Source organism: Erwinia billingiae Eb661 (assembly GCF_000196615.1).
GTDB lineage: Bacteria > Pseudomonadota > Gammaproteobacteria > Enterobacterales > Enterobacteriaceae > Erwinia > Erwinia billingiae.
The window spans coordinates 3,557,740-3,610,349 of sequence record NC_014306.1; the positions used below are offsets into that span (position 1 = coordinate 3,557,740).

Below are 52,610 nucleotides of genomic sequence, written 5' to 3' on the forward strand. Positions count from 1 at the left end.
TCAAACAAAGCGTTGGTGATCTGCCTTGCCCGCTTGATGTCGCCTCGATGCTCCATACGGACATTGGCAATGACCTCTGCAGTAGCTTCAATCAGTACGCGCTCTGACAGTGCGCTCTCAGTGCGTACCTGCTTGCGTACCTCTTGTTTGCGTACCAGATCATCAGCTCGCTCTTTGACCTTTGCGGCAAGGTCACGCGACCAGTCATCACGCTTTGCTCTTTTTCGTATAGCCCCTTCACTGATGCTGTGTTGAGAGGCGATTTCGCGTAAAGACATCAAGCCAGCCCGGTAAGCCGATTCGATAGCCTCCCAGTCAGGTGATGCCATGATTTATTCCTTCGCTTTTTCTTCAGTTTCAGCTTCCGGCACGTACTCCAACTTGAGCACGTCGTCTGGCGCCAGGTAAACCCACGAGCCGTCTTCTTTGGCTACACCGATGAAGCCGTTAACCATCTCAGGCTGTGATCGGTTCATCAGGCCTTCGTGGGTTTCACCTGACTTAGTGGTTACGGTGATGCGGTAGGTGTCAGCCATGGTTTCTCCGGGCAATAAAAAACCGCCGAAGGCGGCTTAAAATTTAACAGTATGCGAAAAAACTAATTCGCATTGCTCATGAATGTGATCGCTGGCTTCCCTGCTTTATCTGCCCACTGGTTATATTCATCAACGAGGACTCTAAGTTTTGTTTCATATTCCTTTAGTTCTTCAATGGCCTTCTCAATTTTTGAGATGCCCATAGAGGTAATAGTATTACTGATAAAGGTGGAGCCTGTTGTTCTTGTAGCAGAACTAACCCTCTGTGCGTGCATGTCTCTTTTTGATAAGCATTCAGTGATCTCTTTGCGCAAATGCTCACAACGGCCCATCGCCTCAAAATTTAACTCAGACATCATAACCTCCTTTTCATAAAGTGAGGTTACACACTACCGTTAGGATTAATCCTAGTGAAGCAAAATTTATCATTCATCATCAGTCGTACTTGCAAATGCTACTTGTGATGCAATAAAAAACCGCCCGTAGGCGGTTAGGTCTCAATCAGGTTTTATCGCCTGATTCAGGTGCGCTATGTGGATCATCTTTAGCGGCATCATTTTCTTTTTGATCAGGCTTTGTACTTCCCGGCTTAGGCTCATAGTCAGGATGATCGCCTTCAATTGGACGTTCTGTCATGAATCCTCCACTTTTGTCTGAAACACATCTTAAAGTATAGAAGGTAATCTCATACCAAGCCTAACGGAGTGATTTTCAAAGGCTGATTTTAGTCAGGCAGCCTGGTGATTGGGTGGCGTACTACTTCAGGCACTGCTCACTGATGTAATCCTGCAATCCAGCTATTTGCTTTCCGGCAACTTCGATTCGCTCTCTGAGGGTGAAATAATCCCGTTGAGCGGTGTCAGTAAGTCGAATGCATTTTTCAGCAAAAAAAAACCGCCAGAGGCGGCTTTAATAAATTTGTTGCTTCATAAATTTTGGCGTGAAGCCCTTAGATGAATATTTCTTTCATCTGAATTCCTAAAGCTTTAGCAAGCTTACTGATGGTGGACAGAGAAGGATTTCTTTTCCCTGTCTCTAAGCCGCTGAGATAAGTACGGTTTAAATCACATGCTTCAGCCAGCGCTTCCTGAGTCAGATGCTTGTCTTTTCTCAGCAATGCAACCCGCTTTCCAAAGTAGACCTGTAGTAGTGTTTTCATCAGGATTTACCCATGGATGACAAAAAGTGATTTGCAATGCGGGCAAAGCATAATCTTTTCATGGGATTGTTTGCTAATGGACTGTTTTGATTTTTCTCCGCATACAGGGCAAGTCGCGTAAGAGGTGATTTTAGCAATTTGGTCCATTACCTGGTTAAAGTAGGACATCAGATTTGGCCTTTTAAGTGAATGGGCCTAACTATACCACCACTGGTTATTTTTTACTCAAACCATAATGTTTATCCGGTATTGGTGCATCCTGCGTAATCACTCACGGATAGATTCAATTTTGCGCAATCCAGCGCGGTCAATGTTGCACTGACCAAGCAGGCCAAATAGCTCAGCATTAAGTGACACGCTGTCACCAAACGTAATGCCTTCCGGCACTGGCGGCACGTCAATAGGGCTTGTCAGGTCAACGGGGATCGGCAGGTTTGGCTGCTTTATTGTCCTGTACTCCACTTGCGGCTTTTGCTGCGTCCCGCAACCTGTCAACAGCATCAGCGGGAACAGGAGCAACAGCGCACTTGTCATCCGCGAGGTAACGTTTGATTTCACTCTGGAGCTTCCTGTTTTGCTGTGCTGTAACTGCCCGTTGCTCGGTTACCTGAGACATGACGGCATTCTGTTGTTTCACTGCTGTGACCAGGTCTTTCACACTGGATGCCAGGTCATCATTTTTGGAACGAAGATCGTTAATCTGATCATCTTTGCTATTGGTTAGCTTCTCCAGCCTCTCGTTGGTTGCGGTTAGCTGAGAGTTGCGGGCATTAAGCCCCCACAGCGCCACGCAGATGAGTCCAATAACGATGATGTGCGAGTAATTTCTGAGTCCGGCGATGATGTTCATGTTTTGAATAGTTCCCTTTCTCTCTTGCGGCGTGGAAATAGCAGGTCAGGGATGTTTCCTGCTCGTTTCCACAGCAGCAACTGATCGGCAGCACCAGCGTAATCGCTGGCATTTAGCTTCTTAAGCAGAGTGGAATTCTCAAAGGCGGACTTGCCCACGTTAAAAACAAAGCTGCAGAGCGCGTCATACTGGTTTTGGGTGAGTGGCACTTTCACCGATTTACCGATGGATGATTCAACCCAGGCAATGTCACTCAGCAGTAAGGCCGTCGACTGATTCTGAGTGATCGTCATGCCGCGAGTTATTGGCTTCCCACTTACCGCGCCTGTGTGGCCGACACCTATAGTCAGGACGCCTACCGAGTCAGCATAAGCAGTTAGCTTCTCGCCCTCTTCACGCTTGATAAACGCAACGCCGTTATTGCTGAGCTTCATCAGTGCCTCCAAACTTTTTATCTGTCAGCTTTCTGAAGCGGAACGAGATGTAGTCGATTCCGATGAAGCCAATGAGAATGGCGGCAACCCAGGCAAAATCGTCACCTATATTCCATCCGAAGATTGAGATAACGACCTGAAGGGTTGGCTTGACGAAGAAGGCAAAGATACTGCACATGGCTGCGTCCATCAGACGGCGTGGCCACGTGTCTTTACCGAAGTATGATGCTCGCAGTAGAGCCATTGCACCGGCCAAGGCGGCATATCCTGATTCATTTCTATGGGCATAAAGCCAGGCTATCAGGCTCGCCCAGTAGCCCGGATCTTTATCTGGCATTCTATTCATTTCCACCCCCGAAAAGGGGACTTGTCCATTTTAGGAATTAGATACATTGTGAACTGAACAAGTCCGGCTATGCTTTACCTTGTCGAGAGAAAAAGCCCCGCCTTGTCACTGTGTAGTCAAATGCCGAAAATCCGCCACTGTGCGGATTTTTTGCATTCAAAAGTGCTGTGCAGCTTACAAAGATGAGAGAGTGATTTTTTGAAGCGGACAAAAAGAAAAGGCCCCGCATATGCGGAGCCTTAGAATTGGTGCGCCTGTTTATCATCTATGATTATGATTCATTCCATCGATTGGGCGGCGCATTGAATAACTACATTATTAATATTAGTAGTTACTGTGGAAATTACAAATAAAGAAGCCCTGACTGTAAGCCAGAGCTTTTTATGAAGAAATGCTTTTCCTAATTACTCTCAGTGAGCATTTAATTTTAATGGGTTAGATATGCGATTTTTAACTGAATGCTAACTAAGCTGCAGCTCAGTTCGCTTTACTTCCCAATCATATCTGTATTTAGTCCGGTTTATTGCCCAATGTCTTTAGCTATTTGTGCCATTAGACTGCTAATGCAGAACATTCATTCTCCATTTCTCGCTTAACAGCGTAATACAATTCTCCCTCAAGGACATCCTGCGCCCATTCCATTCTATTTCGGGCTTCTTTCGGTGTTACGCCAGTGAAGTAAATTAACGACTGAGCGAGGTTTTGCGCGCTCTTGCATTTGCAGTATCGTAATCTGGCTACAGAGCGGATCGGGTTATCCCGTCCAAACGTTTTCACGATTACCGATTCCATAAAGGCAGCATCATCTGATTCTTTGGCGAGAGCGATGATGTTGCCGGCTGATGATTGTGGGACCAGGATGTCACGGGCTTTACGGAGTAACTCTTCCCCTCTGTAACCTTCACAGTGAAGCTCTGTGACGACCCTCTCTATCTGCCTTGCTTTCTGCTCACTCCATTCACAGCGCATCATGAGCCTGCCGAGCACGTTAATTTCGCCACGCTCATACTCATCACCGGAAAGGTGATCACCCCATACAGTCAGGAGATTACGAATCCAGGCCTGCTGCGATCGGTTGATGGTCTTCCAGCCGGTTCCGAATAGCCTGCGCATGTCAGCGGCAGTACGTACCCCAGCGAGACGAACGATTTGCTGATAGTCACGCTCTATTCTCATGCTGCCTCTCTTTGCTTAATTATTTCCCGTAGCAAAGCCCTGTATTTCGCACGCAGCGAGTCCAGTTCTTCACGGGTGTATCGGTGAGGGTTGTTGTCAGATTCGAGCGCTATGACGCGCTGAAGGCCGATTTTCGTTATGAGGTTGATACGGTATGGCCCGATGTTGCCGGAGTGGTGGGTATTGCACGCACTGCATTGTGATGAAACATTGTCCTCATTGAATCTCAGGTGCGATGCCGCCGCAGTAGAACGATAATGCCCGGCGTGATAGCTGACCGCCGTTGTGCTGCCGCAACTGATGCAGACTTCCCCGTCCCGCGCCCTGATGTAGTCGTTGAATGCCCGCTGGGTCATGTTCATCCAGTGGCTTAACGGTTTAACATCGGCTTTGCGCTTGTTCCATGCAGCACGCTCAGCTTTCTCCTGTCGCTTTTGTTTGCGATCGGCTAGCTGGTTAGCGAGTTGGATTGCACATTTGGGAGAGCAGACGGTCTGAAGGCTGTTGCGGGGTGTGAACTTGGTGGCGCAGCATTTGCATTTACGGGGTTTCGGCGGCTTGATGACTGTTGCCATCGTATCCTCCTGCTATGTTGGCGTTCGGGTCTTCCAGCATCCAGGCAGCGCAATCGTCACAGCAGTGTGCTTCGTCTTCGCTCAATGGGCGGCCACACTCCGCGCATACCCTGTCATATGGCTCACTCATACCCTGCTCCATATCGGCTGTTCCCAGCGCTTGCTTGGGATCGGTTCGTATTTGGTTTCTGGCAGCAATGCCGAAACAGTCCAGGACTTGTAGTCGGCTGCGAGGTTCTTTTCGGTTTTGATGTTGCGGGCGGTGTAGCTGAGGATTAACAGGTTGGCTTCTTCGGTGGTGCAGTCTGAGTGGTGGAACCATGATTTAGCCATGACCATTCCTCTTGTGCTGCCCTAACTGACCGCGATAGACCATCAGCACGCCATTAACTATCGCGTGCTGAGTAGCCTTAAAGTCACGGGCATACTTCCTGATGGTTGCTCGGTTAGAGTTAATCTTCCTTGCAGCCTCAGTTTGATTGCCGCGTGTGAGGGTGAGTAATTCAGGTATCGTGGTGAGTTGTGCGTTCATACCCTGACTCCGCGCAGTTGTCGATCAATTAACCGATAAATGCTGCTGTATTCCCGGCACATATCGAATATCGCGTTTTCACGCTTTGGCTTGCCCGGCACACGCCCCATTGTCTTAGCCAGGTGAGAATGATTGGCCGTCTGACGCGCTGAGGCTTCTGTCGCTTTGTAGGCGGGATTAAGCTTCGCGAAGGTGTGAATGTGATACCCATCGATTAGAACCTCGCCTCTGGCAACCATCTTGGATAGTGCACCACATGAGCTGCATCGCTTATAGCCAAGTGATTCAATGTGGTCGTGGATGATGCTGGTTGATACGTGTCCGGTTCGGCCGGTCAGAAACTCTTTGATTCGGTCGCGTGCTGTCATGCTGCATCTCCAAAGCGCGAAGCCCATTCTGCTGCACGGGCTGATTCATCGCTGAAAGTTACATTGTGGTTTGCGCCGAATGCGTGAATCAGGGTTATCAGGTCCCGCATTTCACTGACGCGCATTTTGCTTGTTGACTGGCCCAACACGACAAAGCCCCCATCGATACCTGGTACTGTGTCCTGTTTCTTCAGGCTGGCGCTGAAAACATGCTTCCAACTTTCGGAGTCCATCTTTCGCCCATACCAGATGACCTGACGTGATACGTCATTCAGGCATGACCACAGCATCCTGTTTTGCGCGAGGCTTCTGGTGTCTTCCTGGATTACGATTTGGTATGGCTTGGAGAAATTGGCGGGTAACTGCTGGATGGTGCTGATGATGTGCTGTCGGATGTTGCTGTCACGCAACACGAATGTTTGCTTCACGGTTTACCTCCGGGTGTTTTGCTCCTGCAAGCTTGCTATCTCTGCATCAATGGTGCTGATGAACTCATTGATTACTTGGTAACTTTGTCTTTCGATTATCAATACCCTAAGTAAGAGAATGGAATTTCTGAGCTTTTGAAAACTCGAGCGATCTTGTTCAAGAGACTCTTTATTTGATTGCATCACAAAGCCTCGAATCTTTGTTTAAATAGTTATAATTCTTATATTTCCCTGGTGTAAATACATCATCTTTGTGGGTAAGGCCAACTTTTATCCAATCCCACTGCGGAAGATAGCCCGGTAATCAGTAAGTACGCAATCAGGATGACGAAGAGAGCCAACACCAACAACTCGATGATTTTAAGTAACTTTAAATTAAACCTCATTAGCAACTCCTTTAATGAAAGTGAACATACCCACAAAAAACATAGGCCGTTACCGGTAACATATCAACTTTCCCAAAGAAAAATAACTTCAATTTTGTTAACTAAAATGTCATTCATCTCTGATATTCATTTTCACTTTTATGAAGACCGTATCTTTCTCGCAGCTCAGCGATTTTATCCAGGCCCCTCTCATTGCTGACCGGAATGTGTAGTTTTGGAATCTGCACTACCGGTGCCGGGATGGGTTCGCCAGCCTGAATCCTACGTGACATAGTTTTCAGCTCTTTGGCACAGCGCTTGCGAAGCTCCGGATCGGTCAGGTTCAGCGAGCGCATTTCCGAATAGAGCTTTGTCACCATCCAGTAGGCCGGGTTGTTTGGCCACGGGTAGGCTTCGGGTGAAGAGAAATCACCGCGCCGCGCGCTGTAGGTCATCACCATGTCGTAAAGCTCGTCAGAGTCAGGCAGGCCATGACGACTTGCTTCGCCCTGATTGCACCAGGCAACAAACTGGCCGGGCGACGGGAGGAACGGTGTTTCCTGCTGGCGGGCTATCTTCATCCCGGCCTTCACCTGGTCCATGCAGGTTATGCCGTTCTCAGCGAAGGACAGCACCCACTGGCGGCGCAGCTCATTCAGGTCATCCTGCTCTTTGATGGTTGCCATCAGCGCGGGGAATGCCGCTTTAAGCTCCCGGAACAGTTCGTTGAATATCTTGATCGCCTGCTCCGGTACCTGCTGGACAAGCTTTTCAGGCGCGTACATCTGCTGAAGTGATTTGCCATCACGGTTCTGGATGGCCGTTACCAGGTTTCTCATAGCTGTAACCCCTCTGCCCAGTCAGTGTTGTTGAAGTCCAGGACAGGCTTGCCAGTTCCGGTACCGGATTTCGCCTTGTCGCGTTTGATTGCCAGCTGCGACCACTTCTCACGAAGCTTTGCAGGACACAGAACATTGCCGCACCAGAAACTGTCCTGGCTGGCCCAGCGGAACAGGCTGCACATGTCGCGATGGTCGCGGCCATCTTTCTCACGCATCAGCCGGATGTCATTTGCCCATCCTGCAAAGGCGGGCTTTCTTGCTGAAGGCTCGATTGCCTTCACCACATCGAACATCCACTCAGCCGCTTTCAGATCGTCAGCAGTCCCCCACTTGTCACCTTTCGATGATTGAATGGCTGCTTCAGGTCGTTGAGGTTTTTCTTGCTGGGCGGCAGGAGGGGAAATTCTCTGACTAGAATCTAATACGTTAGTATTAGATGTTATATTGTTTGTGGCACTTTGATGGCAATCTGTTGGCACAACCTCCCCGCCAGCCCTTGCCGTGAGCGGGATTGCGTTGGCACTTTGATGGCAATCTGTTGGCACAACTTTTTGCTGATAATCGTCGTATTTTGTGACCAGAATCTTAGAAAATTTCTTGTTCGATTCCTTGCTGATCATCCCCAATTTTTCGAACTTCAGTAGCAGATATTTAATCCGGTTTGGGTCAATGCCTGTTTCCTGCGCCAGGGTATGACGCCCGGTGATGAACTCCCCTCTCCTGCAAAGCAGATCACCAAACTCGGTAGCTACCGGACCAGGCGCATGGTTGGCAGAGAGGATGAAGTGAATCCACAGGTGAACAGCGTCAGAATCCGTCCTGTAGAAAGGCAGTTCCATTATTTTTCTGTGCAGCAAGGCAAACCCCTTACCGGTTGCCTCCGGTCTGTCAGCGGCCTTGTCAGGCCGTAATGGTGTTACGTTGGAATAGGCGAGGTTCATGATTTCTCCTGGCCTGTGTTGTCGCTGATGCCAGAGCGGTATTCAGCGAGGATGCGTTTAATCTCTTCAACGGTGCCTTGAGAGAGGATTAGTTGGTGAAAACCACCATCAACATCGAACTCAGCATCAACCAGCAATTCAGCAAGTCGACGTGCCTTGTGAGCGCTGAACTGAGGTATTGCCGCAGATTTGGTAAGCTTGGTCTTGCCAGATGCTTTGGCCTTACCCAGTTGAATCTCAGCGACTGCGGCGGCGTGTGTGCCGTGCTGGCGGGAAAGAGCGACCGCAGTCGTGGGCGCCACCTCACCTGCCCTGACCATTTCAATCAGACTGTCGCCGCACTCCAGCAGCTGAAGATGGTGATCAACATCCGCAATGCTGCGTTTTACCTTCTTCGCTATCTCAGCTGTTTCCCATCCTTGGTTGCTCAGGCGCAGATAAGCCGCTGCACGCTCAAGGGGAGCCAGTGCTTTACCCTGCGAACTTGTAACCATGAAGGCAATGCGATCGGCTTCCGTGCCAACAAAGTCTTTGCACTCCAGGCGGGGGATTTCGGTGCCGGAATCAGTAGCCAACTTTGCGCCGTAATACCGGTGATGGCCGTCGATGACTTTGACGCCTTGTTCAGTGACCTGAACCGCCAGCGGCGGAACAAACTCACCGGCAATGAATGCATCCCGGAATTCTTCAACGTGCACCTGATCGATATCTCGGACGTTATATCCCGGCTCGACATAGATTTCTGACAGCGGAACAAGGAAGGTCTTTCGTACCGTGGTTTCAGTGCCGTTCTGGTCTTTGTATTTGTATAACTGTGAAAGTGATGACATAATTACCCCTGTGAATTGATCCAGTCTTTCGCATCAGGCCTCGAAGCTGTTAGCGCAGCTCGGGGCTTTTTCTTTTGTCATTTCCAGCTGCAGCCGTGAATATTCCAGCTGTATCCAGATCAGGTGCCGGTAATGTTCCAACGGCATTTTCCGTTCTCCAGACATAACAAAATCCTCTACACCGCAGGCGGCGAGAGTTTCCATGATTTCCGGGTATTTTTCGGTTCTTCTGAGGATGGTCGAATCAGCTACTTCAAGCAGCCTGGCAACCACTGACTGACGGGTGTTCGATAATGCCTGGTGAGCGGTGGCCAGCAGGTGGCGACCGATAAACGCAATGCTTCCTGATTTGCGTGATGTTGCGTGTTCCATTTCTTACTATCTCCGTGTTGATTAGTTAGATACGTGAACAAGCCGTGGGGCTTGGCACTTAGTTTTGTGCCTGCGGTTAGGCTGGCGGCCTGATTATTTAAAGAGCGGTATTGCTAGTTACTTAAGCTGCTGCCGTGTTACCTGGTGGGAACACATCATCAAGTGCCGCATTTGCACCAAGTTTGTTGAAAATGCTCACAAACTGGCGACAAAGCTGGATATCCATTCCTCTGCGGCCTGTTTCCCAGTGACCGATAGCACCTGGCGTGTATCCGGCAATTTCCGCTAACTGCGTTTGGGTCAATCCCACTCGCTCGCGGTAAAGTCGCAAATTGTTCATATGAACCTCCATTAGCTTAAATAGAGTATACGTATTGTATCCTTAGCAAGCAAGCTAGTTATACATTTTGTGTCTCGATTGAAGTTATACAGATTGTATAATCAGGGCATGAATATGAAATGGTATGACGTGGCCAAGTCCCGCATGAAGGAAATGGAAATAACGCAAGAGACACTCGCTGAGCATCTTGGAATTACCAAGGGTGCGGTAAGCCATTGGCTAAATGCCAGGCGGGAGCCAAGCATCGAGGACATAGCCAAGATTCTAAGGTTACTTGGAATGAAGGAGTTTACCGTTAACTCGGATGGGACGATTGCTCCATCTGGTTCGATAAGCAATGTTTCCATTGCTGGCCCATATACCAAAGGCAAAAAGTATCCGGTCCTTAGCAAGGTTCAGGCAGGGGCATGGGCAGAGGCTTGCGAAGTCTATACTTTGAAGGATATCGATCTCTGGCTTGAGTCTGACGCACATATTCAGGGTGATGCTTTCTGGCTTGAGGTTGAGGGTGACTCCATGACTGCGCCTGCAGGCCTGAGCATCCCAGAGGGAACTTTCGTCCTCTTCGATACAGGGCGGGAGGCAGCTAACGGGAATCTGGTTATCGCTAAGTTAGTAGATGATAATGAAGCAACATTCAAGAAGCTGATCATCGATGGTAATCAGACATACCTAAAGGGGCTGAACCCAGCCTGGCCACTTATTCCCATTAACGGCAACTGCAAGATCATCGGTGTGGGTGTAGAGACAAAGCTGCGGCTGGTTTAGGCCAGTGGCAGGAAGAGACGTTCGGTAAATTTACAATTAACTTAAGCTAAAAAGGAGTTTGTATGGATGAAGCAGACTTAGCACAGGAACGTGAGGAAGCCCTCATAATAGCGGCCATGTCAGCCAGAAAGCCAGGACTAAAAAGCCCTAATGGCATGTGCATTTGGTGCAAGGAAGAACCTGTAGTACCCAACTCCGCGTTTTGCTCGGCGGATTGTGGTGAAGATTATTTCAAACATGAACGCGAAGCTAAACATCGTTATAGCCCCCCTGACCGAGATTGATGGCTAAAAGGCGATTAAAGCCCAGGACCTGCTAGTGAAGAATGCCCTGCTTACTGCATATGTCTCGATAGTTTCAGTTACCCTGGCCTTCCTGTGGCTCAAGGGTATTTACGCTTAAGCTGGAGCCAGAAGTTCATCCAGACCCTACGACAAGGGAGCATGGTGGAATTTACTCACAGTAGATGTTGGGGGCGATCAGACATCCGGGCGAGGAGAGAATATGAATAGATTCATCATGCCGCTGTTGATTCTCGCAGTAATTGTCGTTTTCGTTGTTGCGTTCTTAACGCGTGTTTAAGGCCGGAAGAAACGTTCAGCTAACCCCAGCGCTCGGAACGAAGAACTTTAGTCGTGAGGAAGTCATGAAAAATCTGATAGTCCCGTCGTGTGAAGTGCTGGCTGTGATAATTGCTGTCTTCCTGATAATAATAGATTTAAAGCCTCTACCGTGGTTCTGATTTGGCGGAAGATGTGCTCAGCCAGAACCCTACACCAGGGGAGTACGGTGGGATTTGCTCACAGGGCATGTGGAAGAATTAAGAATCGATCAGTGCCGGGGGGGCTGATTGATATGGAGAGTAAACGTAAGGATGCGGTAATCACTCCGCCAGGGGTGGTTAGGAGTTAGTCGCTTAGGAATGAGCACCCAACGAGAGAGTATCTCTGAGGAGGAGAAATGGTATTCAATGACCTTGAACGTTACCGAACCAAAAAAATAGTCGAGCAGTTTGTTGAGCTTCATCGCCCGCCGGTCTCAATACGATCACTGGTTGATATCACCTATGCTATCGCCGGACAAACTGTCGAGCTTATAGAGATCAGGCCATCATTAGGTAATAAATATTCCTTTGCCAAAATTGTTTACGTTCGCACTAAAGACGTCTGGATGGTTTATCGCACAGACAGCAGAGCCAACTGGAGACCCTATGACGTTGCTAGAACGCTTGAGGCAGCGTTGAGGATGATTGGAACAGATGCCAGAGAGTGCTTCTTCGGTTAGGGTAGGCCCACCTCGCCGGGTGTTTTGTGCCTGTAGCTTCATTTGCCTGCTAACTTACACCCGCTACATCTTCCGCACTAACTCCAACCAGCCAGAGATTAAAGCTAAGTTCACAGCATTACGCAATCCTGACAGTAGTGGTCGAACCACTATGGTAAAATTCCTAAACTACACATGGGATGGTTACCGTATGTAGTACGAGTGTAAATATTGTTCTTTTTCCCGGCCACTGCGCCGGTTTTTTTGTGCATTCTATTTGACGCCTATCACACAACGGCTAAATTTAACGCTTAACGAATTTTCAGCCCGCCTCTGTGCGGGCATTTTTTTTGCACTTTGCATAACCCCCCTCACCAACCCGAAAATACTCCTCAAGGTTTGACAGGCGCAACCGATAACTTAACTACCGGTAGATCACTATAGTTTTCTCTGTCGGGCTGTAGTGAGGGCACTAGCGGAACCCAGAATGTTTTTGATGCACTTTATCTCCCGGCCATGATGGTCGGGATTTTTTTTGCCTCTTTACTGATCATTTTTTTGCTTAATCGTCACGATGAAAATTGCTAGCTTTCCACCGATGAACAAGCTGGTATCTTGCGCGAGCGTGATTCTTTGTACGCGAATTTCTTTGCTCTTCTGGCCTTCAGGAGCCGACAATTGTGTCGGTTTTTTTTCGCCTGGCGGCCCCAAAACATTTCCGCATCAGAACCATCCTAACTTTGACAACCTAAGAACATGCCTGGAGCCAGTGCTGCTATTGAATAGTAGCCTGAAGATTCTACACATGCGGATTACGTATGTGTGGTTCAAGAGCTTCGATCATTTTCCGGCCTTAGTGCCGGGATTTTTTTGCCTGAAATTCAGCTATACTGCTTGTGGTGCCGAAGAGCGCCTGGTAACAGAGAAGTATCCCAACACCGATTCTCCCGCCCAGTATGGCGGGATTTTTTTGCCTGTAATTTGCATATTAGATTGGTACTACTATCATTACATTAACGATATCCATCGTTAACCTCATAAGACATTCCTGTGCACCACAAATATTCAGCCCGTCGCCAAAGCGGGCTATTTTTTGCCGTCACTTCATCGCCCTGCTCCCGCACCGAACTATCTCAGCTGCATCTCTGTTTACTCCTTTACCGATGACGTTCCCGCGCTCATGCCGATACTGCTCCAGCTTGTCTGCTATTGAGTGTGGGTTAATGCATGCATCAGCCAGCGAAAGCTCCATAACAGCCCTACCCATAGCATAAACCAGCATCTCTAGACGTTCTTCGCTCATATCCATACGACGCCCCCGCTTACAAATCGACTAAATCAGCATATCTCTGCGGCGTTTTTTTGGCGAGATTGAAATTTTAAAAACCTTAAAAATCATCACATAACGTATACAACATGAAATTAGTATACATATCGTATTGCAATGTATGGATACGTTTTGTATATTTAATCCCACAGCAGGACGCTGAAGCAGTACGACAGGGAACGCAGTCACTTTAACAATTTGCTCTCCGCTCTAATCGGCGGGGCCAGAATAAGATGCTTTTGGGATTGGATGAATGCGCAGGCTGATGCGCAGTGGGACGTGGCTGACTCACGAGGATGGCTCAAGCGAATAAGCAAGTTCGACGCCGACGAATAAGCTCCTTATGCCGGAAATCAGCACCGGCCATCCAATCACCAAAATCATCTAACCCGGAGGTCAATCATGGCAACCATCATCTGGAAAGAACCTAAGCCGCAAGGCACAGCTAAAAGCCGCTACAAAGCACGCAGAGCAACGAAGGTTGCAGACCGGACTTTCGATAAGTCGCTGGCGCGTAACTTTGCTGAGGCGGTTACAGGATGCAGCAGCTCGGTATTCAGAGCAGTAACAGCACCTGGAGTGCGTAGTAAGCCTGAGCCAGGTGCAGGGAGTATCTGCATGGGTGATGTGGCGTTGTATCAAGCCGGTCACCGCGGAAAGCCAGTTAACCCTTATCACATTATTAAATAGGAAAGATTATGAAACTGAACATCACGGTAGACCTTGAGTGGCTTGGCCAAGATGGCGACATGGACGCCGAAGTCAAACATGAAATCATCAGCGGCGTGAAAAATGCAATCTCCCGCGATTGCCTGGCTAAGGTTGAGAAAGAGGCTTCAGCGCAAATCAATGCTGCTATTCAAGAGTCAATTGGCGCGGCGAAGTTAGCCATTCAGGAAAAGGCAATTAAGTTCGCTGATGACTGGCTTGAAAAGGAAGTGACCATCACTGATAAGTGGGGTGACACACAGGATTGTCTGACAATAACCGACCTGATTAAGCGCACATTTGATGGCCTGATGGAGAAAAAGGTTAATGACAATGGCGATTTTTCAGACAACTACAGCGGCAACACGCGACTCATCAACTGGCTCACTGGAAAGCGTGTTCAGGATGTTGTTCAGCAGAAGCTGAAGGGGATAAATAAGGACATCGATCGCCAAATTACCGAAGCTGTCAATGCTGGCATTCGTGAGAATGTAGCCAATAAGTTTGCTGAAATGGTCGTGGCCACAGCCCAACACAACAGTCGAACAGCCATCGAGAACAAACAATAAGTCGCCTAGAGCGGCTTTTTTTATGCCTGAATTTCGGAGCACACCATGATAGTCGACCGCAAAGACGGTAAATGGCGCGTCACACAGATGGCCTGTGGCTGTCATTGGCGTGCTGATTTAACAGAAGGGAAAGGGGTATTTGCAGGCAAGGTAATCAGCCAGCAGATGAACAAAGACCAGTTTGAGAGGTGGAAGGATGAGCGGAAAAGTAGCGAACCTGTCGTGGAGTGAGGCAATTAATGCAATGGAAAAGGGTCAGCTCGTCAGAAACCAATATTTCACTTCTGATGAGTTCTTTGAAATGCGAAATGGAAGCATCTTCGCCGAGGATGGTTGCCCCATGGCTGGATGGTATCGCGGGGAAGATTGGCAGAAAGAAGGGTGGCAAGTAATCAGCGATCCTTGTGGATTATAAACGCAAAAAGGGGGCATTTATGGAGCCAAAGTCTGGAGACAAGATAAGGATTGTACGGGATGACAACTGGTATGGGACTGAGGTTCTCACATTCAATCTTGAAATATACCGCTTTACGCTGGGCTTTTTTGCCAGTGATAACGACCGTGAGGCGTCAAGGTTTACGCCTCTTTCTGATCCGGACTTGTATGGAGATGGGCCTGAAAGTGAAGACAATTACATATGCAATTATGGCCCATACCGAACAAAACAAATCGCTCTATTTGAAATCATCTCCACGACTGATTGATATCGCAAAGCGGTTATAAGTGACCGCTTGACGATGGCGCCCAGTCATCAACCAACGCGCTTTAGACAAGGTGGCGTTGGCCGTTATTGTTCAGCTTGGCCTCTCCGGAGGCCTTTTTTATGCCCACAGGAGAGGAATATGAGCGAAACAACGGATATCGCAGTACTCGAAATTAAGCCAGAGCAGGCGCCGGCGGTTTATGTGCCGAATGGTCTCGATCAGTACATTGAGCAGATTAAGCAGGCTGTGAATGAAGTCCCTGACCTGACCACTGCAAAGGGCCGCGCTCGGGTAGCTTCACTGGCAGCTCAGGTATCACGTAGCAAGACGGCCATTGAAAAGCCGGGTCGTGAGTATCTGAAGCGACTTAAGGAAGCTGTAAAGCCTGCTGAGGCGGAAATTAAGCGGTTCGTTGATGCTTGTGACGAGTTGCGCGATGCCACTCGCCAGCCACTGACTGAGTGGGAAGCTGAGCAGGAAAGGATTGCGGCTGAAAAGGCCGCTGAGGAAGAGCGCCAGCGCATCGCAGCTGAAGAGCTGGCCGCCGCTGAAGCGCTGAAAAAGCAGTTCGAATCAGATCACGAAATCGCCCTTCTGCTTAATGACAAATTCGACCGTGACGCAGCTGAAGCAAAAGCCGAAGCAGAACGCCAGCGCGTTGCCCGTGAGGAAGAGATTAAGCGGCAGGCTATCGAGCAGGAACGCATTGATGCCGAGCAGAAAGCACAGCAGGAACGTGAAGCAGCAGCCAAGCGTGAGGCCGATTTAAAGGCAGCTGCTGAGCAGGCAGAGCGTAACCGTATCGAAGCACAGGAACGTGCGGAGCGTGAAGCTAAAGAGGCAAAGGAAAAGGCTGAGAGGGAAAAGCAGCAAGCTATCGAAGCAGAACAACTAAAGGCTCGGCAGGATGCCAATCGCATTAAGCGGGAAGCCGAGCAGAAAGAAGCCATTCGCCTGGCTGAAGAAAAACGCATTGCCGATGGGGCCGCCTCCCGCGCTGCTGATATTGAGCACCGCAAGACAGTGAACAAAAAAGCACTGGCCGATCTGGTTGCCGCTGGCGTACCGGAAGACTGCGCCAAGGCCTGCATTACAGCTATCGCTAAGGGCACCGTTAGCGCCATTCGGATTACCTACTGATTCAGTTTTACAACTACCTGATAAACCAATATTTGAAATTAAATTTTGTCGTTAATTCTCAGTAAAATCATTGTCATTACTGCTCTCAACATATCGGGTAATAGAAATGAGTTGTTTGTAGTACTTCATAACTAAATCAACGTCTGAGGAAAGAAAGCTTTCGGACGATTTTAATGCGGAAATGAACGCTTTATCGACATCTCCATTCATTGATTTTACGCCCCCATTTTTACCCTGCGTAAGCGTTAATACACCAAGCAATAGGGACTGGGCTTCGACCTGAGCTGTTAACTCTTTAGCCTTTTCATCCATTTTAGACATCTTCATTAGTATTCCAATCATCAGATTTCTCATGCGCATCTCCTATTTACTCAAAAAATGACCTTAACAAAAAAGCTACGGCATTAATTGTCCCGGAGTCTTAATTCAGTCATTTCAGTTGAAATTTTCACATAAACAAAAAAGGAACCCACGATGTCATATGCAATCGCGGGCGATGCCGTCGTGGCTCGCCCTTATTTTGATGCGTTTAAATCAATTCAGTTTCACCCTAAAAACATCCTGACCAGTGCCAGCTTCACTCCCCCGCCCCGTAAGAGCTGGCTGGATAAGTTGGTTGAGTTTCTGCGCTCGGAGGGTAAGCCATGAGGCTCACATTCAAAGACAGGCAGGAAATCGAAACCATCATCAAAGGATTTGGTGATGTTGAGAATGAACAGGTGCGGGAGATGGTCGAGCGGATTGTTGAACCTCTCAAACACAACCCTGTGGAAGCCGCTATGACGGTGTTCTTCTCCAAGCAAGGCGACGATATGGAAATGGTTGGAAGGGCTCAGGATGGCTCTGACGCGCAGGATATGGCGCATAAATTCCTTTGGGATTACGTGACCAAAAACGAAGAGCAGCGCCTGGCTGAGTCAATCTGGAAGGGCAAGCACTCGTATCGTGAGGTGGCCTGATGGAACCGGGAATGTACCTCGATATCAGCAACGAGGATTACCACTCAGGCGCGGGTGTTAGTAAATCTCAGCTGGATGACATTGCAACTAACCCGGCCATCTACAAATGGCGCAAGGAAGCGCCAGTGGATACCGAAAAGCTTACGGCACTTGATATGGGTACCGCCCTGCACTGCCTTTTGCTGGAGCCGCTGGAGTTCGACAAGCGATTCATCGTGGCGCCGGAATTCAACCGCCGCACAACCGCAGGCAAGGAAGAAGAAGCTCGCTTTCTAAGGGATTGTGAAGGCAGCGGCATGACAGTCATGGATGCGGAACAAGGCAGGAAACTGAAACTGATGCGCGAGAGTGCGCTGGCGCATCCGGCGGCCAGATGGCTGCTTGAAGCTGAAGGACAATGCGAGGGTTCAATCTACTGGACAGATGATGAAACCACTGAGCTATGTCGCATCAGGCCGGACAAGTTCCTGACAGGCCAGCCGGTAATCGTTGACGTCAAAAAGGTGGCGGATATGGATCGCTTCCCCCGTCATCTGGCTGAGTTCCGGTATCACATGCAGGAAGCAATGTATCGCGAAGGTTATCTACGCCACTTTGGCGAATACCCAATGTTTATTTTCCTTTGCGTCAGCGAAACCATCGACTGCGGCCGCTATCCGGTTCGCACCTTCCAGATTCAGCCTGATGATACCGAGGATGGTTACAACCTCTTCCGTACCAGCCTGAACACTTATCACGAATGCCGGACTACCGATAACTGGGGCGGCATCGAAGAAATCACCCGCCCAGCCTGGGCGAAGAAAAAGGATTACTCATGAGCAACGAAATCATCCACGCCCCGGCTAACGAGGCCGATACGAAAGCAGCCATCTTCAGCCCGTCAGGTCTGCAAAAGCTTCAGGCATTTGCCGCGGTCATGGCAGAAGGTAAAACGACAGTGCCGGCACATCTGGCCGGGAAGCCGGCTGACTGCCTCGCGGTGGCATTACAGGCTGCTCAGTGGGGTATGAACCCGTTCGCTGTGGCGCAGAAAACTCATCTGGTGAACGGCACGCTGGGATATGAAGCCCAGTTGGTTAATGCGGTAGTGACCAGCTCTACTGCCGTTCAGGGTCGCTTCAAATACGAGTATGGCGGCAACTGGGATGCCTTTAAGCCGGGTGCAGCCAATGCCGCTAATGAGAAAGGTTTGTGCATTCGCGTGGGTGCTGTGCTTCGCGGTGAAACGGAAATCACCTGGGGCGAATGGCTGTTCCTGGAATTCATCACCACCCGCAACTCACCGCTATGGAAGACAGCGCCAAAGCAGCAGATGGCATATCTGGCCGTGAAATACTGGGCGCGCCTCTACTGCCCGGACGTCATTCTCGGAGTTTACACCCCGGACGAGTTTGAGCAAAAAGAGCGTATTGAGCGCGATGTAACCCCGGCACGCACCCGGCAGGATTTGAACCACCTGATCAACCAGAAGCCCGCCACTGAAGAAACCGCGGCCCAGCAGTCGGCTGAACGCACGCCAGATGAACTCCTTGCAGCCTTTACTGAAGCAGCCAGCAAGGCGACTGATGCCAAGGAACTGGATCGTATCTATAGATACGCCGCTAAGCATCTCGCCAATGACACGGAAAAGTTGGATTTGGCTACTGACGTCTACAGCATTCGCCGGGATGAACTCACCGAAGCAGCGTAACTAATCTCCGGGCTGGTTGCGCCTGGCCCTCATTACGAAGCAATAAAACAAGAGCAGCCTGTGAGCAGGTGAAGAAGCGGATCATCGAGCATAGGCCATTTTTTCAGCTTGAGTGTGGCGAGGTAAGGCGGTAAAAATGCATTACTAATTCCACAAGATATAAGATGATCGAGAGGAAGATAAATTGATCTCATCACGGATACTGGTTTTGCTTTTGCCGCTTTTTCTTACTGCTTGCATGTCAACGCCCAATGAGGCAAGGCGTGATACTCCTGTATTTTCTGGCACGAGCGGAAAATCTCCTGATAATCTCTCCGAATGTATCTATGAAGGATGGACGAATACCCGGGTGATGCTGGAGAGAGACAATACAACTCATACTGAGCGCTCGGGTGGGAGGGTAACTGTATTTACATGGAAAGACAGTCTGTTTGCAGACATATTGTCAGAAAAGGACGGCTCTCGAGTGAAATTCTATAAGACGTTCGGTATGGGATACACCGTTTCATCTAATAGGAATGATGTCGTAAAAGACTGCCTGTAATTTCAAATATGCTTCCAAGCGACCTGGCTCCAGCGGGTTTTTTATAAAACAGGATCATCAATCTCCTCAACCAACTCACTTCCCTGATGCTTCACGCTGCCCACTGACTTCGATACCGGGTGCCAGGTGAAATCATCTGATGGTATGGATTGCTCTTTGGCTATGTCCTTAGCCTCTTCAGAACTGGTATCGGGATTGAGCCAGTCCAGCACAGCGGATGTGCTCAGAACCAGCGGCCGGCGGTCATGGATATCGACCAAACCTTTATCGCTGGCGGCGGTGACAATCACAAAGCCCTCATTCTCGTTCTGCTTATCGTAGGGAGCTTTGCCGATCGCAGCGAAGAAGATGGGTTTACCGGATTTGTGGTAGATGAAGTAAGGCTGCTTCTTGCTGCCGTCACGCTTCCACTCATACCATCCGTCGGCCATTACGATAGCGCGACCGTTGTTCCACAGCGGCTTGAACATGCGCCCGGTGGCTGCGGTCTCTACCCTGGCATTAATCAGCGGGGCTTTGTCCCACCACTCGGGCCCATAGCCCCAGTGAACCGGATCAAGATGAAGGGAGTCATCACGCTGATTTAGCAGCAGGACATTGGTGCCGGGCGCCACGTTATACCGGCCGATCGGGTCAGGGTCGTAAGCAATCTCCCGCTCTACTTCGTCGGCAAACTCTTTCAGGTATTCTTCGCGTGTTCTGTACTGCGTGAATCGTCCGCACATAGGCACCTCTGTAGTGGCACACTGAATTTGGCCACCTGAATAGAGGTGATATCATCACCTCATAGTCAAAACAGGTGACATTATGACCGGACGTAACAGACGCAATTTTAGCCCCGAGTTTCGCCTCGAAGCTGCCCAGCTTGTACTCGATCAGCATTACACCGTTGCCGCCGCTGCTACGGCAATGAACGTCGGCAAATCCACAATGGACAAATGGGTTCGACAACTGAAAGAAGAGCGAGCGGGAAAATCACCCACTGCTTCACCCATGACACCTGAGCAGATTGAAATACGCGAGCTAAAGAAAAGACTTCAACGCGTTGAAATGGAAAGGGATATATTAAAAAAGGCTACCGCGCTCTTGATGTCAGACTCCCTGAACAATTCTCATTAGTTGAGAAATTCAGGGCGCGGTTTCCTGTTGCCGTTGTGTGCAACGTGTTTGGGGTTCATCGCAGCAGTTATAAATACTGGCGGCAGCCCAGGAAGCCTGACGCCACGAGAGTGGCATTACTGAGCCTTGTGCGTGAAGTTTATCGCGAAAGTAACGGCTCAGCAGGAGCGCGAAGCATTGCCGCGATGGTCACCACCAAAGGTATAAAACTGAGCCGCTGGCGGGCAACAAAGCTAATGAAAGCGCTCAATATTATCAGCTGTCAGCAACCTGGCCATCGTTATAAGAAGGCGTCTAAGGAGCACATTGAGATCCCTAATTATCTGGATCGCCAGTTTGCTGTTACCGAGCCTAATCAGGCCTGGTGCGGTGATGTGACTTATATCTGGACGGGAAAACGCTGGGCTTATCTGGCTGTTGTACTCGATTTGTTTTCCCGTAAACCGGTTGGCTGGGCGATGTCATTTTTCCCGGATTCTGCACTGACAGCTAAAGCGCTGTCCATGGCCTGGGAAGCGCGAGGAAAGCCGGCTAATTTACTGTATCACTCGGACCAAGGCAGCCACTATACCAGCAGGAATTTCAGGCAGTTACTGTGGAGATATCAGATAAAGCAAAGCCTGAGTCGCCGGGGAAATTGCTGGGATAACAGCCCAATGGAACGATTCTTCAGAAGCCTGAAAACAGAGTGGGTACCGGATAATGGCTACGCGAATTTTAGCGAAGCCAGCACGGCAATAACGAATTACATCACAGGATATTACAGCCAGCTCAGACCTCATCAATATAATGGTGGTTTGACGCCGAATGAATCAGAACGATTGTTCTGGAAAAACTCTAAAGCTGTGGCCAGTTTTTGTTGACCGCTACACTCCTGCTTAAAGATAGTGCAGGCAGGCCATTTGTTCAGCTTGAGAGCTCAACTGTTTACAGATATCCTGGTTATGAGATTCTATGTTAGCTAGCTAATAAGTCTGTAGATAACTTATCTCTCTGGAGGGTCAATAAAGCACGATTACATTATTTTCGGGGCTGGACATGATGGGAGCATTTTAACGCTTGAGCACTTTTGCACAGAATTACCCATCTTACCTTACCCATGCACCTTTAATAAGAGCGATGAAGTGCAACCAATCAAACTGGAGCTATTTGATGTTTTCCAGGCTGAAGTTGGTGGCAAGCAATACAACGTTGCTTCTAATGATGGGGTTCAAATTAGCAGGGTTGCAAAGGTGGTTTCCGAAAGAAAGCCTCGACCAACCAACAGTTAATATACCGCTAACAAGCCGCCCACTGAGGCGGTTTTTTTACACCTAAATTTCAGGAGTCATCCCATGCATGCAGACATAACAGACCAGGCCGCTGAGCTTGAAGAACTGGAAAGGACTATCGCTTTGGCTAACAGGAAGAAGCCGGAACCGCCGTCACCCATTTGCCGCAATGGCGATTGTGGGGAGCCATCTCAGCCGGGTGCGAGCTACTGCTGCCCGGAGTGCAGGAAAGATGATGAGCTTAATCAGTGGGCGGCCAAACAACGCCTTGTAGCGTGAGGATGCGCTATGTCGCCGGAGTCTCAGAACGCGATCAACAGCACAGCCCGAGCTGCAGTTAAAGAATACACCAACACATCAAACACCCTCACCTACCGTCAGATACTCGATAAACACGCCAAGCGCATTGAAACCCTGATACCTGCACAACATCGCGGGCGGGCATGGCTATGGCTGAATTGCGTGTATCAGCGGCTGGGCTGTGGTGGATAGGAGATGAAGTCATGAGAGGACGCGATGAATGAGCTGGCTCTTTTCGCAGGCGCTGGCGGAGGAATACTCGGCGGGCACCTCCTTGGATGGAGGACAGTTTGCGCAGTTGAACGTGATGCCTACGCCGCACAAGTTCTGGCGCAACGACAAAACGATAGATGCTTGCGACCATTCCCGATTTGGTCTGACATCTGCAGTTTTGATGGAAAGCCATGGAGAGGCATTGTTGACATCGTTTCTGGCGGCTTTCCCTGCCAGGACATTAGCTCGGCTGGACGTGGCGCAGGAATCGAAGGTAGCAGGTCAGGGTTGTGGTCAGAGATGGCAAGAATCATTGGTGAGATACGACCTTCATTCGTATTCGTGGAGAACTCACCCCTCCTTATCGGAAAAGGACTTGCCCTGGTCATCAGTGACCTTGCCAAAAATGGGTATGATTGTCAGTGGAGTCGTGTTTCAGCAAAAGAATTTGGTGCGCCTCATAAAAGAGACCGACTTTGGTTGGTCGGGAGAAATGTTCGCGACACCACAAGCCCGGGATTACCGATCGGGTTCAATTGCCAGATGGAAGGATCCGAAGAGGTCCAGAAACCTGAACGACCAGGTTGGTGGCCTGCTGAACCCGAACTGGCAAGAGTGGCTAATGGGATGGCCCATCGGGTGGACCGAATTAAAGCCCTTGGAAATGGACAAGTTCCGCGAGTGGCAGCAACAGCATTCAGCATCCTGAAGTGATCACCCTTCCCCATGTTCTCATCGCAATAGCATTCGTGATCGCCGCCTGGGCGATATTCAAAATACTCTGAACGAGGAAACAACTATGCATCAGCATCAGTTTCAACCAGACTCGCTTGTTGATCTCAAATTCATCATGGCTGATACTGGTTTCGGCAAGACATTCATTTATGACCGCATCAAAGACGGCACCCTTCCAAAAAGCAAAATCATTCATGGCCGGGCAAGATGGCTTTACAGTGACCACTGCGCATTCAAATCTAAGCTTCTGAATAACCCAGATGGGTAAATGCGCGGGTAAAAATATTCTTCCACTAAATAAAACCATTCAAATACAACCTCCTGCGTGATGAATTAGGTGTCTGCAGGGGACACCATCTGACCGTTCGCTACCCTCCGCTTTAGTTCGCAAATCCCAAGTCAATCAACCTCCCCTTAAATCATTTTACGCATTGTTTTTTTAGCCGTTTACCTCAGCGGAAAAGAGGCAGGCGGTGAAAAGTTATTATGAGTTTTTATGCCTCTTTAGCATGTTATGCAGCGCCAGAAATATCAGACCAACACCTATCAGTATCAGGAACGCATATCCAAGTGAATGGAACAACCCTATTCCTGCGATCCCGCCGGCCAGAAATGACAGCAAGGTGAATGAGTGCAGCCTGAGTCTCTCAAGATAAAGCGGAGCGTCCTTAGGTGATTCCTTTCGCCTGAGCACGTCGAAGAGCAAGGCCAGCTCTATACCGATATCCGTAGATGTGCCTGATACATGCGTTGTTCTTACACGCGCGTTAGATATTCTCGTGACGACAGCATTTTGTAAGCCCATTAAAAAGCTCAGGCTTAAGATAAGTAACACGCCGGGGGAAACTGGCGTGAGATAGCTCTCAACAATACCGAGCACGACAAGCCCGACACCCTCTATAAAAATATTAATGGCGTATACCGTACGCATTTTCTTTCTGCGACCTGAATTGATAACAATTGTCGAGAATGCAGAACCGGCAATGAAAATGCTGACAATCGACAGAAAGAAAATAGCTGGTGCCAGGTTTGCTTTGGCAAGATGATCTGACAGTGAAGAGACGTTTCCCGTCATGTTGGCAGAGAAAAAACCGACAGCTTCAAATGCTGCGGTGTTCAGGGCTCCGGCAACGGCGGCGAGCGTACAAGCGAGTTGTGTATCTGCAACATGACTTCGCGAATTCTCAGTGCTAATTAACATGGAACCTGCCGTGTTCACCTGGGGTAGACACATGATCCGCTCATTTTTCATCAGTGACAAGATGACCAGCCAGACAAAGACAGTACGGCGAGTTTGTACAACTCTTTTCATTTTCGCGTCACATAGATCGCTTCATAAGGCGCACCCGCAAATGTACCTTGGGCTTAAAAAACCGCTCGGAGGCACTTTAAGTTTCTACTTCAGTACATTACAAACACTTTTTGAAATTCTTCGACATCTTTCTCAAAGTTGTGCCGATCCGGGGCTGCATTGTAGTGTTCAGTAAGGCAGAGTGAAGAGAAAAGCGTTATAACCTTCGGATGCATCTTCATTAATGTTCTCAATAGCAAGATCATTATTCTCTTTAATTTTGCCTGCGGCCACGAGGTCGGATTTGCTGTCCCAGGTCATATTGCCATCTGGGCAAAACCCTGACACACTCCAGTTGCCACATTCAATACGACCTATGAAAATGTTCCTTTTTGTTGCTTCTTCGCACAGCTCCTTTGCACCTTTAGGCGTAAATTTCATGGTGCTATTGCCATTCAATTCAAAAAAGTCAGCTCCTGTATCATATAACACATGACGTTCAAAATTCTGACCAGCCATAATTCTCTCCTCAGTACAGGTCGTTAACCCTATAACCACTATTTTTCAATTATTATTGAGCATTAACGGATAAAATTACGGCAAGTGCAGGATAAACTCACCCATCGAGTTTCATCACGAGTCCGGATTGCCAATGTCATTTACCAAGTCACTCCCCTGATTCTTAACATTCCCCACCGTCTTCAAAACAGGATGCCAGGTGAATTCGTCTGAGGGAATGGATTGCTCTTTAGCGATGTCCTGCGCCTGCTCAGAAGTGGTATCGGGATTCAGCCAGGCCAGTACTGCGGATGTGCTCAGAACCAGCGGCCGGCGGTCGTGTATATCAACCAGACCTTTATCGCTAGCCGCAGTGACGATCACAAATCCTTAGTTCGCGTTCTGCTTATCGTAGGGAGCTTTGCCGATCGCCGCGAAGAAGATGGGCTTACCGGATTTGTGGTAGATAAAGTAAGGCTGTTTCTTGCTGCCGTCACGCTTCCATTCGTACCAGCCGTCGGCCATGACGATAGCGCGCCCGTTGTTCCACAGCGGCTTGAACATGCGGCCGGTGGCTGCGGTCTCTATCCTGGCATTAATCAGCGGTGCTTTGTCCCACCATTCGGGCCCGTAGCCCCAGTGAACCGGGTCAAGATGAAGGGAATCATCGCGCTGGTTTAGCACCAGGACGTTTGTACCGGGCGCCACGTTATACCGGCCGATCGGTTCAGGGTCGTAGGAAATATCCTGCTCTGTTTCGTCGGCAAACTCTTTCAGGTATTCTTCGCGTGTTCTGTACTGCGTGAATCGTCCGCACATAGGCACCTCCTTTTTCAAGGGTAGAGCATGCAGGTTAAGTGGTCAGCTTGACGACTTATAGTACTAAAGGTTTCAAGTGGGATGTCGATGAAACATTTACTTAGGATGAACGTATTTTACAAGGATTAATGATTGAAGTGGCTAGTAGTTTGTTTGATTTTTATGGCATCCAGTGCTCTGGCAGAGCGAGAATATGAGCCACCACTCGTAAGATGCCTCAATGACAATGTTCTCCCTGAAATCCCATCAAATAGATCAGCAGTTACAATCGTGGACGAAGCATTCAAAAAATGCTCCAAAAATGTAAACATCTGGATGAAAGAGCGGGAGTCACTATCCCCAAATATACAGACGAGTCAGTACGGTGAACTTCATGATTTCTATATCAGGATGATTGAGATACGAAGGAAAGTCATCGCAAAACGAAACCACGAAACCGCTCAATGAAGCGGTTTTTTTTATGCTTAAAAATAAGGAGCCCCCTCAAGCATGCAGACCTAACAGACCAGGCCGCTGAGCTTAAAGAACTGGAAAGGACTGTCGATACGACCATGGGATGTTCTTGTGGGCAAAAAAGCAAAGGCAAATTGCATGACTGAAGCAGCGAAAGCCTTTGAAGACCGCATCAAAGACGGCCCCTTCCAAAAAGCAAAACCATTCAAATACCCCCCCTGCATGATGAATCAAGTGTCTGCCGTTAACATCATTTTACCGTTTTCCTACTTGTTAAAAGCATACCAAATTCAGCAATAATCCCTTATTTATGACAAACGCTGACTCAATTTAATCTATCTCTTAGAATCAGAGTGAAACTTCGCAAACCTATCGTTAATCGAAAAAAGTTTTAATCATTTGTTTTTTGCATTCTTGAGATTTCAGATTCGTTTAAAGGAAAACCTTCAACATGTCCACCCGAAACTTTAACGCCAACAACAAAACTTCTGATTGAATCATCCCCCGTCGTTTTTTTCAGAATAAACTTTACGATATATTCTTTGTTCTCTGCTGGTTCAAATTCAGCAGGAGAGAGACATAATTTGTCATTTAAAAAATTTATGTCACCTACGATTCGATTGCGCTGAGCTTTTGGTGGAGTGTCCCTCAAATTGATCGACAGATAAGTAGGTACATATCCCTTTGAGTGAGTAACTGGAAAACAAATATCTTTTCCGTTACGGACGGCTGGTATTGTTTCATCATGCCGCCCTCTGTCTCCAATACCAGGGCAGCCAGTAAGTACAAAAGAACTGCCAGATAACATCAATATAATAACGGAATTTTTAAGTGATAAATTTCTCACCAAGGGAATCCTCGTAAAGCACTTTTATAACTCGACTCAATTTCAGAAAGTCGTAAATCACCGTCAAGCGTTACAACTTCATTTCCATAAAGCCATAAAAATGACTCGTATCCCCATGAGCTAAGAATAAAATTATCCGCAATAATTTGTGCCTGCTGCTCCATCGGGTACTCGCAGAGTAGTCTGCCATCAAGCCTGTAGCGATAAGACACAATCCAGCTTGCCAGCCCCCGGCAGATTACACACATCCCTCGTTCGCGTTGCCAGACATGACTGAGTTCATGAATGAAAGTGTGCTGCTCAGTGGAGGACGTTTTTGAATAGTCATCCTTGTATAACTGAGTCCGGTAATAGATCTCCCCGTGAGGAGTCATGACAGCATGCTCATGCTGGAGGCTAAACGGTAAATAGCTATCATGATGGATCCAGACTTTGTTGTAAGAGATCCTGTCACCAAACACCCTTTTAGCGAGTTGTATTTCTCCTGAGCTCATAAGACGTAGGCTACCCTCTTTGATAGCTTTCTCATTAGCTGTCTCTACACTATCCATGTCGACTCCATGTAAGATGGTACGGATATTTTCCATGACCACAATTTCCCTTTTCGTACTGCACGAATATATATTATCTAAATCACATGAAGCAATAAATAAGAATGAAGCTTGACGATTTCTATATGAGAATATTCTTAAGCATTGGCGTAGATTGCTGAAGGAAGTTAAAAAAAAGAGAAAGTTTATCAAGATGATAAACGTTAATTTAATACAGCTTTTACTTCCTAAAAATCTCATTTAGCCAATATTATTAAGCTACTTATTATTTATCGGCGGTTTGTTTAATGAAGCATAATAACCCCGCAGTGTTTTCTCGGGGCGTGGATGAAAACAGATTAATGGCCCAAGCTAAAACGATGGCCCTAAGAATTATTCTTCCCGGATAAGCGTGGGGGTCTGTGCATATGCATACACATGTCCCCAGCCTACCCCTTCCCTCAGGTCTTACTCACCGTGTAGCTTTTAACCTTGCCGCCATCGAGTTGCACCGTTAGCGTTTTGCCTTCAGTGGTACTGCCGGCTTTCGCCTGGCTGTAGCTCCACATCATCAGCAGATGATTCTCCGGGTATGGTGTTTCCGTGGTCGGCTGGCCGAACAGTGAAATCAGATCCTGGCGGCTGGTTTGGCCGTACTGGATTTTGCTCAGCTTGGCATCATCGAAATCCTTGCCGGTTGAAGAGGTGCAGCCGGAAAGAAACAGAACAATGGCCAACACAGTCAGTATTTTTCTCATCAATATTCTCGTCAAACTGAAGGGCTATCCGACTTTTTCACAGTCGTAGGAACCGCTGATGCGGATCTGGCTGGCGCTGGTTCGCACCACCTGCACGTTCAATGTCGCCTTGCCGTGCTGAACAGCCTGGTCCATATCCAGCATACCCGGTGCCTTGGTGTTCTTAACCCGCAGATGGATTTTCACATTATCGTAATCCCCTTTATCACCGGTAAAAGTGACTTTCTGCTGGGTGGGCTTGGTGTTATTGACGTAAACGCTACCGTCCTGGTGGCGATCTAAATGAAAAGGACCGCATTGCATTGCCGCCATTGCTGGTGAAAGGCACAGCATTAGCGTGGAGAGAAGCAGGGATGTTTTTATCATAACGGAGGCATGACCTGTTGAAGCGGAGGCAGGAAGTGGACCTGCTAACCAGGGTAAAGTGTGCATCACTGCAATGCATACTTTACCGTTCAGGCCGTCAGTATAACTGATGACAGGGCGAAAGAGATCTGTCGCCCTGGTGTTGAAATTCTATTTGGTGCGCCACATGCGATATTGTCCCCAGAAACCCACCTCGGCGACATATTCCTGATCGGTACCGTCTGCGGTAATATCCAACGTTTTTCTCATTCCCATCGTCAGCACACTACAATCGTTACTGACGCGTAATTTATGCGGCCCGTTTTTCAAATAGGTCGTCACAAATTGGTTCTGACGCAATAAAGCCACTTCAGTATTATCAACGGTAATAACAAACCTACATATCCCACCACTCATGCTGCCAATAAACTGCTTCTGCCGGGTGATGGTGACCTTGGTCTGCTGACCGGATGAAGATGGGGTAACAATCTGATTATCCAAAATTTTATCTGCAGGACCATAAGGCCTTGCACAGCCTGCCAAAGTTAACACTGCTAAGGCCAAAACCAACTTTTTCATTTCCCTGCCCTTTTATTAACGAATTTCCTGAAAGCACGCAAAACGGCCAGATAAAAATAAGGTTATCTGCAAGAGTATTATGTTGAGGGTCGATATATTAACGCCTGACCATGGTGTGAATCAATAATTATATTTACCATTATCCTCTTTGAAGTGAAAAAAGCGCGACCTCAATTGAATCAATTAATTCTCATTCAATAATATTTTAAAAAACGTCGCATTAAGACAAATTAACAGGGTAAACTCCAGTCATCTGAATAAGGAGATGCACTGAATGCCTACCACTTTTACCCTGCGTATGGCCCACCGTGTGAGTGATGTTTTGCTGCCCGATCTGAAAGCGCTGATCCCACCCGAGTCGATGCAGTTCTTCTCCAATGAACTCGATGAAGAGTGGCATTACACTTTGCTCTGCCAGCAGAGTGACGAAACCTGTTCGCTGGCGGTATCGGCTATCCTGGTCTGGCATCAGTTAAAACGGATCACCCTGATGAATTACAGCAATGCCAGCGTGCAGAAAGATCTTTCCCATTGCGCTGCGGCCGACCTGTTTAACTTCCTGAAAATGCCCGGTGCGGTATTGCACCTGTCCTGATGCGTTCGCCCGATTTGATTAGCCACCGTTATGCCAGTGTATTCCATTGATTGATTTTTACTCCCTGCCCTAAGCTGATGGAAAATAAATACCGAATCATGGCGGAGTACCCTATGTCAGAAAAAGATCCTATCGTTGAGCGCCTCACCGTTGAAGTCGTTGCCCTCAGGCATATCGTGCAGATGCTGATTGCCTATGGCAACGTGCCGACCGGCGGCAAACTGAATAAATACCTGATGAAAGTGGCCGAGGACGCGGAACATCGCGACGATCGCCACGCGAATAAAGCCATCGCTGACGCTATCCGCAGCTATATTCAGAAGTAATAAAAAACCCGGTCCAGCATCTGGACCGGGTTTTTGCATTAACATCCGGCCGTTACGAGGTAGCCACCTTAAACGAAGAGATGTCCTGAGCCAGCTGTGAAGCCTCTGCCCGTAGTGCCTGGGTGTTTTCCGCGTTCTGATTGACCAACAGCAGGTTCTGCTGAATGCTGCGCTCCATCTGCGAGACGGCCAGCGTCACTTCACCAATGCCTTTACTCTGCTCATCGCCCGCAACGCGGATTTCACCAACCACCTGCTTCACTTTCAGCACGTCGTTCACCAAACCTTCCAGCTGTTCGCCTGCACCTTCCACCAGTTTACTGCCTGCCAGCACCGTGGTATCCGACTGGCTGATCAAGGTTTTGATCTCCTGCGCCGCATTAGCGCTTCGCTGTGCCAGCGCGCGGACTTCGGCGGCCACTACCGCAAATCCACGGCCCTGCTCACCGGCCCTGGCGGCTTCAACCGCAGCGTTCAGCGCCAGAATATTGGTCTGGAAAGCAATGCCATCAATCACACTCAGGATCTCGCCGACGCGGCTGGAAGAGGTTTTGATGGTCGCCATGGTATCAATCACTTTATGCATTACTTCGCTGCTGCTGCGGGCAATCTGCGCCGTCTGCTCGGTGAAGGCATCTGCCAGGCGGGTGTTCTCGGCATTCTGCTGCACGGTGGCGTTGAGCTGCTCCATCGCAGCGGCACTCTGCTCCAATGCAGCGGCCTGATCGCCAATCTTCGCCGACAGAGCCTGATTGCCCTCTGCCAGGAAGGTGGCATTGGCAGCCACGTTGATGCCGCTGGCCTGCACATTAGTGATAACGCCGGCAATCTTGTCGACAAACTGGTTAAACGATACGGCAATTTCCGCGATCTCATCCTTGCCGGAAGCATCCAGACGACGGGTTAAATCCCCATCGCCATTGGCAATCTCATCCAGCGCGGCACGCGTGGATTCCAGACGCGTGGTCAGCCCGCGTGCAAATAACCAGGCACCCGCCAGCAGAACCAGCAGCGCCGGGATCAGCACCACGAAGATATCCTGCATGATATTTCTGGCCAACGCGGTCACGTTTGCTTCCGGCGTGACCAGGCCGATCACCCAGCCGGTATCCGGCATCTTAAACAGCGTGACCTGAGCACGGGTATGCAGGTAATCATCCTGCAAATTATTCAGCGTGGTGGTTCCCGGCTGATGGGCTGCCGTCGCAAGGCCTTTTACCACCGGCGCCAGCCACTTCTGCTCATCCGCCAGCGCGCTGAATTTCTTCAACGCTTTGTCTTTACTGCCGGGGAAATACAGCACGTTACCGGACTGGTCCAACGCGAAGGCATAGCCGCCGGTCAGGTTGCCATTCTTGGCCATAAAGCCAGACAGGTTATCCAAAAGCACGTCAAAGGTTGCCACGCCGGCAAACCTGTCGCCCGCGCTGTAAGGCACGCTACAGGTGACCATATTCACGTTGGAAACCGGGTCCTGGTACACTTCGGACCAGTTACACTTGCTGCGCGATGCCGCTTTAGTTGAGGTGTACCAACTTTCATTGTGGTAACCCGCACCGGCAGGATCGTTGTAGCCGTCGGAGTAATCCAGCGTGCCGTTGGCGCCGCGTGACCAGAAGAAGCTGCGACGGGCAACCCCCTCGGTAAAGGCATTCGGTTCCGGCCAGATGCCGCCACCGGCAATGCTTTTGTCACCTTTGCTGTCGATAATCTGCGGCAGCACGCTTTTGAATAAATCGTCCTGATGGGGCAGCACTTCCGCCAGACGCGCCATGCTGACGACTTCGCCTTCAATGCGGATCAACTGCTGATTCAGCTGGCCAACAATGTTTTCGCCGGTCTGCTGGATCAGACTGTTACTGGCTTCGATCACCCTCGGTTGGCCGCGCAGCGAGATGGCAAGATAAACAATTAATGTGATGAGTAGCAGCATCGAAATGCCGCCTAGTGTCAATTTCCCTGACAGACGAACTGGGATCCCCGGCATAGTGATTTCCTTCATAGTAAAGAAGTCGTGATAACTGAGAGAAAGGGTGGCGTAAGAGATGACACAGCGTGATTGTTAACCATCACATCCCCGGGTTATCGGCCTGCCGCGAGAAAACCTTAAACAGAGTATGTCAGCGCAGGTAAAGGATCGGATTTACCCTTCATTCATCGCCGCGCTTAATTGATAATAACGGCTGGCAGCGGAACGTCTGCGCTGTCAAAGGCCGGGTGGCTGGGGTTCGGATGAGCCCAAAGGCCCGCCTGAACGATATTTTTTGACTGAAACTGCACTCTGGACAGCTTCACCTGAAGGGATAATAGCCACATGCAACTTTTAATAACCGGATGGCTGACCGCCTTCGACCTGCCCTACGCGCCCCTGATTGCGCTCTTCGCCATCATCGCCCTGATTGCCATCATCTCATTGATTGTGCATGGCTTACTGCACCGCGCGGTGCTGCCATTCCTGCGTCGGTTTGCCGACCGATCCTCACACCTGTGGCCAAAATCCATCATTGATAAAAAGCTGTTCAGCCGTTTCGCGCTGCTGATGCAGGGCGTGCTGCTGCAAATCCAGCTTGAGGTGTTCCTGAAGGGCGACGAGCCGATTTACTCCGTGCTGATGATCGCCAGTCAGGTCTGGCTGATGATCTTCACCCTGCTGATCCTTTACTCGCTGCTGGACGTGCTGCTGGAGCTCTCCGATAACAGCAGCTTTGCCGGCCAGCTGCCGTTACGCGGCATTTTTCAGAGCATCAAACTGATCGCCACCCTGTTGATTGGGCTGATGGTGATCTCGCTCCTGATTGGCAAATCCCCGCTGGTGCTGTTGACCGGTCTGGGTGCGATGACCGCCGTACTGATGCTGGTGTTTAAGGATCCGATCCTCGGCCTGGTCGCCGGCATTCAGCTTTCGGCCAACAATATGCTGAAAATGGGTGACTGGCTGGATATGCCAAAATACGGCGCGGATGGCGACGTGATTGATATCGGGCTGACCACGGTGAAAGTGCGCAACTGGGATAAAACCATCACCACCATTCCAACCTACGCACTGATTTCTGACTCGTTTAAGAACTGGCGCGGCATGTCCGAATCCGGTGGCCGCCGCATCAAGCGCAGCCTGAATATTGATGCCACCAGCATTCATTTTCTGTCAGATGAAGAGATCGCCCGGATGAATCGCGCGCAGCTGCTGACGCCGTATCTCGACGGCAAGGTCGCTGAAGTCGCTAACCACAATGCCAGCCTGGGCTGCGACCTCACTACGCCACTGAATGGCCGGCATATGACCAATATTGGCACCTTCCGCGCCTGGCTCGAAGCCTGGTTGAAGTCTCATCCCCAGATCCACAAAGATATGACGCTGATGGTTCGCCAGCTGGCGCCGGGTTCTGAAGGCCTGCCGATTGAGATTTATGTCTTCACCAACACCACGGTCTGGCTGGAGTACGAGAAGATCCAGTCAGATATCTTTGACCACATCTTTGCGCTGCTGCCTGAATTCGGCCTGCGCGTGCACCAGACGCCGACCGGCAATGATATGCGCAATATGCGCTTTTCCCCCGCGGAATAAGGGCTGAACCGGCGGACGGGATGCTGAAAAGCCCGTCCGCCAACGCCCGCTGTGTATTTCGCCATGCCATTCATACCCGCTAACAGGCATTTCATTCCGCTCTGACGGCAGTTCATGCCCTATTCTCCCCGCGCGCGAAGTCCCGGCTTATCATCTGCTCATTCTCTTAAACTTTCCCCCGGGAGCTTTCCATGAGCACACAGCCCGTCAGCACAAGCGTTAACCGTACCCGCTGGTTAACCCTGTTCGGCACCATCATTACCCAGTTCGCGCTGGGCTCCGTTTATACCTGGAGCCTGTTTAATGGTCAGTTGTCGCATAAGCTGGATGCCCCGGTCAGCCAGGTGGCGTTCTCCTTTGGCTTGCTGAGCCTGGGGCTGGCGATTGCCTCTTCCCTGGCCGGCAAGCTGCAGGAGCGTTTTGGCGTGCGCAACGTCACCATCGGTGCGGGCGTGTTGATGGCGATTGGTTTTTATCTGACGGCGCACTCCAGCAACCTGTTTATGCTGTATCTGAGCGCGGGCGTGCTGGTGGGACTGGCGGATGGCGCCGGGTATCTGATGACCCTGTCGAACTGTGTGAAGTGGTTCCCGGAACGCAAAGGGCTGATTTCCGCCTGTGCCATTGGGGCTTACGGCCTGGGCAGCCTCGGCTTTAAATTTATCTGCGGCTACCTGCTCAGCGTCTACAGTCTGGAAAATACCTTCCTGATTTGGGGTCTGCTGGCGATGGCGCTGATTGTCACCGGCGCACTGTTTATGAAGGAAGCGCCGAAACAATCTGCTGCAGCGCAGGGAAGTCACAGTAAAGCCCGCGATTTCTCTCTGGCCGAAGCGGTGCGTTTGCCGCAGTACTGGATGCTGGCATTGATGTTTCTGACCGCCTGCATGAGCGGCCTGTATGTGATTGGCGTGGCGAAAGATATTGGCGAAGGCCTGGTGCATCTGTCGACGCAAACGGCGGCCAATGCGGTGACCATTATCGCCATTGCTAATCTGAGTGGACGACTGATCCTCGGCGTGATGTCCGACAAGATGGCCCGTATCCGGGTGATTACTCTGGCGCAGGTGGTCTCGCTGGCGGGCATGAGCATCCTGCTGTTTACCCAGATGAATGAAACCACCTTTTTTATCTCTATCGCCTGCGTGGCCTTCAGCTTTGGCGGCACCATTACCGTTTACCCCTCGCTGGTCAGCGACTTCTTCGGCCTGAACAATCTGACCAAAAACTACGGGCTGATTTATCTGGGCTTTGGTATCGGTAGCGTATTGGGGTCGTTGATTGCTTCGCTGTTTGGCGGCTTCACCATCACCTTCAGCCTGATTATGGCCCTGCTGGTGATTTCGCTGATTATGTCTGCCACCATTCGCTTACCGCACCGTGCGGAAGAAGAGAAAAAGGTCCTGCAGCACGCGTAAAAAAATGGGGCGATAATTCGCCCCATTCATACACCGTTGATATGTCCCTTCCCGGATTATTTCGCCTGAAATAGCGGCTCGGCAATTCCCGCCACCGCCACTCTTACCGCAAACACATCGCCAGACTGAGGATAGCGTGCCAGCTCTTCTGCGGTGCGGTCTTCGCGTGAACTGGTGATATACAGCGTCTTCAGATCCTCCCCGCCGAATGCCACCATGGTCGGCCAGCGAACCGGCAACGGGATCTCATCCACAATGCGTCCATCAGCGGGATCGAGACGGATCACCCGGGAACCATCAAACATTGCTGCCCAGTAGAAGCCTTCACTGTCGACGGCGGCACCATCAGGCAAACCGCCCTCTTCCTGCACAAAGCGTTGCAGCACTTCGCGTGGGCCGATTTCGCCCTGTTCATCCATCGGATAACGCCAGAGCACGCCGTTTGGCGTATCGGTCTGATACATCCAGCGACTGTCTGGTGAGAAAGCCAGCCCGTTGGAGATTTTGATATCTTCAGCCTGCACCGTCAGCGTCAGGTGTTCATCCAGACGGCATAGCTTGCCGCCGTTGCGATCCTGCGGTTCCCACAGGCTGCCACACCAGAAACGACCGTGGCGATCGACGCGGCCATCATTAAAACGGCTGCGTTCCGCATCACCCGGATTTGGCGCGATGCGCTGAGTAATATGCCCGTGATCATCCAGCATGCAGACGCCGCTGCGTAATGCGGCAACAAATCCACCCTGAGCATTCAGGCCAAAGCAGCCAATGTCCTCAGCTACAGGGAAAACCTGATGCTTACCACTTTGTGGATCGAACCGGTGCAAAGCAGGCGCCAGAATATCGACAAAATAGAGGACCTGTTCCCTGACAGACCAGACCGGACACTCACCCAGTTCAGCCTGCGCCGACAGCACGTTTTCTACCTGATAACTCATAGTTTCTCCTTAGTCAGTCTGCCTAAGTCTACTGCATATTTGATGTCGGTGGCGGCCTGAGGTGAAATTGATTCGTATTAAGGTTTATTCGTCGCTGGCGCTAAATTAAGAGCATTCCGGATGGAAACGGCTTATTTTAGGTCTTATCTTATTTATGAATATTACGCCGCGATTATTAAACTGAAATTTGAAATATCTGGAAATACCTGATTAAATAACTCTACACAACCGGCATTATTCCTCCACTTTTCTCAAGTAAAGTTGTAGTCATTGAAAAAGTGAAGGAGCATTCACAATGAAAAAACTCATTAAAGTTGTCTCGGTTCTGGGCGTAATGCTGATGTTGAACGGTTGTATCGTGCATGATGGATATCGTGGCGGACATCACGGCGGCGGTTATCATAACGGGTATCATGGCGGCTATCACCACGGAAATGGCCCGCATCGGGGCTGGTAAGCAGAAATTCTAAGAGGGTGAGGTAACTCATCCTCAAGCGGGCAAAGCCTGCACACGGCAATATAATAAGATCGTTGAAAAAAATATTGGGCGGGAATTTTCCCCGCCCTTTTTTCGTTTTAGCTTTTAATGCTGTAATTACACTGATACCAGGCGTTCATTAATCCAGGTACCCGACTTTCCTGCGGTTTAATCGGTTCCACTTTATCAAACCCGCGTTCTGTACAGTAGCGTTCCACATCCTCTTGCATCGCCATCTTATTGACGGTGGACGGATTAAAACGATACTGCACAGTATTTACCGCAGGATCTTCATCAACTTTTTCAAATGCCCCTGGCTTGCTGGAAGTACAACCGGCTAATACAAATACAGCCAGCGCAACGGCGCCAGTCACTAACTTCTTCATTTTAGCTCCTTCGTTCGGTGCGGCATGATAACAGCCGACTTTCCTGACGCCATCGGAAAATCCCGCATTTGCAGTTTCTTTACCGTGCAAATGCATTGTTTTACCAATTGAATCGATTCAGGAAGCCGTCTGGCGCTATCTGGAAAGGGATGCGATTATCCGTACAGACATATTTTAATGTCTGCCAACACCATGAATGACTTACAATAACAATGTGTTATGCCCGCGGCGAGCGGGCTTTTTTTTGCGCTTAATTCGCGTTACCGTCGAGAATAATACGTAAAACGTCTGCAGAATTATTAACCGGAAGTGCCAGAACCGACTGATAAAGGTCAATGGTCATATCGCAGAGTTTACCTTTATCAGAACCCGCTTCGGCCGGGGAGTTAAGCGTTTGCAGATCGCTGCCCCACTTGCCGTATAGCGAACGCACGATGGTTTGCAGAGCGGCACGGCCCTTCGCCACATCGACCTGCTGCTGTGCGCCGTGGCTGTGCAGCAGGAAATCATCAATGCTGGCCATCTCTTTGTCGATCAGCGCCTTGGGTAATATTTCTGCGGTGTTAACGCCACCTTCCACCTGAGGGAAAAGGTATTTGAAACAGAGTGCACTGTCCTTCTGCCTGATGACTTTCATTTCTTCCAGCGCTACGGCCATATAATCATGTAGTTGCCGATCGCCGGCATAGCTGATGCGCTGATTCAGCAGGTCTGACAGCATCGGACGTAACCGTTCCAGCGCCTGTTGCTCGCTGTTGCCTTCACGTAAGGCGCGAATAAATTCCTGATCCAACGTCTGGTAAAGTGCCGGCTGCTGATCTTTGATGGTGCGGTAGACCGGCAGCGTCGCCAGACGTTGCTCTGCCGCAGCCAGACGGGCTTCCTGCTGCTGTTGCGGTGCCACAAAACCAAAGTAATAAAGGTTACCGGCAAACAGCAGCATAAAGGCCAGCAAAACCGCTTTGGCTTTACTGAGGGAACCCCGCTTTGACAACCACGCGAGAAATAAAACGACCAGCAGGCCGCTAATAAAGGAGATGAGTGTAGCCTGGGACATGACAGTAAATACCTGTAGAGGCGGGCCGCGATGCGCGGCCCAATAGGCGGAGTTAATCTAGCCGAACATCCACCAGCACCGGGCAGCTGGCGCGCTCGATCACGGCAGCACTGACAGAGCCCTTCAGCAGACGGTTAAAAGAGGAAAGATGACGGCGGCCCATAATGATCATCGCAGCAGCGAGTTCGTTGGCCTGCGCGACGATGGTTTCCGCAGACTCACCGGCCACCACACGCCCGGTGGAGGCGATGCCGGCGCGCTGCAGTTCCGCCAGTGCCTGACGCACCGCGGCTTCAGCGGTGTTTTGCTCATCCAGCGCGCAACCGAAATCATTCGGGTCTTCCCCGGCCTCGATAAGGTAGGTGCCGGTGGTGCTGGCATAGCTGGCATCGATACAGCACAGCACCACAACGTTGGCCTGCAAAGCCTGCGCCTGTTCAGTGGCCAGTGCCACCACCTTGCGGGCTATAGCGGAATTATCAACGGCGACTAAAAGCGTTTTCATTTCCCTCTCCTGTCAGTCACGTAAGGCCGCTTTGCCTATCTCATCCACCAGCGCCTCTTTGCATTTAAGGATCTCTGTACGGTAGAGCGCCTCGTGCTTCTGAAAACGGGTAGACGGAACCAGCAAGCTGATGGAAAAACGGCCCAGAATGGTATCGATCGCCACCGCCATGGTGGAGATCCCTTCCAGCGTCTCGCCCCGATCGTAAGAAAGACCGGTGCGGCGGATCTCCTTAAGGCGTTCAATCAGTTCAGGAAACGCCTTAACGGTCAGATCGGTAATGGCTTCATAGGCATCGCCGACGACGGCGCGAGCCTGTTCATCGCTGTCCAGCGCCAGCAGCGCTTTGCCACCGGAGGTGCTGTACAACGGCAGATTCAGGCCGATGCGCGGAACCACGCGCAGCTCACGATCGGCCACCACATAATGCACGATCGCCAGCTGCAATCCGCTGGCACGCGCCAGAGAAACCGTTTCACCGGTGGCATCGCACAGCGCCTGCAGCCAGGGCTGAGCAATCGCCACCACGTCGGTATGCAGCGTGGCAATGAGCCGAAGCAATGCCGGCCCAAGCCGGACGCCACCCGCGCCGGGACTGCGTACCAGCTGCACCGAATCCAGCGCCGCGACGATGCGTTGCACGGTTGAACGGGGTAAATCCACCGCCTGAGCGATTTCGCCCAGGCTCATGCCGTCGGGACGGTTGCCCAACGCATCCAATATTTTCGCCGCACGAGAGATCACCTGGATCCCCCCAGTGCGCTCATCCTCACGCTGTGTAATAGGGTCAGACATACGCGTTGCTCCTTGCTTGATGACGATACTTTAGCACTTATTTACCGTTCGAGGCAGGCTGTATCGCATTGCAATACACCCATTCACACTGTAAACTCTGCGGCAAATGTACCACAATGCAATACAGTGCATCGTAATTTTATTTCCTTCCTGACGGAGCCCCTGCTATGACTGCTCAACCAGCAGCGCCGCCTGCTCCCCACCCGTTTACTCTACGTCTGGCGTTGGGACTGGTGGGTGTACTGATCGCTGCGTTGACCTCAGGATTAAACGACCGCGTCACTGACCTGGCGCTGGCCGATGTGCGGGCAGCCATTGGCTTCAGCTATGACCAGGCCAGCTGGATCACTTCGGTGTATCAGGCGGCAGAAGTCGCCGCGATGATGATCGCTCCCTGGTTTGCGGTGACGTTTTCACTGCGGCGCTTTACCCTGACCGTCGCAACCGGCTTTGCGCTGGTGGGTTTATTGCAGCCTTTCGCACCCACGCCTTCTTTATTTATCGCGTTACGCGTGATCCAGGGGATTTTTGGTGGCGCGCTGCCGCCGATGCTGATGACCGTGGCACTGCGTTTTCTGCCGCCGCCGATCAAGCTTTATGGTCTGGCTGCCTATGCCTTAACCGCCACCTTCGGCCCCAACATTGCCGCGTCGCTGGCGGCGTTCTGGACCGATTCGGTCGGCTGGCAGTTCGTCTTCTGGCAGGTGATCCCGCTGATCCTGATCGCCAACCTGTTAATTGGCTGGGGGATTCCGCAGGATCCCACCCGCTTTGAGCGTTTTAAACAGATCGATTTGTTCGGCATGTTGACCGGCACCAGCGGTATTGCGCTGTTAATCCTGTCGCTGAGCCAGGGCGAACGCCTTGACTGGTTTGCCTCGCCGCTGATTAGCGGCATGATGCTCAGCGCCTTTGCCTTGCTGATCGTCTTCCTTATCAACGAGTGGTATCACCCGCTGCCGCTGTTTAAGTTGCAGATGCTGGAGCGCCGGAATCTGACCCATGGCTTGCTGGTGCTGGCGGGCGTGCTGATGGTGTCGCTGTCCGGCTCTGCTCTGCCGTCGGGGTACTTCGGTCAGGTCAGTGGATTCCGCACGGTGCAGTTTGCGCCGCTGGCCCTGACCATCGGTTTGCCACAGCTGATCATTGCGCCCTTTATGGCAGCGTTACTCAACCGGCGCTGGATAGACTGCCGCTGGATGCTGGCCTGCGGCGCGGCGTTGATGATCATCTCCTGCCTGATGGGCATGCAGTTGACTGACGACTGGGCGCGACAGAACTTCTGGCTGATCCAACTGCTGCAAGCCTTCGCCCAGCCGATGCTGATCCTGCCGGTATTGATGAGCGCCACCAGCGTGGTTCTGCCACCGGAAGGGCCTTTTGCCTCGGCCATGTTTAACACCGTGCGCGGTTTTTCCAGCGTGGCGGCCAGCTGTCTGGTGGAGAATTTCCTTACCCACCGCGAGAAGTTTCACTCGCATACGCTGGTCGATAACCTGGGCAATCGTCCGTGGCTGATGACCGCGGACACCTCTGCCAGTGCCAGCAGCCTGACGCCGTTATTGCCGGATGGCAGCGCCAGCACAACAGAAAACCTGAGCCACTTCGCCACGCTGCTCAAGCATCAGGCGGTGATCCTTAGCATCAGCGATGCCTATCTGCTGATCATTGGTTTTGCCCTGTTGATGGTGCTGTTGACCGCCTGGCTACCCAAGCGTGTTTATCCGCCGCAAACCCTTTTACAACAAGCCGCAAAAGCAACGAGATAATAATATGAGCTTCACACCTGCCAAAAGAACCTTAATGTTAGTGCTGCTGTTAGCGATCCTGCTGGGCATCGTGTTTTTTGTCTGGACAGCAATGAATCGCCACCAGTCACGCACTGATGACGCCGTGGTGACCGCGGATTACACGCTGGTTGCGCCAAAAGTATCGGGGTATATCCGCACCGTTAACGTCAGCGATAACCAGGCGGTTAAGGCCGGTGCCCTGCTGGCGACTATCGATGACCGCGATTACCGCGTCGCGCTGGAAACCGCAGAAGCCAACCTGCAGGTCAGCCAGGCCAAGCTCACCAGCGTTCAGGCGCAGCTCGATCAGCAGCAGGCGACCATTGCGCAGAATGATGCGGCGGTCAGCTCAAGTGAAGCAACGCTGAACTATGCCGGACAGAATGCCGAGCGTTATCGCCGCCTGCTAAAAAGCGGCACCACCACCGCCGACGAGCAGCAGAAAACCAACGCCTCAATGCGTGAAGCCTCGGCTCAGCTGCGTCAGAGTCAGGCCGCTGCCCTCGCCTCACGCAAGCAGGTGGGTATTTTGCAGGCCAGTATCAAACAGGCTGAAGCCGATATCGCCGCGTCAACCGCCAGTGTCGATCAGGCGCGCCTGAACCTGTCGTACACCACCATTAGGGCGCCGATTGATGGCTCAGTGGGTCAACGCTCGGTCCGTCAGGGCGCGTGGGTGGCCGCCGGAACCCGCCTGCTGGCGGTGGTTCCCTTGCACCAGACCTACGTTGTGGCGAATTTCCTCGAAACTCAGCTGACCGACGTCAAGCCAGGCCAGCCGGTTTCCGTTGAGGTTGATGCGCTGCCGGGCGTGACGTTACGCGGGCATGTCGACAGTATTGCTCCGGCCACCGGTTCCACCTTCGCGGCAATCACGGCTGATAATGCCACGGGTAACTACACCAAGGTGGTGCAACGCCTGCCGGTGAAGATTGTGTTTGAACCGGGCCAGGCCGATGTGGCGCGTTTGCGGGTGGGGATGTCGGTGATCCCGTCCATCGGGACGCCGTAATCGCAACGATTCATAGCACAATCGGCTTTATTTTGCGAAACAGAGCGGGTAAATTAGCGAACGATCCTGCCATAAGCTTCTTATGGCTACCTGATACGGTAGGGCGTAACTGTCTGCCGTATCGTATCTGTTCGCGTTACGCAGGCCCGGGATCGCCCCAGACGTAGGCGCTCAGAGGAGTTTTGCGGTGAAATATGCTTTGATGGGGATCTCTTTTATCCTGCTACTTTGGGTTGGCACCTTCTATCTGATGGTTTAACCCTGCCAGGGCTGATTAAGCGGGTCAGGCCACACGGCCTGACCCCAGTCCTTACGCTTCTTCTTCGTTCAGCTTCGTTGCGCCTGGCAAAATGCCATCCGCGCGGAACATCGATTTAATGCCTCTCACCGCCTGACGAATACGGTCGCTGTTTTCAATCAACGCAAAGCGCACGTGGGTATCACCGTAATCACCAAAACCAATGCCCGGCGAGACGCAAACCTTGGCTTCCTGCAGCATATGCTTGGCGAACTCCAGCGAGCCCATCTGTGCGTAATGATCGGGGATTTTCGCCCAGACGTACATCGAGGCTTTCGGGATTTCGACCATCCAGCCCGCTTCATGCAGCCCTTTCACCAGCACATCACGACGACGTTTATACTGCTCGGCAATGTCCTTCACGCATTGCTGATCGCCTTCCAGCGCCGCAATGGCGGCGACCTGAAGCGGAGTAAAGGTGCCGTAATCGTGATAGCTTTTGATTCGCGCCAGTGCCGCCACCAGCTCTTTGTTGCCAACCATAAAGCCAATACGCCAGCCGGCCATGTTGTAGCTTTTCGACAGGGTGAAGAACTCAACGGCGACATCACGCGCGCCCGGCACTTCCATAATCGACGGAGCTTTCCAGCCGTCATAGACGATGTCGGCATAGGCCAAATCGTGGATCACCAGAATGTTGTATTGCTTCGCCAGCGCAATCACGCGCTCGAAGAAATCTAACTCAACGCACTGCGCGGTTGGGTTAGACGGGAAGCCGAGGATCATCATTTTCGGCTTTGGATAGCTTTCACGGATCGCCCGCTCCAGCTCGGTAAAGAAGTCGACGCCCGCCACCAGCGGCACGGAACGCACCTGCGCGCCGGCAATCACCGCACCGTAAATATGAATCGGATAGCTTGGGTTCGGCACCAGCACGGTATCACCGTGATCCAGCGTGGCCAGCATCAGATGCGCCAGGCCCTCTTTTGAGCCGATGGTGACAATCGCTTCAGACTCGGGATCGATATCCACCTGATAGCGGTCTTTATACCAGTGTGAAATGGCCCGACGCAGGCGCGGAATACCGCGCGAGGTAGAGTAGCCGTGAGTATCGTCACGCTGAGCGACAGCACAGAGTTTTTCCACGATATGCGGCGGCGTAGGGCCATCGGGGTTGCCCATACTAAAATCGATGATGTCTTCGCCACGACGGCGTGCGGCCATTTTCAGTTCGGCCGTGATGTTAAACACGTAAGGGGGAAGACGTTCAATGCGGGAAAAACGGCGTGGTGAGCTGTTGTCAGCCATAGATACCTCTGATTTACGTTAGCGCCCGGACCATCCGAGCGACGCTGACCAGAAACTGGTCGAACAACGAACATAACGTAGAGTCCGCTGCCCTGTCGAGAGGCGGGATAAAATATTTTCAGGCGTCGCTTTTCAGCTTTCCAAACACCCAATCGTTCACCCATTGCCCGCGTAACAGATAATTATCCCGTAGGGTGCCTTCAAGGATAAAACCATTTTTCTCCAGCACCCGCCGCGAGGCCCAGTTGCCTTCCACCACCTGCGCCTTAAGTTTATGAAACTCACAGTGTTCGAAAAGATAGCCCGCCAGCGCGCCTAATGCCTCGCTGCCATAGCCACGGCCAAAGTGCTCGTTGAGGAAGGAATAGCCCACTTCGGCCTGGCGATACGGTGCCCACTCGGCGTTGGCGCCAATCAGCCCAAGGATCTCACCGCTGCTTTTCAAGCGGACGGTCAGGCACAGCATATGAAAACTGGTGACCTGCCACGGGGCCAGACGATCGTGAAAACGCTGGCGGATATCGGCCAGCTGCGGCACGGCGCTGATAAATTCCATGCTGGTTTTATCGGTATGTACCCGATGGAAAAGTTGCCAGTCTTCCGGCTTTAACCCTTTCAGCTCCAGCCGTTCGGTAAACAGATGCATAGTGCCCTCACAAAAGGGGAAGTCTCGCACAAACTTAGCCCCTTTTAATTTCCGCTTTTAAGCGCTGTAATTCACATCAACCCTACATAACCATAACGAGAGTGTTACAGGAGAATCACCATGTCTTCCCTCAACATTGATAACATCCCGCAGGCCGTTGCGGATATTAAACGTCAGCTGCGCAAGGCACTGCCGAACTATGCAGACGTATTTGCTGAAGTTGATGCCAACATCCGCCAGCAAATTGCCGAACTGAATGCGCAACAGCAACGCGGTGAAAATCCCGTGCCGCAGCTGGATGCCGAGGATATCCTTCAGCACCGCGTCACCCGCCAGCAAAAAGCGCAGATCCTGCAACGTGGCTGTTGCGTCATCCACGGGGTTTTTCCACAGGAACAGGCCGAGGCCTGGAATCAGGAAGTCGGTAACTACCTTGACCGTAATAACTTTGTCGAGCGCCTTAAGCATGCGGCGGAAGACAACTATTTTGGCGATCTCAAACAGGGTAAACCGCAGATTTACGGCATCTACTGGTCGAAGCCGCAGGTTGAAGCCCGCCAGCACGCGCGGATGAACGCGGTGCAGGTATTCCTGAATACGCTGTGGCAAACCGAAAGTCACGGCAAGCAGCATTTCGACCCTGCGCGCATCGTCAGCTATGCCGATCGCACGCGTCGCCGGCCACCGAACTCGGGGTCACTTGGCCTGTCGCCGCACATTGATGGCGGCTCGCTTGAACGCTGGCTGGATGAGAATTTCCGCCACGTTTACCGTCACGTTTTCAGCGGCAACTGGCAGCAATATAACCCATTCGATGGAGAAATGCGTACCGAGGTGCGTGAATTTGCGTCACCGGCCGTATGCTCAATGTTCCGCACCTTTCAGGGCTGGACGGCGCTTTCGCCGCAGCGCAAACACGGCGGTACGCTGAACCTGCTGCCGGTAGCAAACGTGATGGCGTGGATCCTGTTGCGTGCCATCCAGGATGATGTGCCGGAAGACGATCTCTGTGGCGCGGCGCCGGGCCGCGCACTCTCGATCAGTGAAAAATGGCATCCCCTTTTGCTGACTGGGATTTCCGCAATTCCTGATATGGAAGCCGGCGATACCGTATTCTGGCACTGCGATGTCATTCATTCGGTTGAAAATGAACATCAGGGCGATTTCGACAGCAACGTGATGTACATTTCTGCCGCGCCCTGGTGTGCGAAAAATGAAGCCTACCTGCAGCGTCAGTGGCCAGCCTTTATTGAGGGCCGCTCGCCGCCGGACTTTGCCGCCGATGATTTCGAAGTGGACTTTGTCGGCCGCGCAACGGAAGCCGAATTGACCGAACTGGGCAAATCCCAGATGAAATAGCCCGTCAGAGAGTGATCTGGACAGGCATCGGCGCAAATCACTGCGCCGATGCCTGGCACATCCCGCCCGCTTTCCTTATCATAGCCCTTTCCCCTCTTCCCTCCGCCGAGGCGCCCGTGCACTCGATGTTTGAAATGCTGTTAGCCGTGCTGGACCGCGCCGCGCTGATGCTGATCTGCCTGTTCTTCATGACCCGCACGCGCCATTTCCGGCAGCTGCTGCAAAAAGACGAGCATTCACGCCAGGAACTGATCGCCGTTACCGCCATCTTTTCGCTATTTGCCCTGTTTGGTACCTGGAGCGGCATCAACGTTGATGGCTCGCTGGTTAACGTCCGCACCATCGCGATTATGTCCGGCGGCATTCTGTTTGGGCCCTGGGTTGGGATTGTTACCGGCGTGATTGCCGGCCTGCACCGTTTCCTGATCGATGTTCATGGCGTGACCTCGGTGCCCTGCCTGATCACCAGCATCATCGCCGGCGTGGTTTCCGGCTATATCAACCTGAAAGTGGTGAAAGAGAAGCGCTGGAGCGTGGGCATTCTCGGCGGCATGCTGTGTGAATCCCTGACCATGATCCTGATTGTCGTCTGGTCACAGCCCACCACCTTAGGCATTGAAATCGTCTCGGAAATCGCGGTGCCGATGATCCTCGGCGCGGTAAGCATCGGGCTGATTGTGCTGTTAATCCAGAGCGTTGAGGGCGAAAAAGAGGCCATTGCCGCCAGGCAGGCCAAGCTGGCACTGGAGATTGCCAACAAAACCCTGCCGCTGTTCCGGCATGTCAACAGCCAGTCGCTGCGCCAGGTGTGCGACATTATCCGCAATGATATCAATGCCGATGCGGTCGCCATCACCAACAAAAACCAGATCCTCGCCTATGTCGGCGTTGGCGAAGCGAATTACCACAACGGTGATGACGCGATCAGCCCGACCACCGCCCGTTCGATCGCCAACGGCGAGATCATCATCAAGAATAACGACGAGGCGCACCGCACGCCGGAAATTCACTCGATGATTGTGATCCCACTGTGGGAAAAAGGGGAAGTCACCGGCACGCTGAAAATTTACTATCGCCATGCGCACCGCATCACCTGGTCGCTGAAAGAGATGGCGGTAGGCCTGTCGCAAATTATCTCCACCCAGCTGGAAGTGTCCCGCGCCGAGCAGCTACGTGAAATGGCGAACAAAGCCGAACTGCGCGCGCTGCAAAGCAAAATCAACCCGCATTTCCTGTTCAATGCGCTGAATGCCATCTCCTCCTCAATCCGCATGAATCCGGATACCGCGCGGCAGCTGATCACCAATCTGGCGCGCTACCTGCGCTATAACCTTGAGCTGAACGATGATGAGATCATCGATATCAAGAAAGAGCTGTATCAGGTTAAGGATTATATCGCCATTGAACAGGCGCGTTTTGGCGACAAGCTGACGGTAATCTACGACATTGATGAAGACGTCAACTGCGCGCTGCCCAGCCTGCTGCTTCAGCCGTTGGTTGAGAACGCCATCGTGCATGGCATCCATCCCTGCCGGGGAAAAGGCGTGGTGACCATCAGCCTGAAAGACCAGGGCGACCGGATCCGCATCGCCGTGCGCGATACCGGTAATGGCATTAGCGAAGAAGTGATGGCGCGGGTAGAAAGTAATGAGATGCCCGGCAATAAAATCGGCCTGCTCAACGTTCATCACCGCGTAAAGCTGCTTTACGGCGAAGGTCTGCATATTCACCGGCGCAATCCGGGCACCGAAATCGCCTTTTATATCAGTAAAAACGGCACGGCTCTGCCGGCCAGTGAAAGCGTCTCTTTACGGGCGTAATGCCCTGCTAACTCCGGGAAAATGATGTGAAAGCGATAATTGTTGAAGATGAGTTTCTGGCCCAGCAGGAGCTGAGCTGGCTAATCAGACAACACAGCCAGCTGACGCTTGAGGCCACGTTTGACGATGGTCTGGACGTGCTGAAGTATCTGCAAAGCCACCAGGTTGACGTGATTTTCCTCGACATCAACATCCCGTCATTGGACGGCGTGCTGCTGGCGCAGAACATCAGCAAGTTCGCGCAAAAGCCGCTGATCGTCTTTATCACCGCCTATAAGGAACATGCGGTGGATGCCTTTGAGCTGGAAGCATTCGATTACATCCTCAAGCCCTATCATGAGATGCGCATTATCACCATGCTGCGCAAGGTCGAAAACACCCTGCAGCAGGCCGCGCACCAGAGCAATCCGGAAGCCGTCCGCAGTTCGGTGCATACCATTAACCTGGTCAAGGATGAGCGGATTATCGTCACCGATATCAACGATATTTATTACGCTGAAGCCCATGAAAAGATGACCTTTGTCTACACCCGACGGGAAGAGTATGTGATGTCGATGAATATCACCGAATTCTGTAGCAGGCTGCCGGAAGAGGCCTTTTTCCGCTGCCATCGATCGTATTGCATCAATCTCAGCAAGATCCGCGAAATCGAACCCTGGTTTAATAACACCTACATGCTGAAACTGCGGGATTTGGAATTTCAGGTGCCGGTCAGCCGCAGCAAAGTAAAAGAGTTTCGCCAGCTGATGCGGTTATAGAGGAAGGAAACAAGATCAGGGCCGGGAAACCGGCCCTGTTACCACAGTTACAGCACGCTGCCCAGCGTCTGACGCAGGTGCGCACCGGCACCCAGCAGGCCTGGCTGATCGTGAGTGATCAGGAATACCGGAATATTCTGCACGTAATCCTTAAAGCGGCCTTTGTCTTCAAACGCGGCACGGAAGCCGGACGATTTAAAGAATTCCAGGAAGCGAGGCACGATACCGCCGGCGATATACACACCGCCAAAGGTACCAAGGTTCAGCGCCAGGTTGCCACCAAAGCGGCCCATGATCACGCAGAACATCGCCAGTGCCCGGCGGCAATCGGTGCAGCTGTCATCCAGCGCACGTTGCGACACGTCTTTCGGCTTCAGGTTTTCCGGCACCCGGTCATCTGATTTAACAATCGCCCGATACAGATTCACCAGACCGGCACCAGACAGCACGCGCTCGGCAGAGACGTGGCCCAGTTCCGCACGCAGCACTTCGAGGATCAGGTCTTCTTCTTCACTGTTAGCAGCGAAATCGACGTGACCGCCCTCGCCCGGCAGGCTGACCCAGCGCTTATCAACGTGAACCAGGTGAGCAACGCCCAGACCGGTCCCTGCGCCGTAGACCGCAACCGGCTTGTCGTTGACCGCTTTGCCGCCACCGAACTGCATCACATCGTCTGCGGACAGCATCGGGATGGCCATAGAAACGGCGGTAAAGTCGTTGATGATCTCCAGGTGCTCAAAGCCGAGGTTGGCTTTCATTTTACTGGTGGAGAACGCCCAGTCATGGTTGGTCATCTCGACCCAGTCGTCAGTGATTGGACAGGCAATAGCGATACAGCCGTCGGTAATCTCCTGCTTCTGTTCGTCAAGATAGAAGCGGATCACAGCTTCAAGGCTGTCGTAGTCTGCTGTGGAGAAAGTTTTGGCTTGTGAAAGGGCACCGTTTTCTACTTCACACAGTGCCAGGCGGGCATTTGTGCCGCCAACATCACCTACCAAAGCATACTTAGTCATTATTGTTTTGCTCCGCTTACGTCATTTAAACACACTATAAATTTCCCCCACTCAAACAACAACGCCTCCCCGGTCAAAACAGGCACGCGAGGCACGTTAATCGACTACCTTACCTGCCCGCGACGTCCTTGCCCACGGGCATCAATCTGAATTCTGTAACATTATGCAGAATTTCGTTTATTTAGCGCTTCACAGACCGCCTGCAACAGAGGCGGCACGTCAAGTGGTGGCAGTACCACCTCCACCAGCGACAGGCGATCGCTTTGCGCGATAACCTTCATCACTTCAACCAGTTGCACCGTTTGCTCCACCCGCCAACTCTGCGCGGCGCAGTTCAGGCTCAGCGCCTGCGGCAGCTGCGTCCAGTTCCAGGCGGCAATATCATTGTAGCGTTGATGCTCGCCATGGATCGCCCGCTCGACAGTATATCCTGCATTATTCAGGATAAAGATGACGGGTTTCATACCATCCCGCAGCATCGACCCTAATTCCTGGATGGTCAGCTGAGCCGATCCATCGCCGCTAAGCAGCACCACCCGACGATCGGGACAGGCAACCTGCGCGCCATAAGCAGCGGGTAACGTATAGCCAATCGATCCCCACAACGGCTGACTGATAAAGGTCACGCCTTCAGGCAGCCTTAACGCCGCTGCGCCAAAAGCCGAGGTGCCCTGGTCGGCCAGCACAATATCACCAGGCTTAAGAAAATGCTGTATTGCCTGCCAGAAACTGTCCTGCGTGAGCGCGTCTGACGGCACATCGTTGAGCGGCGGAGGCGAAACCTCGGGTTCAGGCCATTGCGCGGCATAACGTTTAACCAGCGGGTGCAGCGCGGTTAATGCGGCGCTCATCGGCAACTGGGTAAAGGTCTTGTCTCCAATGCGGCTGGATGAAAGCCCGATAGCGAGTGTTTTGGCGCTGTCGATATTTTGCGTGAATCCGGCGGTGATGGTGTCGGTATAGAGCACGCCCACGGTAATCAGCACGTCGGCCTGCTCAATAATTTGCTGGGTGTGACCGGCACTGGCAGCACCGGCATAGGTTCCGGCAAAACCGGTATGCTGCTCGGGGAGCACGCCCTTACCCATCAATAAGGTGGCAAACGGCATCGGCGCATCGGTTAACAACTGTTTAAGCTTGCCCTGCTGCTGCGCCCGGTCGGCGAGGAAGTCCGCCAGCATGGCGACGTTTTTTGCCCCCGCCAGCAGTTGGTCTGCCGCATCAGCAAAGGCGGCGACGGTCGCCGCATCGCAGGGCCGTTCTGTCGCCAATGGCGTGGCGGCAGGGATGATTTTTGCCACCGCCACATCGGTTGCTAAGTAAAGGTAGACCGGACGGCGTTCATGTAAGGCGGCAATCAGCAGCCGGTCGATCTCCTCCACGGCATTCTCTGGCGTTAATATCGCCTGGGCGACCGTCACCTCCTGCGACATACGCATAAAGTGACGATAGTCACCGTCACCCAGCGTGTGGTGCAGCAGCAGACCTTCGCGGGCGGCGGCCGTTGCAGGCGCACCGACAATATGAATAACCGGCAAGTATTCGGCATAGCTCCCTGCCACGCCGTTTAACGCACTCAGCTCACCGACGCCAAAGGTGGTCAGTAACGCCGCCGCGCCGTGGCAGCGCGCATAGCCATCGGCCGCGTAGGCGGCATTTAACTCATTGGCGCAGCCAACCCAACCAATCTCGCTGCTGGTAATAACATCATCGAGAAACTGCAAATTGTAGTCACCCGGCACGCCGAACAGATGCCCAATCCCGGCTTCCCATAAACGCGACAGCAGGTACTCCCCAACGGTAAGACTTTGCATAGCTCTTTCTCCACAGTTGTCCTCAGCAAAGTATTAGCGATATTTTTCAATGCGCAGCACAGTGGCAGGCTGCCGCAGTGGCAAGCTGTCGTTACGCCTCGGAATTATCCTCAAGTTGCGATCTACCGCGCGAACCGGTTCGGTGTAACCGTATACACTGCTATGCTTTCCCGGAAACCGACCTCTACTGAACAGGATTTATTCATGGTTTATCAGGCAGATGCAGAACGTTATCAGAAAATGACCTATCACCGCAGCGGACGGAGTGGCCTCAAGCTACCGGCAATTTCGTTAGGCTTATGGCATAACTTCGGCGACAGCACCCGCGTGGATAACAGCCGTCAGCTGCTGCGCCATGCTTTTGATAACGGTATCACTCATTTCGATCTGGCTAACAACTACGGTCCACCACCGGGTTCAGCTGAAGAAAACTTTGGCCGCATCCTGCGGGAAGACTTTGCGCCGTACCGTGATGAGCTGATCATTTCGTCCAAAGCGGGTTACACCATGTGGGACGGCCCTTATGGTGACTGGGGTTCGCGTAAATATCTGATTGCCAGCCTGAACCAGAGCCTGAAGCGGATGGGACTCGATTACGTCGATATCTTCTATCACCACCGTCCGGATCCTGAAACGCCGCTGGAAGAGACGATGGGCGCACTGGACCACATTGTGCGTCAGGGCAAGGCGCTGTATATCGCGCTGTCCAACTATCCGGCTGAACTGGCGGCAGAAGCCATTGGCATCCTCAAGCAGCTCGGCACGCCATGTCTGATCCACCAGCCGAAATACTCGATGTTCGAGCGTGCGCCGGATAACGGTCTGCTGGACGTGTTGATAAAAGAAGGCGTCGGCAGCATCGCCTTCTCCCCATTGGCTGGCGGCGTGTTGACCGACCGCTACCTGAACGGTATTCCGGAAGACTCGCGCGCGGCCAGCGGCAGCCAGTTCCTCAGCGGCGACCAGTTGACCCCGGAGAAAATGGAGAAGGTGCGTCAGCTGAACGCGATGGCGCAGGAGCGTGGGCAGAAACTGTCTCAGATGGCGCTGGCCTGGGTGCTGCGGGAAAACCGCGTGACCTCGGTGCTGATTGGTGCCAGTAAAACCAGCCAGATTGATGATGCGGTTGGCATGCTGCAGAAGCGTGATTTCAGCCAGGCTGAACTGCAAAAAATCAGCAGCATTCTCGGCTAAACCCGTCCCGCCGCGCCCTGCGGCGGGATCGCTCCAGATAAATCTCAAATCTCCCCGGCAGGCAGTTTTTC

At 51.5% G+C, this 52,610-nt stretch carries 69 protein-coding genes and 2 pseudogenes (1 of these 71 running past the window's edge); 27 read left to right on the forward strand and 44 right to left on the reverse strand.

Annotated elements, in window-relative coordinates; translation table 11 throughout:
* The 23 genes and pseudogenes from EBC_RS17610 to EBC_RS17710 form a co-directional block, all read right to left on the reverse strand.
* A protein-coding gene (locus EBC_RS17610; protein WP_013203200.1) for a hypothetical protein crosses the window boundary here: on the reverse strand, positions 1–329 show its 5' portion. 274 nt of this gene lie to the left of the window's left edge; the window shows 329 of its 603 coding nt (coding positions 1–329); the start codon lies at positions 327–329; the stop codon falls past the left edge of the window.
* Between the two features lie 3 nt (positions 330–332).
* Positions 333–536, reverse strand: coding sequence for a hypothetical protein (locus EBC_RS17615; protein WP_013203201.1), 204 nt, complete (start codon positions 534–536; stop codon positions 333–335).
* 62 nt (positions 537–598) lie between these two features.
* Complete coding sequence (locus EBC_RS17620) at positions 599–892, reverse strand: hypothetical protein (protein ID WP_041692076.1); 294 nt, start codon at positions 890–892, stop codon at positions 599–601.
* 145 nt (positions 893–1,037) lie between these two features.
* On the reverse strand, positions 1,038–1,172 hold the full coding sequence (locus tag EBC_RS26265) for a hypothetical protein (RefSeq protein WP_269446432.1): 135 nt from the start codon (positions 1,170–1,172) through the stop codon (positions 1,038–1,040).
* A gap of 120 nt (positions 1,173–1,292) precedes the next feature.
* Positions 1,293–1,406: pseudogene (locus tag EBC_RS25195) on the reverse strand (lysis system i-spanin subunit Rz); the annotation flags it as partial.
* A gap of 79 nt (positions 1,407–1,485) precedes the next feature.
* Positions 1,486–1,695, reverse strand: coding sequence for a helix-turn-helix domain-containing protein (locus EBC_RS17630; RefSeq protein WP_013203203.1), 210 nt, complete (start codon positions 1,693–1,695; stop codon positions 1,486–1,488).
* A 6-nt stretch (positions 1,696–1,701) separates the two neighbouring features.
* Entirely contained in the window at positions 1,702–1,863 is a 162-nt protein-coding gene (locus EBC_RS26190) for a YnfU family zinc-binding protein (protein WP_256372243.1), read from the reverse strand.
* 99 nt (positions 1,864–1,962) lie between these two features.
* A complete protein-coding gene (lysC, locus tag EBC_RS26410; RefSeq protein ID WP_456236302.1) occupies positions 1,963–2,229 on the reverse strand; it encodes an Rz1-like lysis system protein LysC in 267 nt (88 codons plus the stop codon).
* Positions 2,111–2,545, reverse strand: coding sequence for a coiled-coil domain-containing protein (locus EBC_RS17635; RefSeq protein WP_013203205.1), 435 nt, complete (start codon positions 2,543–2,545; stop codon positions 2,111–2,113). Before EBC_RS17635 ends, lysC begins: the two co-directional genes overlap by 119 nt.
* Positions 2,542–2,979, reverse strand: a complete 438-nt coding sequence (locus EBC_RS17640) for a lysozyme (protein ID WP_041692078.1) — start codon at positions 2,977–2,979, stop codon at positions 2,542–2,544. Before EBC_RS17640 ends, EBC_RS17635 begins: the two co-directional genes overlap by 4 nt.
* Positions 2,963–3,316, reverse strand: a complete 354-nt coding sequence (locus EBC_RS17645; protein ID WP_013203207.1) for a phage holin, lambda family — start codon at positions 3,314–3,316, stop codon at positions 2,963–2,965. The genes EBC_RS17640 and EBC_RS17645 overlap by 17 nt, the downstream gene beginning before the upstream one ends.
* A gap of 561 nt (positions 3,317–3,877) precedes the next feature.
* Positions 3,878–4,501, reverse strand: a complete 624-nt coding sequence (locus EBC_RS17650) for a hypothetical protein (RefSeq protein ID WP_013203208.1) — start codon at positions 4,499–4,501, stop codon at positions 3,878–3,880.
* A complete protein-coding gene (locus EBC_RS17655) occupies positions 4,498–5,076 on the reverse strand; it encodes a recombination protein NinG (protein WP_013203209.1) in 579 nt (192 codons plus the stop codon). Before EBC_RS17655 ends, EBC_RS17650 begins: the two co-directional genes overlap by 4 nt.
* Positions 5,042–5,218 (reverse strand): protein NinF, encoded by a 177-nt coding sequence (locus tag EBC_RS26350; protein WP_081461041.1) that lies wholly within the window; start codon positions 5,216–5,218, stop codon positions 5,042–5,044. The genes EBC_RS17655 and EBC_RS26350 overlap by 35 nt, the downstream gene beginning before the upstream one ends.
* Positions 5,203–5,409 (reverse strand): hypothetical protein, encoded by a 207-nt coding sequence (locus tag EBC_RS17660; protein WP_013203210.1) that lies wholly within the window; start codon positions 5,407–5,409, stop codon positions 5,203–5,205. Before EBC_RS17660 ends, EBC_RS26350 begins: the two co-directional genes overlap by 16 nt.
* Positions 5,402–5,608, reverse strand: coding sequence for a protein ninH (locus EBC_RS17665; protein WP_013203211.1), 207 nt, complete (start codon positions 5,606–5,608; stop codon positions 5,402–5,404). Before EBC_RS17665 ends, EBC_RS17660 begins: the two co-directional genes overlap by 8 nt.
* The gene (locus tag EBC_RS17670; protein ID WP_041692080.1) at positions 5,605–5,976 is read right to left on the reverse strand and encodes a hypothetical protein; all 372 of its coding nucleotides are present in this window, start codon (positions 5,974–5,976) and stop codon (positions 5,605–5,607) included. Before EBC_RS17670 ends, EBC_RS17665 begins: the two co-directional genes overlap by 4 nt.
* Positions 5,973–6,404, reverse strand: coding sequence for a recombination protein NinB (locus EBC_RS17675; protein ID WP_013203212.1), 432 nt, complete (start codon positions 6,402–6,404; stop codon positions 5,973–5,975). Before EBC_RS17675 ends, EBC_RS17670 begins: the two co-directional genes overlap by 4 nt.
* Before the next feature lie 499 nt (positions 6,405–6,903).
* The gene (locus tag EBC_RS17685) at positions 6,904–7,608 is read right to left on the reverse strand and encodes a replication protein P (RefSeq protein ID WP_013203213.1); all 705 of its coding nucleotides are present in this window, start codon (positions 7,606–7,608) and stop codon (positions 6,904–6,906) included.
* Positions 7,605–8,552, reverse strand: coding sequence for a hypothetical protein (locus EBC_RS26305; protein ID WP_013203214.1), 948 nt, complete (start codon positions 8,550–8,552; stop codon positions 7,605–7,607). Before EBC_RS26305 ends, EBC_RS17685 begins: the two co-directional genes overlap by 4 nt.
* Entirely contained in the window at positions 8,549–9,382 is an 834-nt protein-coding gene (locus EBC_RS17700; RefSeq protein ID WP_013203215.1) for a ParB/RepB/Spo0J family partition protein, read from the reverse strand. Before EBC_RS17700 ends, EBC_RS26305 begins: the two co-directional genes overlap by 4 nt.
* Before the next feature lie 33 nt (positions 9,383–9,415).
* Entirely contained in the window at positions 9,416–9,754 is a 339-nt protein-coding gene (locus tag EBC_RS17705; protein WP_013203216.1) for a hypothetical protein, read from the reverse strand.
* Positions 9,755–9,875: 121 nt separating this feature from the next.
* Entirely contained in the window at positions 9,876–10,094 is a 219-nt protein-coding gene (locus EBC_RS17710; RefSeq protein ID WP_041692082.1) for a helix-turn-helix transcriptional regulator, read from the reverse strand.
* 108 nt (positions 10,095–10,202) lie between these two features.
* On the opposite strand from EBC_RS17710, the gene EBC_RS17715 reads away from it, so the two are divergent.
* From EBC_RS17715 to EBC_RS17725, 3 genes are all read left to right on the forward strand, one after another.
* Entirely contained in the window at positions 10,203–10,862 is a 660-nt protein-coding gene (locus EBC_RS17715) for a LexA family protein (RefSeq protein WP_041692083.1), read from the forward strand.
* 62 nt (positions 10,863–10,924) lie between these two features.
* Positions 10,925–11,146, forward strand: a complete 222-nt coding sequence (locus EBC_RS17720; RefSeq protein ID WP_013203219.1) for a hypothetical protein — start codon at positions 10,925–10,927, stop codon at positions 11,144–11,146.
* Between the two features lie 676 nt (positions 11,147–11,822).
* Positions 11,823–12,146 (forward strand): DUF3024 domain-containing protein, encoded by a 324-nt coding sequence (locus EBC_RS17725; RefSeq protein ID WP_013203220.1) that lies wholly within the window; start codon positions 11,823–11,825, stop codon positions 12,144–12,146.
* 1,078 nt (positions 12,147–13,224) lie between these two features.
* On the opposite strand, the gene EBC_RS17735 is transcribed toward EBC_RS17725, so the two are convergent.
* Positions 13,225–13,434 carry a hypothetical protein gene (locus EBC_RS17735; RefSeq protein WP_041692085.1) on the reverse strand — a complete coding sequence of 70 codons (210 nt, stop codon included), beginning with the start codon at positions 13,432–13,434 and terminating at the stop codon, positions 13,225–13,227.
* Positions 13,435–13,854: 420 nt separating this feature from the next.
* Here EBC_RS17735 and EBC_RS26195 point away from each other — a divergent pair, with 420 nt between their 5' ends.
* From EBC_RS26195 to EBC_RS17755, 4 genes are all read left to right on the forward strand, one after another.
* Entirely contained in the window at positions 13,855–14,142 is a 288-nt protein-coding gene (locus tag EBC_RS26195; RefSeq protein ID WP_013203222.1) for a transcriptional antitermination N peptide, read from the forward strand.
* Positions 14,143–14,150: 8 nt separating this feature from the next.
* Positions 14,151–14,729: a hypothetical protein gene (locus EBC_RS17740; protein ID WP_013203223.1), complete on the forward strand. Its 579-nt coding sequence runs from the start codon at positions 14,151–14,153 to the stop codon at positions 14,727–14,729.
* A gap of 196 nt (positions 14,730–14,925) precedes the next feature.
* Positions 14,926–15,144, forward strand: coding sequence for a hypothetical protein (locus EBC_RS17745; RefSeq protein WP_041692086.1), 219 nt, complete (start codon positions 14,926–14,928; stop codon positions 15,142–15,144).
* Between the two features lie 427 nt (positions 15,145–15,571).
* Positions 15,572–16,573: a hypothetical protein gene (locus EBC_RS17755; protein WP_013203226.1), complete on the forward strand. Its 1,002-nt coding sequence runs from the start codon at positions 15,572–15,574 to the stop codon at positions 16,571–16,573.
* 51 nt (positions 16,574–16,624) lie between these two features.
* Here the strand turns inward: EBC_RS17755 and iraP are convergent, their stop codons facing one another.
* Positions 16,625–16,927: an anti-adapter protein IraP gene (gene iraP / locus EBC_RS17760; RefSeq protein ID WP_041692088.1), complete on the reverse strand. Its 303-nt coding sequence runs from the start codon at positions 16,925–16,927 to the stop codon at positions 16,625–16,627.
* A 120-nt stretch (positions 16,928–17,047) separates the two neighbouring features.
* On the opposite strand from iraP, the gene EBC_RS25985 reads away from it, so the two are divergent.
* Genes EBC_RS25985 through EBC_RS17775 form a run of 4 tightly spaced genes read left to right on the forward strand, consistent with a single transcriptional unit; the run spans position 17,048 to position 19,222 of the window.
* Positions 17,048–17,221, forward strand: coding sequence for a hypothetical protein (locus EBC_RS25985; protein WP_013203228.1), 174 nt, complete (start codon positions 17,048–17,050; stop codon positions 17,219–17,221).
* On the forward strand, positions 17,218–17,532 hold the full coding sequence (locus tag EBC_RS17765; RefSeq protein WP_013203229.1) for a hypothetical protein: 315 nt from the start codon (positions 17,218–17,220) through the stop codon (positions 17,530–17,532). The genes EBC_RS25985 and EBC_RS17765 overlap by 4 nt, the downstream gene beginning before the upstream one ends.
* Positions 17,532–18,350 carry a PD-(D/E)XK nuclease-like domain-containing protein gene (locus EBC_RS17770; RefSeq protein WP_013203230.1) on the forward strand — a complete coding sequence of 273 codons (819 nt, stop codon included), beginning with the start codon at positions 17,532–17,534 and terminating at the stop codon, positions 18,348–18,350. The genes EBC_RS17765 and EBC_RS17770 overlap by 1 nt, the downstream gene beginning before the upstream one ends.
* Positions 18,347–19,222: a RecT family recombinase gene (locus EBC_RS17775; RefSeq protein ID WP_013203231.1), complete on the forward strand. Its 876-nt coding sequence runs from the start codon at positions 18,347–18,349 to the stop codon at positions 19,220–19,222. The genes EBC_RS17770 and EBC_RS17775 overlap by 4 nt, the downstream gene beginning before the upstream one ends.
* 585 nt (positions 19,223–19,807) lie before the next feature.
* Here the strand turns inward: EBC_RS17775 and EBC_RS17780 are convergent.
* Positions 19,808–20,491: an SOS response-associated peptidase family protein gene (locus EBC_RS17780; protein WP_013203233.1), complete on the reverse strand. Its 684-nt coding sequence runs from the start codon at positions 20,489–20,491 to the stop codon at positions 19,808–19,810.
* 82 nt (positions 20,492–20,573) lie between these two features.
* On the opposite strand from EBC_RS17780, the gene EBC_RS17790 reads away from it, so the two are divergent.
* From EBC_RS17790 to EBC_RS25215, 3 genes are all read left to right on the forward strand, one after another.
* A protein-coding gene (locus tag EBC_RS17790) for an IS3 family transposase (protein ID WP_157868027.1) occupies positions 20,574–21,748 on the forward strand; the annotation gives its coding sequence in 2 pieces (ribosomal slippage) (positions 20,574–20,832 and positions 20,832–21,748; 1,176 coding nt in all).
* A 924-nt stretch (positions 21,749–22,672) separates the two neighbouring features.
* Positions 22,673–23,383, forward strand: coding sequence for a DNA cytosine methyltransferase (locus tag EBC_RS24720; protein WP_013203235.1), 711 nt, complete (start codon positions 22,673–22,675; stop codon positions 23,381–23,383).
* An 85-nt stretch (positions 23,384–23,468) separates the two neighbouring features.
* Positions 23,469–23,672, forward strand: coding sequence for a helix-turn-helix transcriptional regulator (locus EBC_RS25215; protein WP_013203237.1), 204 nt, complete (start codon positions 23,469–23,471; stop codon positions 23,670–23,672).
* A 216-nt stretch (positions 23,673–23,888) separates the two neighbouring features.
* Here EBC_RS25215 and EBC_RS17810 read toward each other — a convergent pair whose 3' ends face one another.
* From EBC_RS17810 to EBC_RS17820, 3 genes and pseudogenes are all read right to left on the reverse strand, one after another.
* A complete protein-coding gene (locus EBC_RS17810; protein ID WP_013203238.1) occupies positions 23,889–24,605 on the reverse strand; it encodes a YoaK family protein in 717 nt (238 codons plus the stop codon).
* A gap of 279 nt (positions 24,606–24,884) precedes the next feature.
* Positions 24,885–25,214 (reverse strand): colicin transporter, encoded by a 330-nt coding sequence (locus EBC_RS17815; RefSeq protein WP_013203239.1) that lies wholly within the window; start codon positions 25,212–25,214, stop codon positions 24,885–24,887.
* Between the two features lie 114 nt (positions 25,215–25,328).
* Positions 25,329–26,012 (reverse strand): annotated as a pseudogene (locus tag EBC_RS17820) (SOS response-associated peptidase family protein).
* A 591-nt stretch (positions 26,013–26,603) separates the two neighbouring features.
* Between EBC_RS17820 and EBC_RS25830 the strand changes: the two are divergent.
* Positions 26,604–26,765, forward strand: coding sequence for a hypothetical protein (locus EBC_RS25830; RefSeq protein ID WP_157868030.1), 162 nt, complete (start codon positions 26,604–26,606; stop codon positions 26,763–26,765).
* A 91-nt stretch (positions 26,766–26,856) separates the two neighbouring features.
* Here EBC_RS25830 and EBC_RS25835 read toward each other — a convergent pair whose 3' ends face one another.
* The 5 genes from EBC_RS25835 to EBC_RS17845 form a co-directional block, all read right to left on the reverse strand.
* The gene (locus tag EBC_RS25835; protein WP_157868031.1) at positions 26,857–27,312 is read right to left on the reverse strand and encodes a putative T6SS immunity periplasmic lipoprotein; all 456 of its coding nucleotides are present in this window, start codon (positions 27,310–27,312) and stop codon (positions 26,857–26,859) included.
* Positions 27,309–27,863 carry a hypothetical protein gene (locus EBC_RS17830; protein ID WP_013203244.1) on the reverse strand — a complete coding sequence of 185 codons (555 nt, stop codon included), beginning with the start codon at positions 27,861–27,863 and terminating at the stop codon, positions 27,309–27,311. The genes EBC_RS25835 and EBC_RS17830 overlap by 4 nt, the downstream gene beginning before the upstream one ends.
* Positions 27,864–28,303: 440 nt before the next feature.
* Positions 28,304–28,600: a hypothetical protein gene (locus EBC_RS17835; protein WP_013203245.1), complete on the reverse strand. Its 297-nt coding sequence runs from the start codon at positions 28,598–28,600 to the stop codon at positions 28,304–28,306.
* A 24-nt stretch (positions 28,601–28,624) separates the two neighbouring features.
* Positions 28,625–28,966 (reverse strand): hypothetical protein, encoded by a 342-nt coding sequence (locus tag EBC_RS17840; RefSeq protein WP_013203246.1) that lies wholly within the window; start codon positions 28,964–28,966, stop codon positions 28,625–28,627.
* Positions 28,967–29,116: 150 nt separating this feature from the next.
* Positions 29,117–29,524, reverse strand: a complete 408-nt coding sequence (locus EBC_RS17845) for a hypothetical protein (RefSeq protein ID WP_041692091.1) — start codon at positions 29,522–29,524, stop codon at positions 29,117–29,119.
* Positions 29,525–29,798: 274 nt separating this feature from the next.
* On the opposite strand from EBC_RS17845, the gene EBC_RS17850 reads away from it, so the two are divergent.
* Together EBC_RS17850 and EBC_RS17855 are read left to right on the forward strand one after the other, a co-directional pair.
* The gene (locus EBC_RS17850) at positions 29,799–30,119 is read left to right on the forward strand and encodes a hypothetical protein (RefSeq protein WP_041692092.1); all 321 of its coding nucleotides are present in this window, start codon (positions 29,799–29,801) and stop codon (positions 30,117–30,119) included.
* A gap of 113 nt (positions 30,120–30,232) precedes the next feature.
* Positions 30,233–30,445 carry a hypothetical protein gene (locus EBC_RS17855; protein ID WP_013203249.1) on the forward strand — a complete coding sequence of 71 codons (213 nt, stop codon included), beginning with the start codon at positions 30,233–30,235 and terminating at the stop codon, positions 30,443–30,445.
* A 52-nt stretch (positions 30,446–30,497) separates the two neighbouring features.
* Here the strand turns inward: EBC_RS17855 and EBC_RS17860 are convergent, their stop codons facing one another.
* A complete protein-coding gene (locus tag EBC_RS17860; protein ID WP_013203250.1) occupies positions 30,498–32,432 on the reverse strand; it encodes a methyl-accepting chemotaxis protein in 1,935 nt (644 codons plus the stop codon).
* 327 nt (positions 32,433–32,759) lie between these two features.
* Here EBC_RS17860 and EBC_RS17865 point away from each other — a divergent pair, with 327 nt between their 5' ends.
* Together EBC_RS17865 and EBC_RS17870 are read left to right on the forward strand one after the other, a co-directional pair.
* Positions 32,760–34,010 (forward strand): mechanosensitive ion channel family protein, encoded by a 1,251-nt coding sequence (locus EBC_RS17865; protein WP_013203252.1) that lies wholly within the window; start codon positions 32,760–32,762, stop codon positions 34,008–34,010.
* Between the two features lie 191 nt (positions 34,011–34,201).
* On the forward strand, positions 34,202–35,428 hold the full coding sequence (locus EBC_RS17870) for an L-lactate MFS transporter (protein ID WP_013203253.1): 1,227 nt from the start codon (positions 34,202–34,204) through the stop codon (positions 35,426–35,428).
* A gap of 56 nt (positions 35,429–35,484) precedes the next feature.
* Here the strand turns inward: EBC_RS17870 and EBC_RS17875 are convergent, their stop codons facing one another.
* Complete coding sequence (locus EBC_RS17875; RefSeq protein ID WP_013203254.1) at positions 35,485–36,366, reverse strand: SMP-30/gluconolactonase/LRE family protein; 882 nt, start codon at positions 36,364–36,366, stop codon at positions 35,485–35,487.
* A 295-nt stretch (positions 36,367–36,661) separates the two neighbouring features.
* Between EBC_RS17875 and EBC_RS25990 the strand changes: the two genes are divergently transcribed.
* Entirely contained in the window at positions 36,662–36,823 is a 162-nt protein-coding gene (locus EBC_RS25990) for a hypothetical protein (protein WP_013203255.1), read from the forward strand.
* Between the two features lie 119 nt (positions 36,824–36,942).
* Here EBC_RS25990 and EBC_RS17880 read toward each other — a convergent pair whose 3' ends face one another.
* The 4 genes from EBC_RS17880 to EBC_RS17895 all read right to left on the reverse strand — a co-directional run bounded on the left by EBC_RS17880 (position 36,943) and on the right by EBC_RS17895 (position 39,587).
* On the reverse strand, positions 36,943–37,230 hold the full coding sequence (locus EBC_RS17880; protein WP_013203256.1) for a putative periplasmic lipoprotein: 288 nt from the start codon (positions 37,228–37,230) through the stop codon (positions 36,943–36,945).
* 250 nt (positions 37,231–37,480) lie between these two features.
* Positions 37,481–38,287 (reverse strand): hypothetical protein, encoded by an 807-nt coding sequence (locus tag EBC_RS17885; protein WP_013203257.1) that lies wholly within the window; start codon positions 38,285–38,287, stop codon positions 37,481–37,483.
* Between the two features lie 52 nt (positions 38,288–38,339).
* Entirely contained in the window at positions 38,340–38,792 is a 453-nt protein-coding gene (locus tag EBC_RS17890; RefSeq protein WP_013203258.1) for a universal stress protein, read from the reverse strand.
* A 12-nt stretch (positions 38,793–38,804) separates the two neighbouring features.
* Positions 38,805–39,587: an IclR family transcriptional regulator gene (locus tag EBC_RS17895; RefSeq protein WP_013203259.1), complete on the reverse strand. Its 783-nt coding sequence runs from the start codon at positions 39,585–39,587 to the stop codon at positions 38,805–38,807.
* Positions 39,588–39,754: 167 nt separating this feature from the next.
* Between EBC_RS17895 and EBC_RS17900 the strand changes: the two genes are divergently transcribed.
* The 3 genes from EBC_RS17900 to ypdK all read left to right on the forward strand — a co-directional run bounded on the left by EBC_RS17900 (position 39,755) and on the right by ypdK (position 42,648).
* Positions 39,755–41,356 (forward strand): MFS transporter, encoded by a 1,602-nt coding sequence (locus EBC_RS17900; RefSeq protein WP_013203260.1) that lies wholly within the window; start codon positions 39,755–39,757, stop codon positions 41,354–41,356.
* A 4-nt stretch (positions 41,357–41,360) separates the two neighbouring features.
* Complete coding sequence (locus EBC_RS17905; protein WP_013203261.1) at positions 41,361–42,389, forward strand: HlyD family secretion protein; 1,029 nt, start codon at positions 41,361–41,363, stop codon at positions 42,387–42,389.
* A 187-nt stretch (positions 42,390–42,576) separates the two neighbouring features.
* Positions 42,577–42,648: a membrane protein YpdK gene (gene ypdK, locus EBC_RS25840; RefSeq protein WP_105760737.1), complete on the forward strand. Its 72-nt coding sequence runs from the start codon at positions 42,577–42,579 to the stop codon at positions 42,646–42,648.
* 51 nt (positions 42,649–42,699) lie between these two features.
* Here ypdK and alaC read toward each other — a convergent pair whose 3' ends face one another.
* Both alaC and EBC_RS17915 read right to left on the reverse strand, forming a co-directional pair.
* On the reverse strand, positions 42,700–43,935 hold the full coding sequence (gene alaC, locus EBC_RS17910) for an alanine transaminase (RefSeq protein ID WP_013203262.1): 1,236 nt from the start codon (positions 43,933–43,935) through the stop codon (positions 42,700–42,702).
* A 118-nt stretch (positions 43,936–44,053) separates the two neighbouring features.
* Entirely contained in the window at positions 44,054–44,581 is a 528-nt protein-coding gene (locus tag EBC_RS17915) for a GNAT family N-acetyltransferase (RefSeq protein ID WP_013203263.1), read from the reverse strand.
* A gap of 120 nt (positions 44,582–44,701) precedes the next feature.
* On the opposite strand from EBC_RS17915, the gene EBC_RS17920 reads away from it, so the two are divergent.
* From EBC_RS17920 to EBC_RS17930, 3 genes are all read left to right on the forward strand, one after another.
* The gene (locus EBC_RS17920) at positions 44,702–45,940 is read left to right on the forward strand and encodes a DUF1479 domain-containing protein (protein ID WP_013203264.1); all 1,239 of its coding nucleotides are present in this window, start codon (positions 44,702–44,704) and stop codon (positions 45,938–45,940) included.
* A 125-nt stretch (positions 45,941–46,065) separates the two neighbouring features.
* Positions 46,066–47,760 (forward strand): sensor histidine kinase, encoded by a 1,695-nt coding sequence (locus EBC_RS17925; RefSeq protein WP_081461042.1) that lies wholly within the window; start codon positions 46,066–46,068, stop codon positions 47,758–47,760.
* Between the two features lie 26 nt (positions 47,761–47,786).
* Positions 47,787–48,518, forward strand: a complete 732-nt coding sequence (locus EBC_RS17930; RefSeq protein ID WP_013203266.1) for a LytR/AlgR family response regulator transcription factor — start codon at positions 47,787–47,789, stop codon at positions 48,516–48,518.
* 47 nt (positions 48,519–48,565) lie between these two features.
* Here the strand turns inward: EBC_RS17930 and glk are convergent, their stop codons facing one another.
* Together glk and EBC_RS17940 are read right to left on the reverse strand one after the other, a co-directional pair.
* The gene (gene glk, locus EBC_RS17935; RefSeq protein ID WP_013203267.1) at positions 48,566–49,531 is read right to left on the reverse strand and encodes a glucokinase; all 966 of its coding nucleotides are present in this window, start codon (positions 49,529–49,531) and stop codon (positions 48,566–48,568) included.
* 161 nt (positions 49,532–49,692) lie between these two features.
* The gene (locus EBC_RS17940) at positions 49,693–51,345 is read right to left on the reverse strand and encodes an alpha-keto acid decarboxylase family protein (protein WP_013203268.1); all 1,653 of its coding nucleotides are present in this window, start codon (positions 51,343–51,345) and stop codon (positions 49,693–49,695) included.
* Positions 51,346–51,549: 204 nt separating this feature from the next.
* On the opposite strand from EBC_RS17940, the gene mgrA reads away from it, so the two are divergent.
* Positions 51,550–52,539, forward strand: coding sequence for an L-glyceraldehyde 3-phosphate reductase (gene mgrA / locus EBC_RS17945; RefSeq protein WP_013203269.1), 990 nt, complete (start codon positions 51,550–51,552; stop codon positions 52,537–52,539).
* The last annotated feature ends 71 nt before the right edge of the window (positions 52,540–52,610 follow it).

What these genes read in the sequence shown, in the direction of transcription:
- EBC_RS17615 (WP_013203201.1), bottom strand. Translation starts at nt 536, where the DNA reads ATGGCTGACACCTACCGCATCACCGTAACCACTAAGTCAGGTGAAACC.
- EBC_RS17620 (WP_041692076.1), bottom strand. Translation starts at nt 892, where the DNA reads ATGTCTGAGTTAAATTTTGAGGCGATGGGCCGTTGTGAGCATTTGCGC.
- EBC_RS26265 (WP_269446432.1), bottom strand. Translation starts at nt 1,172, where the DNA reads ATGACAGAACGTCCAATTGAAGGCGATCATCCTGACTATGAGCCTAAG.
- EBC_RS17630 (WP_013203203.1), bottom strand. Translation starts at nt 1,695, where the DNA reads ATGAAAACACTACTACAGGTCTACTTTGGAAAGCGGGTTGCATTGCTG.
- EBC_RS26190 (WP_256372243.1), bottom strand. Translation starts at nt 1,863, where the DNA reads ATGTCCTACTTTAACCAGGTAATGGACCAAATTGCTAAAATCACCTCT.
- lysC (WP_456236302.1), bottom strand. Translation starts at nt 2,229, where the DNA reads ATGACAAGTGCGCTGTTGCTCCTGTTCCCGCTGATGCTGTTGACAGGT.
- EBC_RS17635 (WP_013203205.1), bottom strand. Translation starts at nt 2,545, where the DNA reads ATGAACATCATCGCCGGACTCAGAAATTACTCGCACATCATCGTTATT.
- EBC_RS17640 (WP_041692078.1), bottom strand. Translation starts at nt 2,979, where the DNA reads ATGAAGCTCAGCAATAACGGCGTTGCGTTTATCAAGCGTGAAGAGGGC.
- EBC_RS17645 (WP_013203207.1), bottom strand. Translation starts at nt 3,316, where the DNA reads ATGCCAGATAAAGATCCGGGCTACTGGGCGAGCCTGATAGCCTGGCTT.
- EBC_RS17650 (WP_013203208.1), bottom strand. Translation starts at nt 4,501, where the DNA reads ATGAGAATAGAGCGTGACTATCAGCAAATCGTTCGTCTCGCTGGGGTA.
- EBC_RS17655 (WP_013203209.1), bottom strand. Translation starts at nt 5,076, where the DNA reads ATGGCAACAGTCATCAAGCCGCCGAAACCCCGTAAATGCAAATGCTGC.
- EBC_RS26350 (WP_081461041.1), bottom strand. Translation starts at nt 5,218, where the DNA reads ATGGAGCAGGGTATGAGTGAGCCATATGACAGGGTATGCGCGGAGTGT.
- EBC_RS17660 (WP_013203210.1), bottom strand. Translation starts at nt 5,409, where the DNA reads ATGGCTAAATCATGGTTCCACCACTCAGACTGCACCACCGAAGAAGCC.
- EBC_RS17665 (WP_013203211.1), bottom strand. Translation starts at nt 5,608, where the DNA reads ATGAACGCACAACTCACCACGATACCTGAATTACTCACCCTCACACGC.
- EBC_RS17670 (WP_041692080.1), bottom strand. Translation starts at nt 5,976, where the DNA reads ATGACAGCACGCGACCGAATCAAAGAGTTTCTGACCGGCCGAACCGGA.
- EBC_RS17685 (WP_013203213.1), bottom strand. Translation starts at nt 7,608, where the DNA reads ATGAGAAACCTGGTAACGGCCATCCAGAACCGTGATGGCAAATCACTT.
- EBC_RS26305 (WP_013203214.1), bottom strand. Translation starts at nt 8,552, where the DNA reads ATGAACCTCGCCTATTCCAACGTAACACCATTACGGCCTGACAAGGCC.
- EBC_RS17700 (WP_013203215.1), bottom strand. Translation starts at nt 9,382, where the DNA reads ATGTCATCACTTTCACAGTTATACAAATACAAAGACCAGAACGGCACT.
- EBC_RS17705 (WP_013203216.1), bottom strand. Translation starts at nt 9,754, where the DNA reads ATGGAACACGCAACATCACGCAAATCAGGAAGCATTGCGTTTATCGGT.
- EBC_RS17710 (WP_041692082.1), bottom strand. Translation starts at nt 10,094, where the DNA reads ATGAACAATTTGCGACTTTACCGCGAGCGAGTGGGATTGACCCAAACG.
- EBC_RS17715 (WP_041692083.1), top strand. Translation starts at nt 10,203, where the DNA reads ATGAATATGAAATGGTATGACGTGGCCAAGTCCCGCATGAAGGAAATG.
- EBC_RS17720 (WP_013203219.1), top strand. Translation starts at nt 10,925, where the DNA reads ATGGATGAAGCAGACTTAGCACAGGAACGTGAGGAAGCCCTCATAATA.
- EBC_RS17725 (WP_013203220.1), top strand. Translation starts at nt 11,823, where the DNA reads ATGGTATTCAATGACCTTGAACGTTACCGAACCAAAAAAATAGTCGAG.
- EBC_RS17735 (WP_041692085.1), bottom strand. Translation starts at nt 13,434, where the DNA reads ATGGATATGAGCGAAGAACGTCTAGAGATGCTGGTTTATGCTATGGGT.
- EBC_RS26195 (WP_013203222.1), top strand. Translation starts at nt 13,855, where the DNA reads ATGGCAACCATCATCTGGAAAGAACCTAAGCCGCAAGGCACAGCTAAA.
- EBC_RS17740 (WP_013203223.1), top strand. Translation starts at nt 14,151, where the DNA reads ATGAAACTGAACATCACGGTAGACCTTGAGTGGCTTGGCCAAGATGGC.
- EBC_RS17745 (WP_041692086.1), top strand. Translation starts at nt 14,926, where the DNA reads ATGAGCGGAAAAGTAGCGAACCTGTCGTGGAGTGAGGCAATTAATGCA.
- EBC_RS17755 (WP_013203226.1), top strand. Translation starts at nt 15,572, where the DNA reads ATGAGCGAAACAACGGATATCGCAGTACTCGAAATTAAGCCAGAGCAG.
- iraP (WP_041692088.1), bottom strand. Translation starts at nt 16,927, where the DNA reads ATGAGAAATCTGATGATTGGAATACTAATGAAGATGTCTAAAATGGAT.
- EBC_RS25985 (WP_013203228.1), top strand. Translation starts at nt 17,048, where the DNA reads ATGTCATATGCAATCGCGGGCGATGCCGTCGTGGCTCGCCCTTATTTT.
- EBC_RS17765 (WP_013203229.1), top strand. Translation starts at nt 17,218, where the DNA reads ATGAGGCTCACATTCAAAGACAGGCAGGAAATCGAAACCATCATCAAA.
- EBC_RS17770 (WP_013203230.1), top strand. Translation starts at nt 17,532, where the DNA reads ATGGAACCGGGAATGTACCTCGATATCAGCAACGAGGATTACCACTCA.
- EBC_RS17775 (WP_013203231.1), top strand. Translation starts at nt 18,347, where the DNA reads ATGAGCAACGAAATCATCCACGCCCCGGCTAACGAGGCCGATACGAAA.
- EBC_RS17780 (WP_013203233.1), bottom strand. Translation starts at nt 20,491, where the DNA reads ATGTGCGGACGATTCACGCAGTACAGAACACGCGAAGAATACCTGAAA.
- EBC_RS24720 (WP_013203235.1), top strand. Translation starts at nt 22,673, where the DNA reads ATGAATGAGCTGGCTCTTTTCGCAGGCGCTGGCGGAGGAATACTCGGC.
- EBC_RS25215 (WP_013203237.1), top strand. Translation starts at nt 23,469, where the DNA reads ATGCATCAGCATCAGTTTCAACCAGACTCGCTTGTTGATCTCAAATTC.
- EBC_RS17810 (WP_013203238.1), bottom strand. Translation starts at nt 24,605, where the DNA reads ATGTTAATTAGCACTGAGAATTCGCGAAGTCATGTTGCAGATACACAA.
- EBC_RS17815 (WP_013203239.1), bottom strand. Translation starts at nt 25,214, where the DNA reads ATGGCTGGTCAGAATTTTGAACGTCATGTGTTATATGATACAGGAGCT.
- EBC_RS25830 (WP_157868030.1), top strand. Translation starts at nt 26,604, where the DNA reads ATGACTGAAGCAGCGAAAGCCTTTGAAGACCGCATCAAAGACGGCCCC.
- EBC_RS17830 (WP_013203244.1), bottom strand. Translation starts at nt 27,863, where the DNA reads ATGGATAGTGTAGAGACAGCTAATGAGAAAGCTATCAAAGAGGGTAGC.
- EBC_RS17835 (WP_013203245.1), bottom strand. Translation starts at nt 28,600, where the DNA reads ATGAGAAAAATACTGACTGTGTTGGCCATTGTTCTGTTTCTTTCCGGC.
- EBC_RS17840 (WP_013203246.1), bottom strand. Translation starts at nt 28,966, where the DNA reads ATGATAAAAACATCCCTGCTTCTCTCCACGCTAATGCTGTGCCTTTCA.
- EBC_RS17845 (WP_041692091.1), bottom strand. Translation starts at nt 29,524, where the DNA reads ATGAAAAAGTTGGTTTTGGCCTTAGCAGTGTTAACTTTGGCAGGCTGT.
- EBC_RS17850 (WP_041692092.1), top strand. Translation starts at nt 29,799, where the DNA reads ATGCCTACCACTTTTACCCTGCGTATGGCCCACCGTGTGAGTGATGTT.
- EBC_RS17855 (WP_013203249.1), top strand. Translation starts at nt 30,233, where the DNA reads ATGTCAGAAAAAGATCCTATCGTTGAGCGCCTCACCGTTGAAGTCGTT.
- EBC_RS17860 (WP_013203250.1), bottom strand. Translation starts at nt 32,432, where the DNA reads ATGCCGGGGATCCCAGTTCGTCTGTCAGGGAAATTGACACTAGGCGGC.
- EBC_RS17865 (WP_013203252.1), top strand. Translation starts at nt 32,760, where the DNA reads ATGCAACTTTTAATAACCGGATGGCTGACCGCCTTCGACCTGCCCTAC.
- EBC_RS17870 (WP_013203253.1), top strand. Translation starts at nt 34,202, where the DNA reads ATGAGCACACAGCCCGTCAGCACAAGCGTTAACCGTACCCGCTGGTTA.
- EBC_RS17875 (WP_013203254.1), bottom strand. Translation starts at nt 36,366, where the DNA reads ATGAGTTATCAGGTAGAAAACGTGCTGTCGGCGCAGGCTGAACTGGGT.
- EBC_RS25990 (WP_013203255.1), top strand. Translation starts at nt 36,662, where the DNA reads ATGAAAAAACTCATTAAAGTTGTCTCGGTTCTGGGCGTAATGCTGATG.
- EBC_RS17880 (WP_013203256.1), bottom strand. Translation starts at nt 37,230, where the DNA reads ATGAAGAAGTTAGTGACTGGCGCCGTTGCGCTGGCTGTATTTGTATTA.
- EBC_RS17885 (WP_013203257.1), bottom strand. Translation starts at nt 38,287, where the DNA reads ATGTCCCAGGCTACACTCATCTCCTTTATTAGCGGCCTGCTGGTCGTT.
- EBC_RS17890 (WP_013203258.1), bottom strand. Translation starts at nt 38,792, where the DNA reads ATGAAAACGCTTTTAGTCGCCGTTGATAATTCCGCTATAGCCCGCAAG.
- EBC_RS17895 (WP_013203259.1), bottom strand. Translation starts at nt 39,587, where the DNA reads ATGTCTGACCCTATTACACAGCGTGAGGATGAGCGCACTGGGGGGATC.
- EBC_RS17900 (WP_013203260.1), top strand. Translation starts at nt 39,755, where the DNA reads ATGACTGCTCAACCAGCAGCGCCGCCTGCTCCCCACCCGTTTACTCTA.
- EBC_RS17905 (WP_013203261.1), top strand. Translation starts at nt 41,361, where the DNA reads ATGAGCTTCACACCTGCCAAAAGAACCTTAATGTTAGTGCTGCTGTTA.
- alaC (WP_013203262.1), bottom strand. Translation starts at nt 43,935, where the DNA reads ATGGCTGACAACAGCTCACCACGCCGTTTTTCCCGCATTGAACGTCTT.
- EBC_RS17915 (WP_013203263.1), bottom strand. Translation starts at nt 44,581, where the DNA reads ATGCATCTGTTTACCGAACGGCTGGAGCTGAAAGGGTTAAAGCCGGAA.
- EBC_RS17920 (WP_013203264.1), top strand. Translation starts at nt 44,702, where the DNA reads ATGTCTTCCCTCAACATTGATAACATCCCGCAGGCCGTTGCGGATATT.
- EBC_RS17925 (WP_081461042.1), top strand. Translation starts at nt 46,066, where the DNA reads ATGTTTGAAATGCTGTTAGCCGTGCTGGACCGCGCCGCGCTGATGCTG.
- glk (WP_013203267.1), bottom strand. Translation starts at nt 49,531, where the DNA reads ATGACTAAGTATGCTTTGGTAGGTGATGTTGGCGGCACAAATGCCCGC.
- EBC_RS17940 (WP_013203268.1), bottom strand. Translation starts at nt 51,345, where the DNA reads ATGCAAAGTCTTACCGTTGGGGAGTACCTGCTGTCGCGTTTATGGGAA.
- mgrA (WP_013203269.1), top strand. Translation starts at nt 51,550, where the DNA reads ATGGTTTATCAGGCAGATGCAGAACGTTATCAGAAAATGACCTATCAC.